Origin of the sequence: Methanolapillus africanus (assembly GCF_032714475.1) — an archaeon.
GTDB lineage: Archaea > Halobacteriota > Methanosarcinia > Methanosarcinales > Methanosarcinaceae > Methanolapillus > Methanolapillus africanus.
Genome location: NZ_JAWDKD010000011.1, coordinates 1 through 57,671, shown reverse-complemented (window position 1 = coordinate 57,671; position 57,671 = coordinate 1). Strand labels below are relative to the sequence as shown.

The following is a 57,671-nucleotide window of genomic DNA, read 5'->3' as shown; positions in this document are numbered from 1 at the left end:
AGGCCGGAAACGGTTCCCATAATCGCGCCGCATGCGGCGTATTTAAGATAATTTTGGGAAATGTTGGCGGGATCTTCGTTTGTGTCTTTATAAGACGAGGTGCGCAGGGCGGCGGCGAGAACGACAACGCCGAAGATGAACGACAAAACAGAACCCGGCAGGTAGTTGGCGATAAAGGAACTGGTGAACGAGAAAATAAAACCAAACGTCCCGATCAGGGCGGCGTATTTCCAAAAGACGGTCCCTTTTTTAGAGTGGCGGTAGGCGCTGTTCAAAGCGGTCGGCAGCGTGACGGCCAAGGCGGTGGCGATGGCAACTTTCATGGCGACGTCGGGGTCGTATCCCATTTGGGTGAGAACGAAGAATTGAAGCGGAACGAGCAAAAACGCACCGCCGACGCCCAGCATGCCGGCAAATGATCCGGCGATTAAGCCGCCGAGTATGAGAAGAATAAAATAAACGTATTCCATGCCGTCCACCTCCGATTGATATCCGGTTTTTCTAACGGAGAATACAATCTCTATTATTATATATTCGTTTTTATAGTTCTTTTTTATTTGTTTATTTTTTGTTGAGTTTTTGTTTATTTATTTTTTATTTTTGCGTGAGTTTTCGGATGGATTCTTGAACCGTTTGCGCCATCCGTTCGTCTGTGATTTTTGTTGATTTTAATAAACCGAGCGTCGTTTCATTTCCGGCGCTGCCGGAAATCTCAACGATTTTGTTCAAAACATGATCGTCCATGTTCGGATTTTCCAGAATTTTGTTCCAAAAGTCCGCGCCTGGATTGATTTTTTCAAGCGACAAGGCGGCTTCATAGGAGACGCGGGTGTCAGAATCCGCGTACAAAACCCGTTCCAGTTTTTCAATCGACTCGATGGCTGACGGATTGTTTTGCTGCAAAACGCCGACGCCGGCCGCGCAATTTCGGCGGACGTCCGGATTGGAATGCGACAGGCTGTTTTCAAAAAACGAAAGCGGAGAAAACGGATTTTGCGACAGCGCGTAAGATGTTTTGTTGAGAATGCCGTCGTCGGTTGATGAGTCGAAATGCGACAACAGAGCGGGGACGGAAACCGCGCCGGCTGAAATCAGCGCGTTGGCGGCGGCGGTTTGAAGCATTTCGTTGGCGTCGGGCGACAGAAACGATATCAAAAAAGCGGCGTCTTCCGGCGACGAAACCGTCATCGATTGGATTTGTTTGAGCTGAAGCAGAACGGGATTGGACATGGCGATCAAAAAAATGAAAACGAAAGGTAAAAAACGAAAAATGAAGAAAATCAGATTTTATTTTTAAAATTTAAATCAATGCGTCGGCATGATTTTGATCAATGTCCGGCGCAATGTTCGGGAATGTTGTCTTCGATTTTCTTTCTGAAATCGTTGATTTGGAACGGTTTTTGGATGAAATCGTCAAAGCCGGCGTCTTGGAATTGCCGGCCGTCGGGCGTGCATTCGTTGGCCGTCAGCGCCACCATTTTTCCGTACTTGAAATCGCTGTCCAGGATGCGCTGCGCCAGTTCGACGCCATTCATTTTCGGCAGATTGATGTCGATGAGAACCAAATCGTAAGCGTTTTTCTCGAGGAGCTCCAACGCCGCAAACGCGTCTTCCACGCCGGTCACGACGCAGTTAAACGTCTCCAGGATGTCTTTCACCAGTTCCCGGTTCATGGAATTGTCCTCGACCAATAGTATTTTTCCCAAAATGAATCAAACCTCCAAATGAACACCACGTTTTCGTTTTTGAAAATCAAGTGCCGTTTTTCAATAATAAATGGACCTTATTTTTTCTGAAAAGATATAATACTTTTCGATTTTAAAATATATAAAATTGTCTGAAAAAAATAATTTGAAAAATTCATTTCAATGCCTTTTGATTTTTACTTTTAAAAACGAATCATTTCTTTTAGATTTTCGCTCTGTTTTTTGAAGACATATCCTCAATAATATCCATAATAATATATAGAATCAAAGCCAAACGGCGTATAGTAATGTTTAATCGTGACATTTATATTATAACTATTAAATAATTAGTGATAGATATATATGACCATAAACCAACCCTTTCGGAAAACAATAATCATATTATTTGTCTTGGCGATTTTTTTCATCTTGGCCGCCATGCCGGCGATGGCCGAAACCGCGGACGTTACAAACGTAACAGACGCTAATTTAATCCTGATTGATTGGGTTTCTTCAGCCGACGACACGCACACATTAACATTGAACGCTTCAAATTGGGATACCGACGGAAACGGAACAATTTCAATTCCGGACGGAATCAACAATTTAACAATTGTCAGCAACAGCGACAGCACAGAACTCAGCGTCAGCATTGAAGCTGCAACACGTGCAACAATTCTGAATTTGACAATCAAAGATTTGAATTTAGATTTGTCAACGGCCACCAACAAACACGGCATTGATATCGATGGCGTCGACGGCACAACTCTTTTTTTAGAAGGCAATAACACGATTACCGGAAACTTAACCGGAATCCACGTCGGTTTCGGCAATTTTTTGATAATCACCGCAAACGTTTCCGTTAAAGACACGAATCATTTGAGTGTCTATGGCGGGCCGGGCAGTGCCGGAATCGGCGGAAAAATCGATGAATCAAGCGGAAAAATCGTCATCAACGGTTTTGTGAATATTTTTGAGGTAAAGGGCGGCAGCGGCGGTAGCGGTAGCGGAGGTAGTAGCGGCATCGGTGGTGGCGGCGGCGGCCGTAGCCGCAGCGGAGGCACCGGAACAGTTATAGTATCAGACTCGGCAACAATTACAACAGTAACGGGCGGCAGCGGTAGCAGTGGAAGCGGAGGCGGCAGCGGCATCGGTGGCGGCGGCGGTAGCGGCAGCGGTGGTGGCGGCGGCACCGGAACAGTTACAGTATCAGACTCGGCAACAATTACAACAGTAACGGGTGGTATCAGTAGCAGCAGCGGAGGCGGCAGCGGCATCGGTGGCGGTGGCGGTGGCGACCGCATCGGTGGCGGCGGTGCCGGAACAGTTACAGTATCAGGCTCGGCAACAATTACAACAGTAACAGGCGGCAGCGGTGGCAGCGGCGGCGGCAGCGGCATCGGTGGCGGCGGCAGCGACAACGGCGGCGGCGGTGCCGGAACAATTACAGTATCAGACTCGGCAACAATTACAACAGTAACGGGCGGCAGCGGCGGCAGCGGCGGCGGCAGCGGCATCGGTGGCGGCGGCAGCGACAACGGCGGCGGTGGTGCCGGAACAGTTACAGTATCAGATTCGGCAACAATTACAACAGTAACGGGCGGTAGCGGTAGCAGCAGCGGCGGCGGCAGCGGGATCGGTGGCGGCGGCAGCCACAGCGGCGGCGGTGCCGGAACAGTTACAGTATCAGGCTCGGCAACAATTACAACAGTAACGGGCGGCAGCGGCAGCAGCCGCGGCAGTGGCAGCGGCATCGGCGGCGGCGGAAGCAACGGCAGCGGCGGTGCCGGAACAGTTATAATCGAAGGCGGAACTATTGGCGTCAGATCGGTCGGAACGCATTATGCCATTGGCGGCGGAAAAGGAGCGGAAAACGGCACCTCTACGATTGTCATTGACGGCGGAAGCATTTACACGCCGGGAAGCGGATCGAATGTTTTTGCAAATATTCAGGGATATTCAGAAAGGACCGTAAAAAACAGCAATGAATCAGAAGTTTTTGAAACAAAAGTTGGAATGGGCTCCGGCAGTGCAAACAAATTGCATTACATTGTCAATGAGGATGGTGCTTTTAAAACCGAATTCCATGCCTACACGGATGATTATGGAGATTTGTATTTGTATACTGCTTCCGGAAGTGAACCGGCAATAATAAAGGAAGCACCAAACACACCGATTCTTGAATTGGATTCAAAAACAGCAACCACAATTACATTGAAGCAGATTATTGGTGCAGAATACAGAACAGAAGGTGGAATTTGGAAATCATCAAATGAATTTTCGGGATTGACGCCGGATACGGAATACAAATTCTACACAAGAATTGCACAAACGGATACGGAAGGTCCGTCTCCTCAAAGCTTACCTCTGACGGTGAAAACAAACACCGAAATTCCAACTCCACCGATTCCCGCAAATAATAACGGTGGCGGCAGCGGTACTGGCCAAGCGACAGTTCTACCGATGACAACGCAACAGAACGGACAACAACCCCAACAAAATACAACGAATGGAAGCGGTGCAGGATTGGATGGTTCAAACGAAAATGCATCGCAAAACGCTTCACAAAATTCAAGTGAACAGCCGGTTCCGATGCCTCCGTCAGTCCATGACAAATCAATATGGCTTTGGATGGCGGTCGGCATCGTTGCGATTGTTGTTATTGGCGGCGTTGCTTATTGGTATTTTGTGAAAAGAAAATAATCCAAAGTAAATGTTGAAAAAGATTTGCCGGCGAAGGCGTGAAAGCTTTTGCCGGCTTTTTTTATTTTGATTTTTCAGTTTGCATCTGCAGGTGACTGTTTTTAAATTTCAGATTGCATCTGCAGGTGACTGTTTTTAGATTTCAGGTTGCATCTGCAGGTGACTGTTTTTAGATTTCGGATTGCATCTGCCGTTTCCAACAAAACAGTTGATTCCTGTTCCGTTTTACACCTCCTGTTTCCAATTGTACGTTCCCGTTACAGTATCCGCTTCAACAGACGCAAAGCGTCTGTTGAAGCGGGGAACTATTTGCATGGAATTGAAGCGGAAAATCGGACAAAAAACAAATAAATCAAAAAATGAACGGCCGGTTTGCTATTATAAATAATAGAATGAAGCGGTATTTTTGACGGCTGTCTTCGAAAAAATATCGCTGTAACGCGCGCGGCCGCGGCGAAAACAGGAACGTTTTGGCCGGGTTTTGTTTTTTTTGAAAAAAAAGGTTGTCTGAGGTTTCCCCCGGAATTTCATCGAAAAATTTTGGATAAAAACAAACCGGTTTACGATTTGTTTTTGTCTTGATCTTTGTCTTTTTCGTCCGCCGGTTTGTTCTTTTTCGAATAATCCGGACCGAGATTGCTCGTGTCCGTCAAACTGCTTCTCAGATTGATCGCGGTCATCAAATCGGTTCTGGACAAAATGCCGGCCAGATTTTTGCCGGCGTCAAGCACCACCAGCCGTCCGACGAAATTCACGTTCATCTTTTCAAAAGCGTCCAAGGCCGGCGTTTCGGGCGCGACGGAAATCACGTCCGTTTTCATAGCGTCTTTAACCGTCAGCGCGTAGCGTTCGGCTTCATTGATTCTCTTGATGTCGTCCACCGTGATGGTTCCCGTCACAACGCCGTTGTGAGTCACCGGATAACCGGGGTGTTTGTTTTGGAAAACGAAATTCACGAAATCGGAAACTTTCATCGATTCGTCGACCGTGATCACATTTTTGGTCATGATGTCGCCGACGGTCACATTTTCAAGCATAAACGTCGTCTTGACGGCTTTGCCTTCTTCAGCCGCCGAAATGTACAGGAAGACCGCCAGCAGCGCCAGCCAAAGGTTAAAGAAAATCCCGACGATCGCCATGACGACGGAAAAAATCTTGCCGGTTTGAACCGCGATTTCCGTCGCTTTTTGAAACGAATAGCGCTTTGCGAGCCAGGCGCGAAGCACACGGCCGCCGTCCATCGGATAGACCGGCAAAATGTTGAAAATGCCGAGGATCAAGTTCAGAGCGCCGACGAGGAACAACAGCACCGAGATGTCGCGGTACAGAATGTCCCAGCTGCCGATCATAATGGATCCTGAGATGAGCGGCGCGCCGTAAAAGACGCCGAACGCCGCGTAATTGAGCCCCAAAAACAAAAGACCGAGAATGATGCTGGAAAGCGGACCTGCCAAAGCGATTTTAAGTTCTTTGGACGGCTCGACCATTTTTTCGTCTTTGGGGTTTTCCATCATGGAAACGCCGCCGAAGAAAAAGAGCGTGATGCCCTGGATTTTAATGCCGTACGACGTCGCCAAAATCGAGTGGCACAACTCGTGAATGAGCAATGTCACAAAAAACAAAAATGCCGCCGCCACTGAAAAAATGTAGCGCAGCATCGCCGGTTCCACGCCGGCAAACCCGTACGGAAAACGCGTGATGTCAAACATGAACGCAAAAAGCAAAAAGACCAGCAGAAAGGTCATGTGAATGTAAATCGGAATCCCTTTGATTGTCGCAATTTTAAAAGCCATGCACAGGAAAGGGGGTTCAACCAATATATATTGTCGCATTTATATTATTGAAAAAGGGAAAGGGGAGAAGAACGGAAAGTTTGTTAATAATCTTGGTAACGCGTCATCAAAAAGAACCAATCAGCTGTCTCTCCGTAAATGCTTCGAGCTTCTATTAGAAGATTCAAAGATTCGCGACCGAAAATAATTTCATCACCGGCAATGGGAATTTGAATTTCCAAGAATTCACAATCGCATTCAATTTCAACTTTCATCCGTCTGAGCAGTCTTTCCCCATACATTTTTTTCAAATTCTGAGTAATATACCGGAGAATATCATAAAAATTTCTCTATTTGGAGTAATGCGCCTTAATTCGATCGGAATCGACGACGAGAAACATTTCATCTTCTTTAAGTTCATTTAAAACAAAATTTCCCTTCAAATGAACCGGCATTTTTGAGATTTCAACATCCGTTAACATATAATATCACCACTCTGAGTTTAAAATATGAAATCACTTGCGATTTAATTCCGAGAAGATAGAAACCGCATATGAAATTGCTTCAACGGCTTTCCTTTCAATCGAAACATCATATTTGTCCGAACTTTCATAATCGCTGATATTTCTCCAGGTTCTGAGTTTGGATAAAAGCAAACCCACCGACCGAATGGATTTGTTGTCGGAGTCACGATAGCAGGAAGCTAAAAAACGATGATCTCCTCCGGTTCCTGAACTGACAAAATTCAAATTATTTTCCGCATAAGCTCGAGCTTCCCAAAACGATGCATAATACGCCCGCCCAACGGCCGTCCGGTAAAATGATTCCGATATTGGCAAATTACTTTTCGCAAGCTTGGTCAAGTAAATTGAAAGATACAAAAAATGGGCCGGTTTAAAGTCCATTGGATTCACCCCTATTAATAATCTTGATAACGTGTAATTAAAAAGAAGCATCCGGCAGTTTCTCCGTAAATACTTCGAGCTTCTTCGCAAACGCCGAACATTTCATAATGAAGAGAAAGACCACAGTCTGCAATCGGAATCTGGATTTCAAGCAAATTATAATCACATTCAATCTCAATTTTCATCCGCCGCAGCAGTCTTTCCCCATACATTTCTTTCAGATTTTGAGAAATGTACCACAAAATGTCATAGAAGTTTTCCTATTCGGAATAGTGCGCCCGAATACGGTCAGCGTCCACCACCAAAAACATTCCATCTTTTTCAAGTTCATTCAACACGAAATTCATTTTCAGATCACCGGACATTTTTGCCTTTTCAAGTTCAATCACCATTTTGAATCACACCATTTTTCCATAAAGTCAAATCAAATTTGAACAAAATTAAAAAAATGGTGCTTGTTTAAATACTTGCCTATTTTTTTGCTGATGTCGATTGCCGCTTCTCAATTTTTAATATTAAAAAACCGATGAAATTCAAAAGGCGAATCGAATTGAATCCAAAAGAAAAGAGAACGAATTTTGGAGGAATCATAAAAAATGGGTGCCGTAACGCGCGCGTAGGCCGGCGGCAAAAAACAAAAGGAAAAGAAAAACAAAAAGAGAAAGAAAGAGTTAAACCGCCGCCGTGATCGAGTAAATTATTTGACGCTGTCCCGAGTCATCAAATAATTCGTTTTGATGACCACGGCTTTGGTTTTAACTTATTATTGGGGATTGTTTTTTTGGCATATATTCCAACATCCTGCGGGTTGGTAAAAACAGGATGACAAATAATCCGCCAATAAGAGGCAATGGACCGAATATTTTCGGCGAAACGTTTTCGTTTAATGACCCGCCATATATTCAGGTCTTAAAACGTATTATCGTGTTGTAAATATAAATAGTCGATTAGTATAAAGATCATAGCAAAATAATATAAAAAGATTCACCCGACAACGTTTAAATTTATAAATTTATAGATACAGTTTATGAAAAGAGCGGACTGATACCTAAATAAAAATGATTTCTAAATAAAATAAGTTATGACAAGTTAAACAAGATTTTAAAAGAATTTCATCAGGAATAAAAGAGAAAACAGAAGGAAAAAGAAATCAAAAAAAGTGACAAACGGAAAACAAAAAAAGTGAAAAATAGAAAACAAATAGAAACAGAAAACAAAATAAAAAAGAAAAAGGGAGTTTATTATAAGAATCAGTCGTCCACATCAACGATGCTCGGATCCGTCTTTTTCGGAAGCGTCACCGTCAAAACGCCGTTGGCCAACTTTGCGGTTGCCTTTTCTTCATCAATTTGAACCGGAATGTTCACGGAACCCTCGTATTTGCGGTAGAACCGTTCGCGCCGGATGTAGCTGCCTTCTTCGATTTCGTTGAGGCATTCCGCCCGGATGGTAAGAAGCCGGTCTTGAATTTCAAGGACGACGTCTTTTTTCGTGACGCCCGGCAAATCCGCTTTGACGACAATGTCGTCTTTGCGCTCAATTAAGTCCATCAACGGCGTTTGGCGGAATTCGCCGAAGGAGTCGTCCTCTTTGGGTTTGCCGAAAGACGTTATTTTATTGAAAAATTGATTCAGTTTTTGAGAACGCGGCTCGGTTTCCACATCCTCCTCTTCAATCTCATCTTTATCTTTGGATTGCTTTTTTTGAAACGGATTCATATAAAATTCCCCAATCTTTTTCGTTTTTAGGTTTTTTGAAATAATAAACGTCAGGAATAGACGCATTCAAATGTGTTCGCGCCTGAATAAAAAATCAATAATTAAAATACAAAGTAAAACATAAAACACTTGAAATAAAACTTAATATAGAAATGAATTCGAAATATATAATCTTATGTCATTAATTCACAAAATATTTTGTTTTTCCGGATATGTTTTATGTTTTGTTTTATGTTTTGTTTTATGTTTTGTTTTATGTTTTGTTTTATTTGTTTCATTTGCTTTGTTGACTTATATTTTTTGTTTTAAATCTCATTTTTATTTAACACGAATCATCCGGCTGAAGCATGATTGAAATTAAATCCGGCGCATAAACCGTACCGAACGCACCGGCTTTCACGGACTGTTCGTCAAAAACGGAAACGCCATCGACCTTCAATTCCCGCGTGTCGTACATAACAAACGGAATCGGATCGCTTGTATGCGTTTTAAGAGACACGGGCGTCGGATGGTCCGGCATCACCAAAATTCGAACCGGTTCACCTTTTTTGTGAGATTCGCGCGCAAAATTCAGAAGCGGCGTTATGATTTTCGCGTCCAGATCCTCGACCGCCTGCAATTTCTTTTGGGCGTCGCCGATGTGGCCGCATTCGTCCGGCGCCTCAATGTGAACGAAAACAAAGTCCTTCGACGTCAAAGCGTCTATGGCCGCGTCGGCTTTGCCCTTATAATTGGTGTCCAAAAATCCGGTGGCGCCGGGAACATCAATAATATCAAGACCCGCGCAAATGCCGATTCCCTTCAAGAGGTCGACCGCTGAGATGACCGAGCCTGTTTTGTGATGAATGTTAACAAATTTTTCAAATTTGGGCGCGTTGCCTTGTCCCCAGAACCAAATGCAGTTGGCCGGAAGTTTGCCTTCTTGGACGCGTTTTTGATTGACCGGGTGGTTTTTCAAAATTTCATAAGATGCCTTCATCATGTCCAAATAAATCCGGGCTGCCCGTTCGGACTCCAAATCGCCTTCCGGCGCTTGCGGGAAATGATCCGACACTTTTTGACCGGTGACGTCGTGCGGCGGCGTAAACGTGCAGTTCTTGCCGAAATTATCCTTAGCCACCAGCAGGTGGCGGTAACTGATGCCGGGCGTAAAGGAAAATTGATTCGTGCCGAGCGCTTCGTCCACCGCCAAAATGAGTTCTTTCGCTTCGGCCGACGTGATGTGTCCGCCGCTGTAATCTAAAATGTAGCCGGCGGAAAGGTCCGGACCGTTCACGCCAACGGTACCGTCTTCGCTGCCGATGGTAATCAAGTTGGTCCGAAAAGACAAATCGTTGCCGGATAAAGGCACACCCATGCTGACGGCCTCAAGCGGAGAGCGCCCCGTGTAATAAACCGCCGGGTCGTATCCGAAAATAGACATATTGGCAACGTCGCTTCCCGGCAAGTAACCTTCCGGAACCGTAACAGCCAAACCGCTGCGTCCGTGCTGCGCTAAAAAGTCCATGCTTGGTTTTTTGGCGTATTGAAGAACTGTTTTTTGATTCAATTCGGGAATGGGAAAATCTGCCATTCCATCACCGATGATGACGATGTATTTCATAAGAATCCGGCCTTTTGATGGTTATTTTGATGAATAAATGAACATGGAATAAAGATGAAGGGAAGATGAAATGATGAATCAATATGTCGATTGATCTAAATTCGAAATTAAAGTTAAATTTGTTGTCCAATCAGATTAAATTTGAATCGTGACGTATTTATTTGTTATGATGATTCATTCTAAGCGTCATAATCTATTTAAATATCCGTTACCTTGAAAAAAGGCAGGGTCAGAAAGAGGTAAATTGCAGCAGGCAACTTATCCGGTGTTTGTCCCGTTGTTGTATTTGTGATATTTTAGAGTATGTTTATTAATTTGCGTATCTTTTGACAACGATTGATTTTATTGAGGCTGACGGCAGTTTGGATGCTCTCGCCGGCCTGTTATTCTTATGATTTCAGAATCGGATGATTGAAAATGAAAATTGTGATGAAATTCGGCGGCACGTCGGTCGGAGACGGAAAAAGAATTCGCCACGTTGCGGAACTGCTCAAGTCGTATTTTGATAAGGGAAATCAAGTGATTATGGTGACGTCGGCGCTGGCCGGCGTGACCGACGGTCTTTTGGAAACAGCGACCGCGGCTTGCGAATATGGAAAAGTCTCAACCATTTCCGAATTTATCGCCGCGCTCAAATTGAAACATTTCAACGCCGTCAACGACGCGATCGACAACAAAAAAATCCGCGCGGAAGTCATCGAACATTTGGAAATGAAAATCGACGAGCTCGAAAAAGCGCTTATCGGTATCTGCTACCTTGGCGAACTGACCAGCCGTTCCAAAGACAATATTTCATCCTTCGGCGAACGCTTGGCGGCGCCGATCGTTTCCGGCGCGATCCAATCTCTGAAAATTCCGTCCAAATATTACACCGGCGGCGACGCCGGCATCATCACAACCGACGTTTTCGGCGGCGCCAAACCGCTTCCGAAATCCTACACACTCATTCACGATCGGTTGACGCCGGACTTTAAAACATCTATCCAAGTCGTCACCGGATTCATCGGCGAAAACGAGGACGGAAACATCACAACACTGGGCCGCAGCGGATCGGATTACACGGCATCCATTATCGGTGTCGGCGTCAAAGCCGATGAAATCTGGCTGTGGAAAGAAGTGGACGGCATCATGACGACGAATCCGAAAATTGTCGCAGACGCCCAAACCATTAAATTTATTTCATATCAAGAAGCCATGGAACTCTCCTCTCTCGGCGCCGAAGTCTTGCACCCGCGCGCGATTGAGCCGTCCATGCAGCACCACATTCCGGTCCGCGTTAAAAGCACATTCAAGCCGGACTTTGACGGAACGCTTGTGATTTCTGAAAACCAGTTGTCCAAAAACGTCGTCAAGGCCGTCAGCATGATCAAAAAGATCGCGCTCGTCAACATTTCCAGCGTCGAAATGGTCGGATCCGTCGGCAAAGTCGCCAAGATTTTTGCGGTTCTCGCCGACAAAAACGTCAACGTTCGCTTGATCAGCCAGGGTTCCGAATCCAGTATCTCGTTTATCGTGAACGAAACCGACCGCGTCAAAACCGTCAAAGCCATTAAAGCCGAACTGGGAGACTTGTATAACGTCGAATTCCGGACGGATGTGGCGGTCGTTGCCGTCGTCGGCGCCGGTATGGCCGGAACGCCCGGTGTTGCCCGGCGTGTATTTACCGCTCTTGGTAAAGAAAACATCAACATTATCATGATCAGCCAGGGCTCTTCCGAATACAACATCTCCTGCGTCGTGAACATCGACGACGTCAACAAAGCCGTGCTGGCGCTTCACAACGAATTCGAACTCGGGAAAAGGGAATAAACCCACCCGTCGAATGATTCAATTTTATCAATCAGAGGACTCAAAAATGACAAACAAAGAACAAACCTACGCCTCTTCCGGCGTGGATATCAGAATGGAGGAGGACACCATCAAATCCCTCACCAAAACGATGACATTCAAAAGGGAAGGATTCGGCGCGCCGCTGACGGAAATCGGCCACTACGCCGGCCTCATCGACTTCGGCGAATTTGCGATTGCCATGACGACCGACGGCGTCGGTTCCAAAGTTTTGATCGCGAACGACATGGGAAAATGGAACACCGTCGGCATTGACTGTATTGCGATGAACGTCAACGATTTGATCGCCATCGGCGCCGAACCGGTGGCTTTTGTCGATTATTTGGCGCTTGAAAAACACAAGCCCGGATTTGCCGCCGAAATCGGCGAAGGACTTGCCAAAGGCGCTGAAATTTCCCGCATGTCGATCGTGGGCGGCGAAACCGCAACGCTTCCCGACATCATCAAAGGATTCGACTTGGCCGGCACCTGCATCGGTTTCGTCAAAAAAGATCAAGTGCTGACCGGCGAAAAAATCAAAGAAGGCGACGTGATTATCGGTTTGAAAAGCACCGGCGTTCACAGCAACGGTTACTCCCTTGTCCGAAAAATCATCAAAGAATCGCCGTACGATTATCAGGATTACTGCCCGTACAACTCAAAAAAGACAATCGGCGACGAACTTTTGACCCCGACGGCCATTTATATGGAAGTGCTCGACGTCATCAAAAAATACGAAGTTCACGGCCTCGCCCACATCACCGGCAGCGGTTTGTTGAAACTTCACCGGATCACAAAACTCGGATTCGATTTCACCGACCCGATTGAGCCGCCGGAAATTTTCAAGTTCCTGCAGGAACAAGGCAAAGTGAGCGACGCCGAGATGTACAAAACATTCAATATGGGCATGGGATTCATCATTATCGTTCCGGAAGAAGAAGCTCAATACGTCGTCGGCATGACCGGCGGCAAAATTGTCGGCAAAATCGTCAAATCCGGAATCAAAGTCAAAGATCTCGTGATTGACGAATAAATAATTGCAGCCGATTTAATTTTTGTTGACGCCGGCGCCGCCGCATGCGTCAACAATCCATCTTTTTTGAAAAATTGAAAAAAAGCGGAGGCGGATTTTATGGTGTGTCTCAGAGATGTGAATTGTATTATTGTCGGCAGCGAGCTGACGCTTTTGGAATCCGAAACCATCATCAAGGAATCGTGCGAGATTGCTTTTTACGTTCCAGCCGGTTCTCAAATCAAAGGCATCACGCTCAAAGGATCACGTCCGTTCCCGGTCGGCATTTCCGGCGACAACGTTTATTTTCAGTATGTAAAGCCGTGCTTTGGTCTTTTCGTCCTCGAAATTGAAAATTGTCCGGATGAAGTGGCCCGGCTCAAAGACGATTTTCTTAAAAACAAATATGAGATGGTTCAATGACTGAATTGGACAATGGCAAATCAAACTCAAGCCCTAAGTTTCCGCCGGCCGGCGGCTACGACAATAATGTGCGGTTCACCGTTCCGAATTATGATTTATTCCATGCGCAAACACTCCGTCTTGTGAAAGCTTATTTTGAAAACAGTCCGGAAACAAAAAACCAAAAGAAAGAACCGGTTCGTTGGTTAGACGCCGGCTGCGGAACCGGCACGCTGGCTCAAAAAATTGTTGAGAAATATCCGGAAACGGAAATTTTTTTGGCGGATCCGTCGCCGGAAATGATCAAAATGGCGCAGCAAAAACTCAATGAAATCGGGAAAACACAAATCCAATATTTGAAAACAAAAAGCACTCAAGAATTGGATTTCCCGGACAACGCGTTTGATGTCGTCACCGCCGTTTTGTCCCATCATTATTTGTCCGAAAAAGACAGAAAGACGGCAACGGAAAACTGTTTCCGAATGCTGAAGCCGGACGGAATTTACATCACCTTTGAACACACGGCGCCGGTGACGGAAACTGGAAAAATGCTGGCGCAGCAAATGGTGGCAGATTTTCAAACGGAACACGGAAAAAGCGAAACTGACGCCGAAAATTACCGGCAGCGTTACGGAACGGAATACTTTCCGATTACGGCGGCGCAACACATTGATCTATTGAAAAAAGCCGGATTTAAAACCGTGGAACTGTTTTGGTATTCGTATTTGGACGCCGGATTTTATGCCGTTAAAGAATAAGATAAAGAATAAAAAAGAAAGGCAAAATGAATTGGAAAACGGAAATGAATTCCGTTTTTTGGAATTCATTTCTTATTTTTCGGAAATTACTTTCTCTTGACAAAGTCGTCGGTGACTGAGATTGTGCCGCCGATCGTAATTCTGAGCGTGTCGCCGACAAAAACAGCGGATCCGATTTTAGTGTTGTTGCTGCCGTAAAGGATGTATTCGCCGCCTTCTTTCGCCCAGGTTCCGGAGAGGCTGACCAACGGTGCGGAAATGGTGAACGTTTTGTCGTCTGCGAATGTCGCCGCAGCACCTGTTTTTTCGCCGTCCCAGGTACCGACGATCTTATCGCCCATACATCCGGCGGCCACGCAAGCCAAAAGAACAAGAAGCAAAGCTGAAATAGATAACATTTTTCTGATAATATCTCCTCCACATAGTTTTTATGAAAATCGGCGTTTTGAAAAGCCGTTGATGATAAATTGAAAGAAATATTATATAAAAATTTTGAAATTAACATTTTTTATTTAGGATAATAATTATTATTTTAATTACTTTTTGAATTCAACTTTTCGAAAATAAATTCCGCATATTCAATGGCTTTTCCGGAAAAATCATTGTTCAACTCCTTACACAGCAACAAATATGTGTTTTGAAAAACCACCATATTTTTTTCGAATGCGGTTGTTCAGCTCAAATATTTCATTATCAATTCTGTCCACAGATTGTGAATAATCTTTAATCGGAACCAAAAGTTCAATACAGTCAAACTCCCGGTCATAAAAGATCCAAACTTTTCCGTTCAAATCCGAACCGTACATTTTTTCTAAATCGGACGTCGCATAAAGAAGCATATCCCAGACCGTTGACTCCTTTCTAAATCGGTCTTTCATTTCCTCGATATTTTCAATCCTATAAAGACCTGTTTTCTGAAGCCGGCTCAAAACGGAATGATTTTTAGAGGCTTTTTGAACTTTTTGAAAGAGACGAGTTGGTTTAAACACATCAGTCGCTTTAGTTTTGGAAATATGAACCATTTTTAAAACCCCTTTCAGTTATTTTTTGAATTCAATGTTTGAATGACATATTCGGCGTCTCCAATCAACTCCTTCCGGAATCACCATACGTAAATCCCCAACAGTGAGATATAAAGATACAACGAACCGAATTTTTGACGGATTTGAAAATCCAAATCATAGAGTTCAAATTGAAAAGACGTTTCACAGTTGTTAGAAAACGGAATGATTTCGATACATTCGTCTTCATAATTGTAAGTGATTTCAATTTTTTTCAAACGCGGTCCAAACTTTTCCTCCAGCTGAGAGAGAGTGTAAAGCAGCACATCGCAAACCTCCGGAATTTTTCGGAATCGTTCTTGAATCTCGTCGGCTTCTTGAATTTCATAAAAGCTGTTCTGTTCAAGTTCTGCCAACACCAAATTAATTCGTGGCGTTCGCCAAACCCGTATTTTTTGAAAAACGGATTCGAATCCGAAAACATTTGAAATTTTAGAAATATGAAACATGTTTAAAACCCCCTCAGTTATTTTTTGAATTCAATGTTTGAATGACATATTCAGCATTTTTGATTGCTTTACCGGCCTTTTTTGAAATAGACATACCTAAATTCAAAACGTCTTCATAATCGCATTTGTTTCTGAGAGACTTGAGATCGTACAAAATGCAGCCGACTTGATAGTAATCGCTGTCTTTTGATTCCATATAGAGCTGAACCACTTCTGTGTGAACACTTCTTTTTTTGGAGAAATGCGAATCGAGTTTTATTTGTGCATGCTTTCTTGCAAAAAGAAAAGCAGCGTAATAAGCCCTGTTGATCGCACACCTGTAGGCTGTTTCCGGAGAAACGCCTGTTTTTTGGTTTGCTGCTGACCGAATCTACTTGGAAATTTCCAAAAATTCTTCCGGAATGATCATACGCAAATCCCCAACAATGAAATATAAAACGACACCGAGCCGAATTTCTTATAGATTTGAAGATCCAAATCATATATTTCAAATCGAAAAGACGTTTCACAATTGTTGGAAAACGGAATGATTTCGATACATTCATCTTCATAATTGTAAGTGATTTCGATTTTTTTCAAGCGCGGCCCAAACTTTTCCTCCAGCTGAGAAAGGGTGTAAAGCAGCACGCCACAAACCTCCGGGATTTTCCGGAATCGTTCTTGAATCTCATCCGAATCTTGAATGTCATAAAAACTGTTCTTTTCAAGTTCCGCCAACACCAAATTAATTTTTGGCGTCCGCCAGACCTTTATTTTTTGAAAAACGGATTCAAATCCGAAAACGTTTGAAATTTTGGAAATATAAGATGTCATACAGATCAGCAACCTTCATTTTAAATATTTAATGTGTAAAACAGAAAATACGTTGACAGTATATACGCATTTCGATTTTGAACAAATCGGAAAATTTAAATAGAGAAAAAAGGGCAAGCCGGCTGCGTATTAATATGACAGAAATAGATAGAAATGAGAAATATAAAGATGAGAGAAAAGAAAAAAGAATCCATCGTTTTTGACGCGTCATGAAAAATGATTGCCGTAACGCGCGCGGCGTTCGCTCGTCAAATAAAAAAAAAGAAAAAAAGATAATCGAAAGACTTATTTCATCGCATTTGCCGCCGTCATAATGATGTCAGCAATGGTTTCCGGGAGCAGACGGTCGGTGTCAATCACCAAATCGTAAACAGACAAGTCGTTGATATTGATTTTGTAATACTTTTGATAGCGTGTGTTTTCGGAATTTTCGCGCTCAATCGTCTTGTCCATTTCAAATTTGAAGGACGACGTGCCTTCACGCGTCATAATCCGGCGGACACGGGTTTCAATCGGCGCTTTCAAACAAACGCGCAAAACGGTTTTTCCGGGCGGCGCGGCTGCAGACATGTGTCCGGCCAAGCGTCCTTCCAAGATCAAATTGTCCCGCGTTTTTGACAGTTCCTGCTGGCGCACGTCTATTTTCAAATCGACGGACGGATCGGTTTCGGCCAAAACGCCGAATTCGGCCAGCGAGAGGTTCATTTCTTTGGCAAGGCCGCGGAAAATTTCACCCGAGGAAATAAAATCCATGCCGGAACGCTCTTTAATAATCGTGGCTACCGTTGATGTTCCGGTGCCGGGAAGACCGCTGAGTGTGATAATCATAAAGACCCTATTGAATTTTTGGGCCGGCTCAATTAAGCGCCGGCGGTTGTAATGTTCATAAACTTTCTGAGCACCTGGCTGAAGGCCAACGAGGAAATAAAGTACCAGTAGAGCCAGTAGGTGAAGATGAAGAGTTTGTCGCTCAAGAGTTTGGTCCCCCAGAACGGGAAAACGAGCGCTGCTTCGGGGTGTCCGCCGATGTAGTAATACGCCCACATCAACAGCGGCAGGGAAATGATCACAATGTAAAACATCGGCTTAAACTGCTGTTTCATCATGGTCATTTGCTCTTCCATCATCTCAGCTTGCTGTTCTTCAAGCTTTTTGAGCATGTAGGTATTTTGAGTTTGCTGCGCCTCTTTCATTTCCTTTTGATAGACTTTCATCTTTTCCTGGAAATCCCGCATCTTGTTTTGATCCACCAGATACTTCTGAATCAGAGAGGAATAAATGGCGGTAAGGATGGCCATCGCCGATAAAAGCAGGAAGAAGTTCGATTCGCCGACTAAAAGCAAGACGGGAGACATGACAATGTCCATGAATTGACCGAGAAAGACCCTGAAACTCGGGAACATAACGCCGACAAATAAAACGACGCCAATCCCCAGCAGAGCTTTGCTGACAAGATCTTTGATACTTTGTGTTTGTGCCAAAACGATCCCTTTTGAATTGATTTTTGATAAATAATAAAATAAAAAATAAATTGAAAAATGAAATAAATTCAAGATTGAAACAAGTTTTTTACTTGAATTGTTTCACCAAGGCTTTGATTTCTTCAAACACAACATCGATGTCTTTCGTGCCGTCGATGTCTTTCAAAACGCCTTCTTTTTTGTAGTAATCCACCAAGGGCGCCGTTTGGGATTGGTAAGCTTTCAGCCGCTGCGTCACCGCGTCAGCCGTGTCGTCCGTCCGCTGGAAGAGCTTGTCGCCGCAAACATCGCAGACGCCGGCCGCTTTCGGCGGGTTGAATTGAATATGATAGCTGGCGCCGCACGCGGACATCCAGCGTCCGGAAATACGTTCGACCAAGTCTTTTTCCGGAACGATAATATTGATCACGCACTCAATCGGCTTGTTGATTTCAACCAAAATTTTGCCGAGCGCTTCCGCCTGCGGAATGGTGCGCGGGTAGCCGTCCAATAAAAAACCGCCTTTGCAGTCGTCCTGAACCAAACGGTTCTTGATGATGCCGATTAAAACGTCATCCGGAACGAGCGCGCCTTTGTCCATATAGCTTTTGGCGGCGAGACCGAGCGGCGTTCCTTCTTTCACGTTGGCGCGAAGGATATCGCCGGTTGAAATTTGTGGGATGTTGTATTCTTTCGACAATTTCTGCGCCTGCGTACCTTTTCCGGCACCGGGCGGACCAAATAATATAATGTTCATCAATACCACCTGAAAATAAGAATGATTGGATAAAACAAGAAGGAAAGTAAATACAAATTAACATTTTCTTATAAAAAGAATTGCATGGAAATGTGCGAAAAACAAAAAACCATCAAATTATAAAATGGGAGAACAGAAAAATCCGGAAAAAAACAGACAAAATGAAAACAATATGGGAAAAATAGAGAAAAATATGAAAAACTGTGAAAAAATGGAAAAATATAGAGAAAATGTGAAAAAGCGGAAATGGAAAAAATGAAATTTAAAGAAAAGAGAGGACGAGGGACCATGAGGATAAATGGTCCCTCGGGGGGTCGATTTTCGAATATTTAAGGAGTTTTGGACACATTTGATTCAACCTTTCGGCGGAATCTTAAATCTATCTTGGTGATATCGTTTTTCAGGTTTAAGCATAGGCTAATCATTGACTGGAGTGTATAAATTATGTCAGACGCTATTTCATTCCACCTCCGTTTATTATATAATTCAATAAATATAACTAATAATATATATAATATTCGTTTTATAATTGTTTGTATTGAAAATGTTTGAGTTTAAAAAACAAAGTCAATCGGATTTGAAAAGATGAAAATGAAAACGACCGCGGTTTTTTCAAACCCAAATAAATGTGCCGCCGTAACGCGCGCGCATGCCGCCGCTGAAAAAAAAACAAAAATAGAACAGAAAATGAAATAAAAAAAGGCGTTTGAATTTCTTCAAACGCCTGCTTTTTTTAAAGTTGATTTGGATTAATCGTCTTTTCCGAGGAAAGAACGAAGCATCGGGTGCATTTCCATCATTTGTTCGGACGCCAAGTCCTCATACAAACGGTAGACGATACTGACCGTCAGCAAAAGACCTGTACCGCCGGCGCCGCCGACCGTACCGAGCAAACTGGCAAACAACGTCAACAGACCGATGAAAGCGCCGCCGATAACGGTCACTTTCGGGATGTAACGCTGCATGTATTTTTCAATGGACGCAATGTTGTTTCTGAATCCCGGAACTTGCATGCCGGAATTGTAAATCTTCTTGGCCGTTTGTTTGGCGCCCATTCCGGTGGTTTCAATCCAGAACAGAGCGAAGACGATACCGCCTGCAACCAACAAGAAAGCGTCAACAAAGACGTGAAGACCGATTTGCCAGGTCGCCGGGGCCGCAAATCCCATGGAGGCGAAGTTTTGCGCCACATAGGTCGGAATCCAGTCGGACGGGCTGTTGATGGCCGATAAGTAATACATGATGCCGTTCACCGGCGTCGCGCCGGAATACTCACCGAGAATGGTGATGCCGCGGCCGGCTAAGAGAACGCCGACCAACTGAATGTTGGCCTGCAGAGCGCGGACCAAGATCATCGGCAGAACGGAAGCGTAGATCAATTTGACCGGGAATTTACCGCGGGCGCCGCGAACGGATGTGTGGGCGAGCGGAATTTCAATCCGGACGCTTTCCACATAAACGACGACGAGGAAAATCACGATCGTGGAAATAAGCGCCAGAATACCGGCATTGATGAGAAGATACATGATTCCGGAAGAACTGGAAAAGAGCGTTCCGAGTTCGCCGCTTGTAATTAATTGGAACCATTTCGGGATAATACCGATGGCAAGACCATCTGAACCCGGAATCCAGTTGATTAAACCGGTGATGATCTGCTGGGAAACACCCGCAACGATGAATAAACTGATACCGGAGCCGATACCCCATTTGGAAACGACTTCGTCCATGAACATAATGAGGACGCCGCCGATACAGATTTGGATGAACAGGAATAATGTGACGACCCAGAGGTCAACGCCAAGACCGGCTGCAAGCGCCGGGTCCGGTTTGATATAACCGAAAAGCTGCGGGAGCGTTTCTAAAACGATCATCACAAAGACAAGGAACTTCTGAGCGCCTTGGAAATAAGCTTGATCTTTGGGGTCTGAAAGGTCCAGGTGGATAATGTCACCGCCGACCAGCAACTGCAAAATAATCGACGCCGTGACGATCGGACCGATACCGAGAACGATTAAAGAACCGGTAGCGCCCGCGAAGAAGGCACGATAACTCGCAAATAAATCGATCGATTCGGCCGACATACCAAACAGAGGAACGTTTGAAAGAACAAAGTAAAGCGCAAGAATCGCAAGCGTCCACATCACTTTGTTTTTAAACAGAACTTGTTTTTCAGGTCTGGCGACAGAAGGTAACCTGCTAAAAAAAGGCTCCAAAACACTCCTGAAACTCATTCGAATACACCTGACTTTGAAATAGAAGATAGACTCAATTTCATCAATTAAATGAATAAATCAATAAGATAACATAAATAATCAATAGTAAGCGCCAAGATAAACCCGAAATTAAATCGAAATAATTTGAATGAATCTTAAAACCGCAAATTGATGCTGTAAGTGATAACGGTTAATAGTATTAATAAATTATTGTATGAGTCCGATATTTATAAAAATAATACCGGTCACAACGAAAACGGAACGAAAACTGAAATGAATAAAACATGAAAAACGTCTAAAATTCAAAACAGATCGAAAATGATTTGAAAAATCATAACAAAAAAAGAAAGCGGGATGATCCGGCTTTCTTTATTTATTAATCATATTCGAAACAATTCGAAACATGTTTTAACAACACGTTTTCAAATTTATTCTTCGTCTTCTTCGCAGTCGCATTCACCGTCGCAGTCGCATTCGCAACCGTCGACTTCGATGCATTCTCCGCCGGCCGCTTCGATTTTCTCGCGAGCGGATTCAGAGAAGGATTCTGCTTTGACAATCATCTTTCTGGTCACACGGCCGGTTCCCAAAACTTTGTCGATGCCGATGCTGTACAAGTCGACGACAAAGGTGTCGCCGTCAAGCGCGATGTAGTCGGCTTCCGCTTCGTGAAGGAAAGCGACGAGTTCATCGAGTTCACCGACGTTGACGATGAAGACCGGGTCAACAACCGCTTTCGGGCGGGTGAATCCTTTGTAGATGTAGCCGGGTCTGTATCCTTCGCGCATGGCGCGGATAAAGTGGTGGGCGTTGCCGCCGGCGTGTCCGCGGCCTCCGCGGTTTCCGGCTCCTCTTCTGTTTTTGTGAGTACCGCCGCCGCAGGTGCGTGATCCTCTGTACTTTTTAGTTCTGATGTGTCCCATGTTTTCCACCTTACCTCATTTTGTGCAAAAGAACAGCAATTTCTTCGCCGTGGTTTCCGAGAACGCCGCCCTGCTGGACGGTTCTCTTCATACCGGCGTGTCCTTTTCTCGGCGGGTGAAGTCTGAAAACCGGCTTCATCATCGGAACGTCTTTGAGCGCGATTTTGCCGTCGACAAATGCTTCCGCGAGTTCTTTGATCGAACCGTACGGGGTGTTTTCGGCGACGTAAGCGTCGGTCAAGCGTTCTCCACCTTCAAGCCGGCCGCGGGTTTCGAAAATCTCGGCGACTTGATCGGCTGTCACAGTTCCAAAAGCGATGTAGTCTTTGGATTTTTGGATCATGCCTTTGTAGACGTCGTTTTCCGGAAGGAAAACGCAGTGGTTCACTTTGTTTAAGCGAAGCATGCGAAGCGTGTCTTCAATGGTGTCTCTGACGCCGACGCATCCTCTCATTCTGATAATTGCATACATGTTTAGACCCCTCCGTTTCCTTTCTTCGGAAGTCTCATGGTGCTGACGTTGTTCAAAGCAACGAAGGTCGCTTTGGCGAAGTTCAGCGTTGTACGGGTTGTTCCTTCGGTTTGGGTCCAAACGTCGCGGATACCTGCCTTTTCGAGCACCTTTTTGGCGGTGTTTCCGGCGGCAATTCCGAGACCGCGCGGGGCCGGAATCAATGTCACGACGACGCTGCCGATTTTACCGGTGGCTTCGTACGGAACGGTGTGTTCGTTACCGCAGTCGCATTCCCAGGAACCGCAGCCGCGGGTGATGTGCTGAATGTTCAATTTGGCCGCTTCGATCGCTTTTTTGATCGCGTTGCCGACTTGAACGTCTTTACCTTGGCCGAGGCCAACGTAACCGTTTCCGTTTCCGACGATGACGGTCGCTCTGAATTTGACACGCCGTCCGGAGTCAGTCATTCTCTGAACCATGTTGATGTCCAAAACTTCGTCCGTCAAGTCCGGTAAAAGAATGTCCACAATTTGGGGTTCTCTTAACGGAAGGCGGGACTTAATGGCGTCTTCCATGGTTGTGATTTGTCCGTCCGCAACAAGTTTTCCAAGTCTTGTTTTCGGAACCCATTCTGCTTCTTCATATGCCATTTTTCATCACCTGAACTCAGCATTAATCTTCTCGACCGCCGCGTCAAATTGTGCGGGAAGGTCCGACCCATTGTATTCGGCCGCAATTTCGCCGCGGATGCGTTCATCAGCGGGGAAAATGGATTCATCGTGCGGAACATCAACGCCGGCGTCAACGATGCCTTTCAAAGCTGCATAAACACGGGATCCTGGTGTGGATGCGTGAAGCCCGATGTCCAAAATACCGGATTCGTATCCGTTTTGGAGGGTGCGCAGGCCGAATAAAAGGCCGGTTAAGTACGCTGCGGTTGTGTTTCCGGTCGGTCCGTTATAGCCGTATTTTCCGAGTTCGGTTGAGATGGCAGACGAATAGGTGACATCTCCGATCGGTGTTGGGGCTATAAGCTGAATTTGCATGTTTCGTGTGCTTTTGCGCACGACGATACGGTTCTCTTTGGAAAGGAGAAGCGCAAGACGGGAATGGTAGTTGGTCCGTCCCTCTCTTCTTCTTCTCATCGGAACCTTATATCTTGGTCCTGTTGCCATAACTAGCTCCTCAACAATTTTTGTATAAAATATTGATTTTTCTTTTCATAAGCAATCGGCATATTTTAAAAAGAAATATGAACCGAAAAGGCGCCTATCAAAAGGGTTCCTATATACAGATTAGTTCTATATAAAGATTCTGAAATCCGAAAAGACGGAAGAAATATAAAGAATAAAGAAAAATGACTCTTTGAAATAAATTTCAAAGTTTTATAAACTTGAAATAGATATTATTTTCAAAAATAAAAAGAAGAAAACAGAAATGATCAAAGATCGAAAAAAGGAAAACAAAAGGAAAACAAAGGAGTAAAACAATGAATATTCAATTGGAAAATATTTTTGCAAACATAATCATTATTTTTCTCGGGATGACCGGCGGCATTGCTTTGGCCGAAATATTGAAAACGCCGCTTAAAAAATGCAAGGAATGCGGGAACCGCAGCTATCTGGGCGAACAAAATTGTATGTTTTGCGGAGGCCCGTTCAAATAATGAATTGCCGGGGAAAAATGAGCGTGTCGAGTTTGGAATACAAATGTGAAAAGTGCGGAAAATTTGTTTTTGTTCATGATTGATTTCATTTTATCAAAATTGATTGTATTCAAATCAATTTTAATTGAGTTATCGTTGCCGGATGCCAATGAATTAATATAGAAGTGATTCCAAAAAATATGTTTAATTTTAAACACTTAAAAATAATTCGTGTTTGAAATTAAATATTTTATTTTTGAAATAATATAATAATTGTGGGTTTTAGACTATGAAAAAAATAATGATGGGAATTCTTTCTTTACTTTTAATTTTAATATTGATAACACCTGCTTTTGGCGCGATCAGCCAATTCCAAGCAGCTGAAGCCGCTAAACCATATCAGCATGATGGAGAACTTTCGTATGCATACGGACCATACACTTACGAAGGGCGCCCTTATTACTACATTAGTTTTACAACAAACGATACGCAAACAGGAACTTTGGTTGTAAACGGAGAAGATGGAACGATTGTTAAAGATACTGACACCATTCGAAAAATTGTATTTACACATTTTATGCTGCAAGATATAACATCTGATTCTGTCGCCAGCGATATTTCAAATTTAACGGAATCAAAAAAAGATGAACAAGAGTTTGGATCAATTGGACAAACAATGAAGAGACTGCTTCCATATTTGAAAACAGAAGATGAAGAAAAGGTAAAAGGATTAATCAGTTCTTTCTCAAAATTAGAAGCTGATTTTCAAAAAATGAATCAAATTGATGAGGAAACAATTAAAATTGAAAAAGATGTGGTCGGTGGTAACAAGTCGTATGAAAATGCAAAAAAAATAAGCGACCAATATCAAAAAGCGATCGATATCGGAAATGAATTTATGGATGATTTTAAAAACGCTGTCAATCAAATGAACGCGTTCTATGATATATTTATTGACAATTCAAACTACTACCGAACAAACAAAAATGAATGGATTGAAGATAAAAAAGAATTCAATATCGAAATGGAAGGAACTATTGATGAGTTGGAAGTTTTATTGAGTGAACTTACATATCTTATAAACACTGAAGCGACTAAATCTATTGAGTGGGATGTTGAATCTGCGGAGTCCAGAATTTCCGCAAACGAAACTCCCGGTTTTTCCTTCTTCTTAACCGCTGCCATTCTCGGACTTGCGGCAATTGTTGTCGGAAAAAGATACAGAAAGTAACTTAAATACTCAACAAAATTGCCGGAAACGGCAATTTTTTCTCTTTTTGATTTCTTTCTCTTTTTTGATTTCATCTTATCATTTTCCGTTCGACAGATTATTTATAATATTTTGAGGATAATATCAGCGTGTCAAAATGATTAATTTTGAACACAATTTCAATTGAAATCCAAGAGCGTGTGAAAATGGTTCTGCAAGCCTTCATCAATTTTAACGGAAACTGCCGCGAAGCAGTCGAATTTTATGCAAAAACATTCGGCGTCGAAAAGCAACAAATGATGACGTTCGGCGACATGCCGAATCCGGACTTTCCGATGGACGACGACGTCAAAAAGCGCATCGTTTACACATTTTTAAACATCGATGGGCACAATCTGATGTTTTCGGACACCATGCCCGGAATGCCTTTTGTCGCCGGAAACAATATCAGTTTGACATACGGTTCCACAGACAAGAAAAGAATTGAAAAGCTCTTCAACGACCTGAAAGCCGGCGGAAAAGTTGAGATGGAACTCCAAAAAACGTTTTGGAGCGAATCGTACGGCATGGTCACGGACAAATTCGGAATCCAGTGGCAGCTCAGCTTGGACGATGGAAAAATGCAATGATTGCAATTGAGAAACATAAAAATGAAAAACTCATTTTTGACGAATCACCCAAAGTGATCGTCATAACGCGCGCGGCGGCGTGCGCAAAAAACAAAAAAAAAAAAAAAAAAAAAAAAATAAAAATAAAGAAGGTAAAACTTGTTGAACGGGTTTTACCTTTTTACTTGAATCGATTTATTGATTCTTCTTTTTCGACGAATACAAGTAAACGCCGCCGGCAATCAAGATGATCAAAACGATCGCGACGATAACCAATACCCAAGTTGTTGTCGACAAACCGCTGCTTTCAGCGCTTGAGAACGACAATTCGTAAACGACCGATCCTGAGAACCCGGGTTCGTATTCGTTATCGAAACTGAACTTGACGCTGGATACGGAATCCAGGCTTTCCCAAGTGATGGTGTTCGTGGCGGCGTTGTACGTTCCGCCGTTGCTGATGGATCCGTTTTTCGGCGGAATCGGGTGTCCGTCCGGATAGAATGCCGGATTGTCAACAGACAAAACGGAGCCGGCCGGAATTGTTTTCGTGAAAGTGATGACGTCGTCTTCCAAATCAATGTAATAAACCGGATCGTCCGAAATGAACAAGAGGTCCAGCGTCTCAATTTCCGACATGTTTACAACCGGTTTTTGGTCAAAGGAAATGGACAAGATTTTCAAATTCAAATCGTAAATCGGACGGGCGTCCTGAACAACCGTGTCTGAAATGTCCAGCGTCGTCATGCCGCCCATATTTTTAAGGACGGAAACGTCAAAAATCGGATTTTTGGCGATGGAAAGCGCTTCCATATTGGTCAAATTATACAAAACGGAAATATTGGACACGCTGTTGTTGTTGATGTAAAGCTCTTTCAAGTTCAGAAGATTCTCCGCCGGCGAAACGTTGGAAATCTTGTTATCGTTCACATAAAGATATTCAAGCTTCGTTAACCCTGAAACCGCGGAAATGTTTGAAATGTTGTTGCCGCCCAAATCCAGAACGGACAGATTTGTCAAGTTTGCAAGCGCGGAAATGTCGGAAATTTCATTTTTGTTCAAATAAAGAGACTGCAAATTGACCGCATATTCGAGTCCGGTCAAATTTGAAATCTCGGCCGACTGCGCCACCAATGAGGTTAAATTGGCCATGTCCGAAACCGTCAAAGAATGGTTGGCGTCAAGGTTCAGCTGCGTGTTGATCGCTTTTTTCAAATTGGCGTCGGGAACGTTAACCAACGTGTCGTCAGCCAGCGCCGACGGCGTCAACGCCAAAAGAATCAAAGAAATCAAAAGGAAAACGGATAATTTACGAAACGTGTTTGTCAACATATTTTTCCACCAAAAAGTTACTCAAAGACCGGGTCACTCATCCGGCCGATTATATATAAATGGCAAAGATAATATTTAAACATTGTTAAAATAAAAACGGGAATCGTCAAATAAAAAAAGATGAAAAACAAAAATATAAATGAAGAGAAATGAAAAGCACCCACTGTTTTGGACGAAACATGAAAAACGAATGCCATAACGCGCGCGCCGGCCGCCGCGCCAAAAATAAAAAAAACCGTTTTGACGATGTCAAAACGGATTGAATGCATTTTTTCGAATTATTTCTTTTTCATAAAGAACCAATAAGCGCCGCCGATCAAAGCAATCCCGCCGACAGATCCTGCGATAATCAAAGCCCAACCGGTTGTCGTCAAACCGCCTGAAGACGTGCTGCCCAAATTATTTGCCGATTCATTTTGCGGCGATTGTGAAGAGGGCTGCGTCGGCGTCGTTGGTGTCGGTGCCGGCGTTGACGGTGTTGACGGCGCAGGTTCCGTTACCGGATCGGATTTCGGCACGGTTTCCACCACCATGGCGCTGCCGAATCCACCGCTATCGGAAACCGGTTTTTTTGGAACCAACAAATATTCAATCGACACGAGACCGGAACCGCCGGCCTTGTATGCCACATAATTGTCTTCCGACGCGTAATCTTGATAAGTCCAAGTCACCGTGTTTGTGATGTCATCGTAAACCCCGTTGCCGGTAATCGTGCCGCCCACCGGCAGAAGAACAGCACCGGAATCATTGTAAGCCGGATTTTTGAGTTGAGCAGGCTCGCCGATCGTTATCGGCGCTAAAATTTTGACATAATAGTAACCGCCCCAAGTGCCGGCAGATTCAATGGAATCGTTGGACAAAACCAAAATCGCCGAACTTGGCAAATCCGTCAGCTGACTCTGATAAGCCGGATTGTCGTTCAAAACCAAAAATTCCAAAGCGGAAAGACTGTTCAAAGAGGAAACATCAGCAATCGGATTTTGCGACAACGTCAGAATTGTCAGATTGCTCAGACCGGCCAAATCAGAAATATCTGAAATACTGTTGTTGTGCAAATGCAATTGTTCCAAATCGGTCAGGCTGCTTAACGGTGAAACATCGGTGATTTTCTTACCGGACAAATCCAGATAAGTTAAACCTTTGAGAGCCGACAAGGCATTGATATCAGAGATATCATTGTTGCCAAACAATTCAAGTTTCTTCAAATTGGTCAAACCGGCTAAGGGAGAAACGTCGACAACGGAATTGTTTGTCAAATAGAGGTTGTTTAAATTCGTGAGACCGGACAACGATGAAATTTCAACGATATTGTTGTCGCCCAAATCCAAATATTTCAAATCATCCATGTTGCTTAAATTTGAAATGTCGGAAATATTGTTTTCATAAATACTCAGTTCAGTCATATTAGTCATGTCTTCCAGAGCGGAAATATCTGAGATATTGTTTCTGGAAAGCGTCAGTTTGGTCAGATTTGTCAAACCGGAAAGGGAATCAATATTGGAAATATTATTCCCGCTGATGTCTAAATAAGTCATATTAACCATGCCGGAAAGAGCGGAAACGTCGGAAATATTGTTTTCATACAGCCTTAATTCCGTCAAATTGGTCAACCCACTCAATTCGGAAATATCAGAGATTTGATTATCCGGCAGCATCAGTGTTTCCATTTTGACCATGCCTCTTAAAGCCGAAAGATCAGAAATATTGTTGTTGCCTAAGTCTAAATATTCCAAATTGACGGCATGTTCAAGCCCGGATAAATCTTGAATATTGAGAGAATAAGCCGATAGCCTGGTTAATCCGGCCAAGTCCGTGTCATACAACGTTTCTGACATGATATCTTTACCGACAGCCGCAAAAACGGCCACTTCCAAATTTGGGTCTTGAATCGTCACAGGAGTTTCCGAAACGGTCGCCGCGGACGGCACGGGCGCCAAAAGAAAAAGCGAAATCAGAAGAAACACAAGTAATTTGAAAATTGCTGAATAATGCCGGAAATTTGAGTTTGAATTTTCTGTTTTTGAAATTGACATAACATATTCCTCCGTTGTACGTTTTTAAGGAAAAGAATCGGAAAACACGAAAAAGGATTCCTGAATATTTCTCCATAAATGAATGAAGAAAATATCACACAATAGAATACTCCAAAAAAATATATAATATTTTGTTTATATACATAATTTAATAAAATTGGTTAAAAAATATTAAAAATTCGGCAATTATCAAACAAAAATAAGAAAACGAACCCATCTTTTTTGACGATTCGCCAAAAATGATCGCCATAACGCGCGCGCATGCCGGCGCATGAATCAAAACAAAACAGAATCATTAAAAGAAAAAAATAAACAAAAAAAAGAAAAAAGAATTGAAAAAAGTAATATGATTACTTTTTCAATTCAGCTTGAATGTGGGCTTCCAAGTGAGCCGTGTTTCTGAACTCTCCGCCTTTCGCTTTTCTGTAGTAGCGGCAGTAGGATTTTTTGTCCAGGGTCTCGTCCGCACGCATCTCTTTCAATTTCTTTCTGAGGGCGCGGATCTTTTTCATCCACAATTCTTTGCTGGGTGTTCTGGCGCCTTTCTTACCTTTGCGGGAACCTTGACCTTTTCTGTGGCCGTAGGCTCTCTTTTCGGCGACGATTCTGGCGCGTCCGCGGCTGACGCCTTTCACTTTCTTGGCCTTGATGAGGCCTTCGGAAATGAGCCCGCGAATGTCTTCACGGGTGATGGCTTCCGCGATTTTGTCGCTTTGTTCGGGGTCAAGCCAGACGCGGTCAAGACCGCAGTCCAAGACTTGGGAGGCCATTCTTCTTTGGTTGGTTAAGTTTGCCATATTAGACTTCCCCCTTTCCCGGGTTTAACACTTTAATGCCGAATTCGGCCGCTTTCGCGACGATGGCTGCCTTCTTTTTGCTGCCGACTGCGCCGGCAATTCTGACTGCTTCAAATTCAGGGTCGATCAAAGCCAATTCATCCACATTGTTGACGATGACTTCATCGTAACCGGACGGGTGAAGGCCTCGGATCAAAGCCGGGCTGCCGTAACCGACGGTCACGAGCGCGCCTTTGCCGTAAATACCGGCACGCTGCTTGCTCTGAAGACCGCGCGGGCGTCTCCAGCTGGTGGAAAGACGCTTGAATTTGTGCTGGCCCTGCTTGTGGAAGGACGGTTTTCTCGATTTTTGAACTTTACGAACGTTGAACAAACGTCTGAACTCAGGGTCCGCATCAAGGAGGTTGGTTGCACAAACCGCGTCAACGGACGTGTTTTCTGCGGCGTTTGTTTCAGTAACTTGATTTTCTTTTGCCATTGTAACCACCTTATGATTTATCCACCACGTAAATACCGTCTTGGAAGACGCGCGGGTCAAATCTCTTGATTTTGGTTTTCTGTTCGATGTTGGCGGTCGTTTGTCCGACTTCTTCCTTGCAGATACCGGAAACAACGACGCTGTTGCCGCTGATCTTCACCGTGGTTTTTTCGCCGACGATTTTGGCGACACGGGATTTCTTTTCTCCGAGGAAGTTGCTGATCACGAACGTCTTGCCGTTCACTTTCGTCTGCATCGGGAAGTGAGAGTACACAATGGTCATTTTGTACTCAAAGCCTTCCGTCACACCGTGAATCATGTTCTCGATGTGGGACGCGTAGGTGCCGACCATGGCCTTAAATTGCTTTTTCGGGTTTTCCGAATCAACAGTAATTTCAGCGCCGTTGATGGTGATGTTAATGCCCGGGTAGTAAAACTCGCGGACATTTTCGCCTTTCGGACCCTTCACGGTCATGATGTGTTTGTCGTAAGTGATGGTCACGCCGGGTGTGACAGTGACAGTTTCTGAATATTCTATTGCCATCTTGCCACCCCGTTAGTAAACGTAAGCCAAAAGCTTTCCGCCGACATTCTTTTCACGCGCTTCGTTGTGGGACAAGACGCCCAAGGACGTGGTCAAAACCAAGACGCCGAAGTTCTTCGCGGGCAAGTATTCCTTTTCCCACTTCTCAAAGCCGTCCACACCAATCGAGTAGCGCGGTTTGATGGCGCCGCAGTCGTTGATGGAACCGGCGAGTTTGACTTCATAGACGCCGGCTTTGCCGTCTTCGACGAATTCGAACGACTCGATGTAGCCGCCTTCTTTCATCACATTCAGCACGTTTCCGATAATTTTGGAAGCCGGGCGGATGACGCAGTTTGTTTTGCCGACGTTTTCCGCGTTTTTAATGACGGATAAAGCGTCAGCCAGAGGATCAAATAATACCATTTCTTGTCACCTCAGCTGTACTTGTTAAAGCCCATTTTCGGGGCCACTTCTCTAAAGCAGTGCCGGCACAAATAGATGCCATATTTGCGGACAAGCGATTGCTTTTGACCGCAGCGTTTGCAACAGCTGGCGCCGCGTCCGAATCTCTTTTTTGTCTGTACCATGTTAAATGACCTCCACACCGTAATTGTCCTTTAAGAATGCAATGGCGTCCGTCTTGTTCATCTTGTGGGATGCCGGAACTTTGCGCTGTGCAATTCTTCTGTTGCTGATTCTGCTGCCCGGGCGTTTCATGACGACAGTTACGTCCATACCAAAAACGCCGATGTTCGGGTCATACTTCATACCGGGGAAATCCGTGTGTTCTTCGATCCCAAAGGAGACGTTGCCCGTTTGGTCGAATTGGGAGCTCTTTAAGGTGTTTTCGACAATTTTCAAAGAGGTCGTGAGGAAATTTTCCGCATTTTCCCCTCTTAAAGTGACTTTACAGCCGATCGGCTCTTTCTTTTTAATCCCGAACGCCGGAACGGTCATTTTCGCAAATGCCCGAATCACGGTTTGTCCGGTGATTTCCGCAAGTATGTTTTCTGCATCAACGAGGTGTTGGCCGCTTTCGCCGACACCCATGTGGACAATAACTTTCTCGATTACCGGAGTTCTCATTGGATTGTCTGAGTTGCTCATTACTGATCACCGATTTTAATTTCAGGTTTGTCCTCACCGATTACGAAAACATAGTTCTCGATGGTTTCAATATCTTGTTTGCCGGAAACTTTCACCACGTTGTTCTTGGAACTGCGGATGGTTTCGATTTCCGTAATTTTGCCGACCATTCCGCTGTGCTGGCCGCCCGTGATCATCACGGTGTTGCCGACCTTGTACTCGAACCGGGCCAAGATTTTCTTGTCCGGAAGGGAGAGTTTCACAGTGTCTTTGGTCTTGTAGTCTTCAGACGCTAAAATGTTGGTGCCGTCGTGAAGGTTCAATTGGGTTTTACCGCCCTTGACGGTGGTCTTACCGTTGATTCTGCAGACTTTCCACTGACCGCGGCTTTCGTCAATTTCATTGAGGTAAAGACGGCCTTTGGAGTCTTGAAGCATGCGATAATATTGATTGTTCGCGGGGATGGCGATGACGTCAAAAATACCGACCGGGAACTTTAAGTTTTTCCGGACGACGCCGTCGACGAGCACCTGTTTCTCTTGGAGAATGCGGGTGGCTTCTTTGGAGGTGTCGACGATTTTGAGGAGGTCACGTAAAATCACGACGAGCGGAAGGCTTGAGTCTTTGTTGTGCGGACCGGGGCTGGTTGCCGTAATCCATTTGTTGGTCTTTTTGGGAACTTTCCAGCTGGTCGGCATTGACATTCTTTTCTGGTGCATTTGACTCACTCCTTTCTGCGGATGCGTGCATCGCGTGTTTTATCTTTGAGTTCCAATTTCGTGATCATCACGTTGGACGGATAGATGGGTCTCGGAACTTCTTCGCCGTTGACTTTGGTCGACACGACGCCGGCCACGTGAATGACGCAGTTGGCGAGATCGACTTTTTCAACTTTGCCCGAAACGCCTTTGAAGTCGCCGCGCATCACCAAAACGGTGTCGCCGGTGATGACCGGAGCGGAACGGGTGTTGTATTTTTTAGACAACTCGTCGCTTAAGCGGGCGCCCATGTATTTTTGGCGCATGTGAAGCGGCGCGTTGTATCTGGCTTTTCTTTGCTTTCTGGGTTGGATAGATGTTGCCATTTTTGTCACCTCAGATCACAATAGATGCGGTTGTACCGACTTTGGGGAATCTTTCCGCGACTTCACGGGCCACCGGGCCTTTGATGTCGGTTCCTTTCGGAACACCGGACTCGTCCACAAGGACCATGGCGTTGTCTTCAAAAGACACGTGCAGGCCGTCGGGCCGTCTGATTTCTTTCTTTTGCCGGACAACGACCGCCAAGAGAATTTGTTTTCTCATTTCGGGCGTGCCTTTTTTGACGGAAACGATACAGAGATCGCCGACGCCGGCTTTCGGGTATCTGTTTTTGACACCACGGTAGTTTTTGACGGAAATAATTTCAAGCACTTTCGCACCGGTGTTGTCGACGCAGTCGACGCGGGCGCCGGAGTTTAAAGCGCGCGGAATGTTGGATCTAATGGCTTTCATGTTTAAGCCTCCTCAGATTTCACAACAACGAATGATTTCGTCTTGCTGAGCGGGCGGCATTCGGCAATGGTCACAATGTCGCCGACTTTTGCGTTGATGCAGGGCGGGTTGTGAGCGTGCATAATGGAGCGGCGCTTTTCGTATCTTTGGTATTTGGATACCATTTTTTCGTATTTTCTTTCAATGACGACGGATTTGTCCATCTTCGTGCTGACGACCGTTCCGACCAGAATTTGTCCTCTGACCGGTAATTTACCATGGAACGGGCAGTGAATGTCATCGCACTCTTTGGTGGGTTCCGGAACATCAATACCAATATCTCTTGCCATAAATTTAACCTCATTTTCTTGATTTCTTTAAGTTCTTTATCCGATTTTGGGGTTGTGAGAGCGTATATTGTCCAATTATTTTTGCGGATATGCGGCCATTTTCTGATTTTTCGGAAACGAGGGAAAAGGAAAACACGGATCCGGCTTTGGGAACCGTTTTCACTTTACCGTTTGTTTCAATCTGAAATGTGTTCCGGGTTTCATCGACGATGATTCCGGAAAGACCTGTTATTGTCGGGTCGCAAGAACTTTGCACCTGAACAAAAAGCCCGATCAGTTCATGAAAAGGCAAATTGTCCGGTGTGATCTCAATTTCAGTCATGTTTAGTTATCTTTCATCTCGGTTTGAATTGTCTTGATGCGTGCGATGGTTTTGGTAATTTCGCCGATGCGGCCCGGGTTTTCCGGAGCGCCGCCGGCGGAAGTCAACGCGCGTTCGCGAATGAGTTCGTTGTTTAATTTTTTGATCTCATCAATTCTTTCGGTCGCGGACATTTTGCGGATGTCGTTTGTTCTGAGGATTGCCATTATTTCTTCGCCTCCTTGTGAACGCGTGCCATCGGATGCCATCCGGAAATACCGTCGTGTTTGTGCTGCCAGACGTCGCCTGCGACGCGTCTGACTTCATTGATGTCGGAGTCTTCGACGACGATTTCATCGCCTTCTTCAACGGAAACAGCTGTCACTTCAGCGACAGTTTCGGTTTCTTCGACGACGACGTCGCCTTCGCTGTCAACAGCAACGACGACTTCTTCTTCAACGACAACGATTTTTTCTTCTTTCACGACAACCGGCTTTTCCTTGATTTCGACCGGCAATCCTTCAACAATCTTAAACGCATCCGGAAGGATAGCGCCCGGTTGAACGATTTTCACTTTACAGCCAAGAGTTCCGAGTTTCTTGATGGCGACGGCGTAGCCGACGTCGACGATTTCCTCGGCCGGGTGGCCGGCGTGCTTCACATACCCGTCCACGAACTTTTCAGTTCTGGCGCGGGCACCGGTTAATTTACCGGAAATGACCACTTCACAGCCGAGAGCACCGGCGGACATAACAGCCCGGATGGTGTTGGTACCGGCTTTTCTGAAGTACCAGCCGCGTTCAATCGATGACGCCAAGCGGTTGGCCATGATTTGCGCGTTGAGTTCGGTCTTTTTAATTTCCTGAGCGTCAATTTGCGGATTGTCAATACCGTACATGTCGGTGACATCTTGCGTCAACTTGCGGATCACTTTGCCGGCTTTTCCAATGACCATTCCGGGTTTTTCGGAGTAGATGGTGATTTGAGTGCCGAGCGGCGTACGGCTCATGTTCATGCCGCCGTAACCGGATCTGCCGAGTTGTTTTGCGAAATATTCATCCATGGAGGCTTTTGTGTATCCGTCTTTAACGAATTTTCTTTCGACTGCCATATTATTGCACCTCGCTTAAAATCAATTCGATGTTCACGGTTTCGGTATTTTTCGGGGACGCACGTCCGCGGGCGCGCGGGAAAAAGCCGCGAATGGTTCGACCGCGGTTTGCAAGAGCGGTTGAAATGAACATCCGGGACGGTTCAAGGCCTTTGTATTCGGCATTGCTTTCCGCGTTTTTGAGGAGTTTTAACATTTCAATCGAGGCGTTGACCGGATATCTTCCGGCTGCCATCGGACCTCTCTTGTGGCCGGCGCCTTCCGTAAATCTCTTGAACGGAACGGCTTGCTTTTGTAAGACGACGTCTTCTAAAAAGGCGCGTGCTTGCGTCACTTTCATACCCTGAATGTGGTGGCAAATTTCACGTGTCTTTTTGAAGGAGATGTGAAGTTCGGAGGCCATTGCCTTGGAGCTGTTCTCCGGAATGGCGATTGTGGAGTAATTAAGTCTTCCCATGTTATCATCCTCACTTCAACGGAACGAATTTACTGGAACGTGTGGCTCCGACACCGGCGCTTCCGTGGGAAACTCTGGATCTGGTCGGCGCGAACTCACCAAAGCGGTGAGCCACCATTTCCGGCTGGATTTCAATGGCGATGAACTTTTTGCCATCGTACACATTGACGGTTTTTCCAACCATTTCCGGTAAGATAATCATAGTCCGTGTGTGGGTTCTGACTTCTTTGCCGGCCCGCATGTCCGCAAGGGCCTTCTTTTGGACTTCGGTCAATCCTCTTGTAATCGATCTTCTCTCCCTGGACGGAAGGAGTTCCGCGAATTCTTCGACGCTGAGCGCCTGAAGTTCCGCAATGGTTTTTCCGCGGTAGGTGAACTCACCCTTACGCTTCGGTAATCTTGATGAACCTGTTTTCTTTGCTGCCATTTGAATCACCCTTTAACGTTTCTTTCCGGTTCTGCGTGCGGCGATGTGACCGACTTTTGCGCCCGGCGGTGCGTTTCTGCTGACCGTTGTGGAGCGGCACGGGTGTTGCCTGTTACCGCCACCGAACGGGTGGTCTCTCGGGTTCATGGCCACTCCTCTGACACGGGGGAATCTCTTGGCGCGAACCTTCATCTTGTGGTACACTTTACCGGCTTTGAGGAACGGTTTTTCAACACGTCCGCCGCCTGCGACGACACCGATAACGGCGCGGCACTCGGGATTGAACCACTTCATTTGACCGGACGGCATTTGAACGGATGTTCTGTTGTCCTCGTGCGCGACGACTGTGGCGTATGTTCCGGACGAGCGGGTGAATTTTCCACCGTCGTTCGGCTTGCCTTCAATGTTGCACACCAAGATACCTTCCGGAATCTTTCCGACCGGAAGAATGTTTCCGGCTTTCACTTCTGCAGCGGGGCCGCATTCGATGATCTGACCGACGGCAACGCCTTCTGTTGCGATAATCAACTGGGATTTTCCATCGTCAAAGAAGACTTTGATGATCGGAGCAGCCCGGGCGGTGTCGTGTTCGACATCAATGACGGTTCCTTTGAGCGTCTCGCCTGCGGGAACGGCCGGATGCATGAGTTCTGCTTTAAATTTGTGAGACGGGGCGGTGAAAGTCGGACTTCCCTTACCTCTTCTCTGTGCGATAATTCGTTTACCCATCTTAACCACCTTATGCGAGTCCGAGTCTGGTTGCAATTTCGTTTGCGGCTTCAGACTTCTCGAATGTGATAATTGCTTTTTTCTGCCCCTTCATGGTGGTCATTGTGCGGACGCTGGCAACTTTAAATCCGTAAAGTTCCTCGACGTCTTTTTTGATCTTTTGCTTGTTGGCGCGGGTATCAACGATGACTTGAAGTTTGCTGTCTTCCATGTGGAACATGGCCTTTTCAGTAATGAACGGATATTGAACCGACATCATTCCATAACACCTTCTTTTTCAGCGAGTTTCATAATGGCGGATTTGGTCCAGACGGTGAGTCTTCCGGCATGTGTTCCGGGGGCCAAAAGTTCCGCGTTGAGCTCGGAAACGGTTGCGATGTCAACACCGGACAAGTTGCGGGCAGCGCGGGAAACGGCTGCTTCATCGCCGGTCACGACAAGGAGGCTTTTTCTGTTCTTGTATTTGCGTCCGCGCATCTTTCCGCGTCCGGCCCGGATGTTTCTTCCGAGTTTGGCGCGCATCACGTCTTCGTAAACGCCGATGGCTTCGAAGAAGGAGATGACGTCCTTGGTTTTGGAAAGGCCTTCAAAAGCATCGTCGGCGACGATCGGCAAGTCTTCCGTCATGAAGATGTGTCCTCTGGTGATGACTAAATCTTCGCTGCAGGTGGCTGCGATGGCCGAGCGGATGGCGAGGCGTCTTTCTTTTTTGTTCACTTTTTCAGAGTAGTCGGTTTCCGGTTTCGGCGGGTGGGCTGCTCTTCCGCCTTTGGCGTGCGGAATGCGGGCTGCGCGGGAACCGTTGACAATTCTCGGAACGTGGGAAGCACCGCGTCCGGAACCCCAGCCTGTTGCGGATGTTTGCATACCGGCGTAAAGAGTCGGACCGTAGGGGTGTCTTCTGTTTGCTTGGGCGGCCAAAACGGCCTTCTTGATCAAGTCCGGGCGGTAGTCTTCAAAAAAGACGGACGGAAGTTCAATTTCCCCGACCGGTTGACCGGATAAGTCTAAAATTTTTGCTGCGACCATGAATATCACCCTTGTTGAGACTGCACACTGATGTGGAGAATTTGCGGTTCTGCCGGTTGTGCTTTGTGGTATCTGACCGGGTCTCTGAAACGGATCAATCTTTTGGACGGGCCCGGGACGCTTCCTTTCACGAGGATGTATTCGCCGCTGACCAAACCGTAGTTAATGAATCCGCCTGCCGGAGTAACGTCGTCTCCGTTTTCGCCGATCTTTAAAATGCGTTTGTTGTATTCTGTTCTCTGGTGGTATCCGACTTGACCCATTTGCGGGGTTTGCCACATAACGTGGTCCGGGTGCCAGGGACCAAGGGTACCGATTTGTCTCAAGCTGCCTTGTCTGGAGTGTTTTCCTTTCATTTTCGCAATGCCCCATCTCTTAACCGGACCTTGTGTTCCTTTTCCGGTTGTGATGGCCGCGGCGTCGACGAAGTTTCCGTTCTTGAAAACGTCGGTCACGCGGATTTCGCTGCCGAGGATGGTTTTGGCGTAGTCGAATTTGGCTTTGACGTCTTTGCCGCTGATTCCGGTTTCCATAACGTCGGGAACCTTTTTCGGAATGCTGGCCACCGCTTTGGGGGTGGTGTAGGTGACGACGCGGATGTCGGTCACTTCGCCTTTCGAAATGAGGTCCTCGATTTTGGCGAGGGCTTCGGCGGATTTGTCAGTTTTCGGGACGCGCAGTCTTCTGGATAATTCGGGCTGCAAGTTGGTGGTCCAGGCTTCAGCGCCGGCCACTTCGCCGCCGATTTCTTTGACGTAGGCGCGAATGGCGGCCACATGGATAGCCGGGGTTTCAATGACGGTCACGGGGACCGCGATTTCCATACCGGCGGTAAGGCTCGTCTTGCTATCATCGATCATGATAACGTGAGTCATACCGGCTTTGTATCCTGCAAATGCCTGTAATTTCGGCTGGCCTTCTTTTGCGGGCCAGGACCTGAATTTCGGCACCGGGCTTTTTGCTCTCTTGCGAGGGCTGAATGCACGTGAACCTCTATCGGGTCTGTGTATGCTTGACATTTTTTGACTCCTTTTGGTTTGATTTTTATCTTAAAATCACCGGGAGCAAAAACAACAGGTCAAATGATGAATGATCAAAATTAAAGAGCGGCAAGCCAAATTCAATCGCTGTTTGTCAGACGGACGCACCATATAATATATGATACAAATCCGACACGTGATTTGAATTGAGCGCAACTGACGGCGATATTTTAGAAAACCGGTCTTTTTCGCTTGAGAGTTTCCGGCACCCGAAAATAAAACATGAATCAATTGCCTTCTTTAGTTTTTAATCCGCAACATCGACAACGAAAAATATTGATGAAATCAATAACATTTTCGTGTTTTTCCGTCAACGATTCTTGAATCGGACAGACGGAAACGGGCTTTCTTTCGAATTGGCCCTGACACTTATGTTGTTCCTACACTTCTCACCGGATTAAAACTAACAATGCGGGGTTTTTCCCTGCGTTGTTAATAAGTAAGACGGATGGACAATGTGATAAGTTATATTTAAAGATTTTCGGGCAAAAGTTTGGCAGACATGACGGCGGGAAAAAAGAAAAGTGACGAGATGAACAAAATTAAAAAATAATGTCAACTGATGATTATAATTTTTGATTGATGAATAATTATATGTATAAATAATTATTTAAAAAATGTTGCATCGTCATTGTAAATATATATTCATTATAATAAATGCTGTTTTTTGAAAACAAATAAATATCCATTAAATTAAAAATATCATCAGTATAAAAAATGTATAATTATATTTTTTGTGGAAGTTATACATTTTTTATAAAGTTAAAAGAAATTTTATAGATTGTAAAAATTTATACAAGTCATAAAATTTTGAGGGAATTAAACTTTAGTGTGTGTGTTAATATGATTCAAAAATCGATTTACAAAAGATTATTCATCGTCATTTTGACGTTGGCGCTGTTGTTGTCAATGGTGCCGGGAACAGCTTTGGGTGCAACGGTGGACCAACATCCGGCCAATGCAGAAATTCTTGTCAGTGGAACCGCAACTTTTATTGCAAAGGGTAATACGACAACCGGCCTATGGGTTGACTTAGGTACGGGCTTTTACTGGCAATATAAATTGAATGAGGGGAGCTGGACAAATGTTTCCAATAACCGCGAAAACGGAACATATACCAAAGAAGGAGCAACCATAAAAATTTCAACAACTGGCGGAAACAATGAACGAACATCTACATTAACTATATCAAATGTGCCAAAAACATGGGATGGAGCACAACTCAGAGCAAGAATTGGTGGAGATGAAACAGACACCGGTCCTGCTACTTTAACAGTTTACAATAAAGCCGAAATCCTAACAGATCTTGGCACACCGACCTATGCCTTTGACGGAACCAAAGTCGTTCTTTCCGTGACGCCTGAGACCGCAACCGGCATGACTTATCAATGGTACAAAAACGGAACAGCAATTCCGGATGCAACGGCCAGAGTTTATGAATTTACAGCCAACAAAACTACAGACAATAGTGCAACTTATTATGTCAAGATCATCGGCGAAGGTGACGCAAAAGTGACCGGCGGAAACAACGTCACTTCCGCAACAACCACATTGACTGTGATGGACCGACCGTCGATAGAAGTAAAAATAAACGGCATATCAACTTCAACAAGACCGGTCAGAGCTTTGGAGAATTCTGAAGTCAATTTCACCGTTGTTGACGCACCCGGTGCAACATACCAATGGAAAAAAGATGGATCGGACATTTCCGGAATCACAGCCATTTCACATACGATTAGTCAGGTGAATCTGACAGATGACACCGGAACTTACAGCGTTGTCGTTACAGCCAATGGTAAGAGTATTGAAATCGGACCGGTGGCTTTGGAAGTTTATCAAGCGGCTTTGATTAACCGAGACGACACCATTCAAAATTATGTTGTCTTTGAAGGAATTGGCAATGATATTACAATGACAGTTGCCGCAGACAACGTCCAAAATTATGTGTGGTCCAAAGACGGAAACGTGATACCAAACGGACCCACCGAAACCGAACTTGTCATCACCAACGCTACCGCTGCTGACGACGGCATTTACTTCGTCCTTGCGCAAGGAGCAGGCAGCACTTACGACACAATCGCCTTAACATTGACCGTTCTCGAACAACCGACCGTCACGCCGGATGAAATCGGAGAAGACGGCAACGCGACATTCGTTGTGAAAACGGTGAAAGGTGTTGAAATTTCGAATACGGAATACACGATTGTGTGGAATAACTTGACCGAACCATCTGTTTCAACAGCCAACCCATTTGAATTAACGGACGCAGTCACAGGAGACTCCGGAAATTATTATGTTAAAGTGACAAACAGTGACGGAATCTTCACAGAATCAGATCCGGTTCTCTTAACCGTTCATGAAAAACCTGTTATTACCGAACAACCGATCAACACAATTGCTTTCGACGGAACGGAAGCACGATTTGAAGTGACGCTGGACGACACAGTTGTTGTAGCAACACCATTCACATATCAATGGTTTGAATCTACAGATGGCGGAATCAACTACGTGGAAATTACCGGTGCTGATGAAAGTCTTTTGGAATTTCTAGCGACTGAAGACAAAGCCGCAAACATGTATTATGTTCAAATCACCGGACAGGGCGTTGGAAATGTCATTGAGTCCAACGAGGTGACGTTGACCGTGATTCCGGAACCGACCGTCACGCCGGAAGAAGCCTTGACCGGAGAAACTGTGACGTTTGCAACGGAAGACAATGGATCTTGGACTTACCAATGGCAGAAAGAAAACAGACATGGTAGCTTCATAGACATTGTCGGCGCAACCGGATACGAATATACCATTGATCCCGTGAGATTGAATTCCGCCGGAAGCTACTGCGTTATTGTCACCGATACTGTTAACGGATCCTCGGCCATTTCAGACCCGCTGACATTGGATGTTAACAGAGCCGCCATCATTAAAACAAATCCGATTAACGCCGTTGCGTTTGACGGACAACCCGACAGCGTGACCTTTTCGGCTGAAGCGAGAAGAGACGATACCGGCTACTTTACTTACCAATGGTATAAAGGAAGCGTTGATGTTACAAACACACTCGTCGATAACAGCACCATAAGCGGAGCGACCACGAAAGACTTGACAATTTCGGGAATCACACGGGCTGAACGCGGAACATACATCGTTGTGGTGACTGGACCGTATGACACACGCGACGATAACAAGGCGACGGCTTCCGCCCGCTTGGTTGTTTTGGACCAGCCATATGCCGACCCGTCCGACACGGTTCAGGAAGGAACGGAAGTGTGGTTCTTCACCGGATACCGGGCCAATCTGAATTATGAATGGCAAAAATGGAACGCAACGACATCGGATTATGAAGCTGTCGGCGCTTCCTCGGATTACGGCATCTTGTCCGCGGCTCTCAGCCACGGTGGAGAGTACCGGGTTGTTGTAACCAATCAAAGAGGCGCTTCGGCGACATCGGACCCGATCACGTTGACCGTGAACAGAAATTCACCGAGCGGATCCGGCGGAATTGGGGGAGCCACAATCATTCCGATGAGCGGACCTGCACCCGAGCCGACCGTCACCACACCGGAACCAACGCCGGAACCAACACCGGACGTGACAGATACAGGCGAAGGATTTGAGCAGCCCGCGTCAATCCCGTGGATGTGGTGGATCATCGCTACAGCCGCGATTGCGTTGATTTCCGCCGGCGTCGGATTCAAAGTCGGACGGGACGGAAAGAAATAAACAAAAACAAGCCAACAAAAAAACAGACAAAATAAAACTCAATAAAAACAGTTGCCGATGAAAGATTTTCTTTCACCGGCTTTTTTTTGGTTTTTAAAATTGAAAACGGACCTATCAAATCAAATTTTTAGTCTTTTTTACAAAAATGAGGCATAAATCACAAAAAAAATTACATATCCAATATGATGGCAGAAACTACTAATATATAATTATAAAAATTTAAATAGTATAATTTTTGTTTTTTTGATGAAAACAAAACCACCAAATAACTATTATTTGAAGTGTATATTTATTAAAATATAATTATACTAAAACATAGATATAATTCGTCAAAAAAGTTGAAGTTTTGTTAAAAAAAGAATTGGACCTGAAATAAATAAACGGCGGAACGCCCGCCAAAAAACAAATTTGTGTAAACGGTCCCGTGAATAAAAAAATCGCATTGAAAAGGTGTGAGTCAGAGAAAACATGATCGAATGAGGGGAGAGTTTACAAATGGCAAAACAGAATTTACGATTTACTTTTTTACTTTTAATTTCATTGATCGCTTTTTTAGCTTTGGTACCGAATGCGGCGATGGCGGCGTCCATTTATACCAATTTGAGTTCGGATTACCATGTGATTGAGGGAGACGATATTTCCCTGGAAGTTCGAGGCGGTCCGGATGTGTTTTGGATAACCGGAACAGGTTTTGCCTGGAAATACGGAAATCCGAGCATAACAACAACATTGGATAAATTGTATCCGGATGAGTCAACAACGGTGAATGATCTTGGCGCAACAATAACAGTCGGACCGGGCAGTTGGGCACCCACGGCGGCCACAACAACGATGACCATCAATACCACCAACAGTGATTCCAAAAACCTGAACGGTATGAAATTCCAAGTCACCGTCGGAACATCCAACTTACCTTCAAACGTGGCAACACTCCACGTTTACAAAAGAGCGGAAATTTTAACCCAGCCGGAAAACACCATCGCCTTTGCCGGAATGCCGGCTTCTTTTACCGTCGTTCCGAAAACAACGGAAGGGATGGCTTACCAATGGTACAAATCGGATACAGCATCCGGACCTTATACGCTGATTCCGGATGCAACGTCCGCCACATATACATTAACAACCGCAACGGCGGATAACGGGTATTATTATAAAGTGAAAATCACCGGCCAAGGACCTGCTTTCCTCAACAATTGGGTTGAATCAACACCGGTTCAATTAACGGTTCTTCCGACGCCGGCCGTCGCGCCGGCCAGTCTCGGCGCCAATTCAGATGATGTGACTTTTAGCACAGACGTCACCGCTGACGGCTATGAATGGAAAAAAGTTAGCGGAAACATTCTTGGAACGACAAAAAATGTTACGATTCAGGCTGCCGACTTGACAACGGATTATACCGGATATTACACATTAACCGTCACCATCAATGGCAAGGAAATTACTTCTCCCCAAATTCACTTGAACGTTTTTTCAATTGATTTCATCGATGAAGAAAACACAACCACGCAATACGTCGTCTTTGACGGTGGTTCGGTTGACATGGAAGTCATCTTAAATGAAATTCCACCCGAAATCGACAACTATGAAATCGAATGGTTCTTTGGCGGCGAATCCCGCGGCGCAAACAACCCGCTGCAATTGACAGGGATTACGAAAGAGATGGCCGGAAGCTATGAATTTAAAGTGACTGGGACAGACGGCGACGCTGAACATTCCGATACGATTTCCATCGAATTAATCGTTCTTGACCAACCGACCGTTACCCCGGCAAATGTTTTTGAAGGAAATTTCGCCATATTCGACGTAGGAGAACTCGACGGGCTGACCTATACTTGGAACAATTCAACCGGAACCGTCAGCAATACAGCGCAATATACCATCACAAGCGTGAACGAAACCGACCACGAAGATGACTATTCCGTCACCGTGACCGTCGGAACGGGAGATAAAACCGTTACGGCAACTTCAGATCTCCTCACACTAACCGTTCACCAAGTTCCAACTGCAACTTTGGTACTCGGCAACGCTCACGCTTTCGTCGGACAAGAAGTGACGGTGACCGTGACGCCCGGAAACGTGCCGGCCGGCGCGGCGACTTCATTTGATTTATATCAAATCGCTGACCCGGATGACATCTTCGTTGGAACGGATTTGAACAAAATAACACCGACCACGGCCGGAACGCGTTCGTACTATGCGAACATGACAACCATCTTGGAAAATGATGAGGATCAGACGACTACCGAATCCAACCCGGTGGTTTTAAAAGTGTTGGAAAAACCGATTGCAACAGTAACGCCGGCTGCCGCGCAAGATTTTGTCGGCGAAACGGTTGAACTGACGGTTGATGTCGAACAGGACAGCCGATTGCAGGACGGCGCCGTCACCGTCACGTACCAATGGTACCAAGTGAACGAATCGGATGAAGAGAACCCGATTCCGATCGCCGGCGAAGAGTCTTCAACGTGCAGCATTGAAATTCCCGATGTAGGAGAGTCGTACTATTTTGTTGCCGTTAAAAATGAGTATGAGGATGCTGAAATAACGGTGATGTCAAATGTTGTGACGCTGACCGGCTATGGTGTTCCGGAAATTGAAATCACACCGACGCAAGCTTATGAATTTGACGGAGAAACGGTGACGTTTGAAGTTGAATCGAATTACACCGAAACAACATTTGAATGGTATAACGGAGATCCGGAAAACGGCGGAACAAAAGTCGAAGACGGTAATGAATATGAAGCAACGGCAATTTCCGGAAATTTGGAACTTTACGTTGTTGCCACCACGGTCAAAACAGTCGATGGCGGAACAATCACAAATATAAAGACAGTCGGACCCGCAACATTGACAGGATACACGGTCCCGGAAATTGAAATAACGCCAACGGAAGCATACAAATTTGACGGAGAAACGGTGACGTTTGAAGTTGAATCGGATTATACCGAAACAGCATTTGAATGGTATAACGGAGACCCGGAAAACGGCGGAACAAAAGTTGAAGACGGTAATGAATATGAAGCAACCGCAATTTCCGGAGATTTGGAACTTTATGTTGTTGCCACCACGGTTAAAACAGTCGATGGCGGAACAATCACAAATACAAAAACAGTCGGACCGGCAACATTGACCGGATACGCGATTCCGGAAATTGAAATTACACCGATGCAAGCCTATGAATTTGACGGAGAAACGGTGACGTTCGAAGTTGAATCGGATTATACCGAAACAACATTTGAATGGTATAACGGAGACCCGGAAAACGGCGGAACAAAAGTTGAAGATGGTTCTGAATATGAAGCGACCGCAATTTCCGGAAATTTGGAACTTTATGTTGTTGCCACTACGGTTAAAACAGTCGATGGCGGAACAATCACAAATATAAAAACGGTCGGACCCGCAACGTTGACCGGTCATGGTGTTCCGGAAATTGAAATCACACCGACGCAAGCTTATGAATTTGACGGAGAAACGGTGACGTTTGAAGTTGAATCGAATTACACCGAAACAACATTTGAATGGTATAACGGAGACCCGGAAAACGGCGGAACAAAAGTCGAAGACGGTAATGAATATGAAGCAACCGCAATTTCCGGAAATTTGGAACTTTATGTTGTTGCCACCACGGTTAAAACAGTCGATGGCGGAACAATCACAAATATAAAGACAGTCGGACCGGCAACATTGACCGGATACACTGTCCCGGAAATTGAAATCACACCGACGCAAGCCTACGAATTTGTCGGAAAAACGGCAATCTTTGAAGTTGGATCGGATGACGCCGAAACGACATTTGAATGGTATAACGGAAACCCGGAAACCGGCGGAATAAAAGTCGGAGAGGGTGATGAATATGAAGCGACAGCCATTGCAAGCGAGATGAAGCTTTACGTCGTTGCGACGACAACCAAAGCAACGGGACCTGTCAACGTTCAAACCGTCGGACCGGCAACGCTGAACGGTCTCGAACTCACCGTTTCCCCGTCAGCCGCCGTCACCGCCGGAAACACCGTGACGTTCTCCATCAGCGGTTTGCCGGCGGAGATCGATACGTGGGAATTTGCGTGGTTTGAAAACGGAAACATGTATGAGCCTGCCAATGAAGGCCCGACCTTGGAAATTCAAAACATCCAAACGACCCGAAACGGCAGCGAATTCCATGCGGAAGTGGCAATCGGCGGCGACACGCTTGAGTCCAACAAAATCATCTTGACCGTCAATCCGGTTGGCCCTTCCGGCGGATTCGGCGGAGCCGAAGTGATTGACAAGGCCGAAGACAATTCAACGAACTCAGGCAGCGGCGAAAAAATAACAACGCCGCCGGAGGGAGGCGGACCGGGTTTTGAAAGCAAAACTGAAAAACCGGCGGAAAAAACAACCGTTCCGTGGCTTTGGCTTTTGATCCTTTTGCTGCTGATGATTGTTGCGGCGGCCGGATACGTTGTGTGGAAAAAGAAAAGTCGATCCGATTAAGACCTAAATAAATAAAAAAGAATTCAAAAATAAAAAACGAATAAAAATACAAAACAAACAAGAGATACAAAATAATAAAATTGAAAAACAAATCAGACAAATAAACAGGTGCTGTTGCCGGTGAAAGAAAATCTTTCACCGGCTTTTTTTTTGGTTTTGAGACCGGAATTGAGAAGATATTCTCGACAAAAAATAACTGTTAAAATATAATCATGAGAATTTAAATAGAATATGTTTTGTTTTAGGCATTGAGCAAAACTGTCTAAATTTCATCGAATTTTTTATATAAATTTGAAAAAATGAAATAAAAAATATGGAATTGAACACCCCCTCATCGAAATTTCATCGATTTTTTAATATAAATTTTAAAAAATGAAATATAAAAAATCAGATAAACGAACCGATGTCGAATTTACAGTTTTGCTGAAAAATAGAATTGGACCGGAAATGAAAAACCGGAAGCGCCGATCGCTTCCGAAAAACGAATTTGTGTCAAGGTCCCGCAGATCATAAAATCGCATTGAAAAGGTGTGAGTTAACAAAAAATATGATTCAATAAGAATTGGAGAATTTACAAATGTCAAAACAGAAATTAAAATATGCTTTTTTGCTTTTAATCGCCTTGCTGGCCATCGCGATGGTCCCAAATACGGCAATGGCTGCACATATTTACACCGACCTGTACGCGGACTACCACGTCGTTGAAGGAGAATCCGTCTCGATGGTATTCGAAGGCGGACCGGACACCTACATATCTATATGGAATGATTACTGGGTCGCCGGCAGCGGCTTTGAATGGAAATACAAAAACGATACGGCTGACTCACGTTCATATACCTTGTACCCGAACGACAAATATGAATGGAAAACCATCGGCGCAAATATCACCGTCAGCGATACACGTTACAGGTATCTTCTGCCATGGGCCACCACAACGCTGACGATCGATGAAGCAGATTCCAAATTAGACGGCATGAAGTTTAACGTCAGTGTCGGAAAAGAATGGAAGTATACATCCCAAATCGCAACGCTGCACGTTTACAAAAAGGCGGAAATTGAAACTCAGCCGGAAGACGCCGTTGCGTTTGCCAACACATCCGCTTCATTCACCGTTGCTGCGAAAAACGAGGGTGCGACATATCAATGGTACAAATCCACCGGAACCAGCCCCAGCGGCGATTATCAGCCGATCAGCGGCGCGACCGGTTCAACCTACACATTAGATAAAGCCGCGGCAGACGGTCACTATTATAAAGTTAAAGTCACCGGAAAAGGTCCGAGTTCGTTGAACAACTACGTCGAATCGACACCGGCCAAATTAACCGTTTTACCGACGCCGACCGTCACGCCGAACAGTCTCGGCGAAAACTCGGAAAACGTGGTTTTTGACACGGAAGTCACCGCAGAGAATTACGTTTGGAAGAAAGTCGGCGTATCCGATGCTCTTTCAAACGGACCTAAAAGTTACACAATTGTGAGCGGCGAATTGACTGTCGACGATACAGGATATTACACATTGACCATCACAACCACCGACGGCAAAAAATTAACATCCGAACCGATTTTCTTGAACGTTTTTTCAAAAGAATTAATTGACAAAGACGCCACGATTGACCAATATGTTGCCTTTGCCGGAAAGGGTGCCACTTTGACTGTTGAACTTGATCTGCCGGTTGAAATTACATCCCATAATATCGAATGGACCTTTAAAGGCCAAAAATCAATACCTGGTGACTCATTTGTATTGACAAGTCTCGACAAAGCAAAAAGCGGAAACTATGAAGTCAAAGTGACCGGATACGATAATGAATTCAATGAATATACAGACACAATGTCGATTTCTTTGACCGTTCTCGCGCAGCCGGTCGTTATGCCGGCCGCCACCTTTGCCGGAAACAGCGTGAACTTTTATGTCGAAGAAATGGACGGATTGACTTACGAATGGATGAAAAACGAATCTGAATCCCAATGCAATACAGTCCAATATGAAATCGAACAAGTCGGAACATCCCAAGCCGGAGAATACCATGTCAACGTCACCGTTGGAACGGGTCCAAAAACCGTCACAGCCCGATCGAATGACCTATGGTTAACCGTCTACGCCAAACCGGGCGTTTCTTTGGAACTGGACAACGAAACCGTCTTTGCCGGTAAAGGCGCCGTCTTCACGGCAACGGTCTCAGGATCGGAATTGCCGGGCGACGCTGCAACAACGGTTCGGTGGTACGGACCGGACGGCAAGGAAATGACCAATGGCGGACAATATGCAATTGCAACGACCTCCACCGGTTCGACATTGACTCTCTCTAAAATCGGGACGAGCAACGGCGGAAATTACTATGCCGTCGCCGAAACAACGTTGATCACGGGCGATTCTTGTACCGTCAAGTCAAATGAAATGGGATTGACTGTTTTTGAACTGATCATGTCTTCGCCCACCGTCAAGGTTGGAGAAAGCGTGACGTTCTCAATCGAAAATTTGCCGGGTGACCTGGCCGGCTGGGAATTCGACTGGTATAAAAACGGCGTCGAAATCGAAGAGAACAGAGATCAATCGACATTGATCGTTTCAGACGTCAAAAAGGATCAGGACGGTGATGAATATTACGTCAAAGTGACTGTTGGCGGCAAGACCCTTGAGTCCAACACAGTCGTTTTGGATGTCACCGAAAAGAGCAGCGGCGGTTCAAGCAGCGGCAGCGGCGGTTCAAGCAGCGGCAGCGGCGGCGGCGGAACCGGCCAAGCCAAAATCATTGACAACACTTCCCCGGCAAGAACGCCGGCAACTGTTTCACCCGTTGAACAAAACGTAACAACGCCGACAGAACAATCCGGCGCCGGTTTTGAAAACGGCAGCGCCAACACAAGCAACACAAGCAACGCCGGCAACACAACCGGTTCCTCGGACAAGAAATCTGTTCCGTGGGTCTGGATTGCCGTGCCCCTGTTGTTGATTGCGGTTGTTGCCATCGGGTATTTCTTTTTGAAAAAGAAATAAAACCTGAACAAAAATAAGGTCATTAAACAAAAAACGAAAATAAACCAAAAAACCAATAAAAACAAAAACCAATAAAAACAAAAACCAATAAAAACAAAAACCAATAAAAACAAAAACCAATAAAAACAAAAACCAATAAAAACAAAAACAAAAACGTTGCCGGTGATAGGTTCCCATCACCGGCTTTTTTTATTTTTAAAAATGAACCGGGCCTGCGGAAAAAATGGGAACGAACGAAAGGTCCGAAAAGCGGCACAGATTTGTGTTTATAAAAATTCAAAGAATATTATTTAAAAATTTTAAAAAAATGCGTATTATATTTAGATACATATTAATATTAGATATATACTATATGAATATTTAAGTAACTTTTTTAAAATATATAAATAAAATTTTGGAAGGTCTTGACTCCAACCGATAACGTTCAAAATAACATAAAATTTCCAAAAAAGAATAGTGGATATGCACATCGAACATTAAAATAGTGTTAAAAATATAAATTTAATTTTTTAAAAATAAAAAAATGATGGGATTAACCAGGGTTAGAAATGATTCAAAACATACCGTTTCGGAAAATATTAACTTTAATTTTGACAATGGCGATTTTATTGGCAATGCTGCCGGGAACGGCGCTCGCCGACAAACCACTGGACATCACGGACTTTAAAGTGTCGCCGGGCGTTGTCGGCGGAGATATTACATTCGTCTTTTATGTGACGCAGCAAGTATACAACAACGGAAACCTTGGATTTATTTTACAGTTTAAAAATCCGGCCACACAGCAATTTGAGGATTTGGACGGGAGTCGATACGACCGGAAAAACGAATCAGTTGACATCAACGGCAGAGGCTACCAAATGATTACGCTGACGTTGAAAGATGTTCAAAAAAGCGATATTGGCGAATACCGCGTCATTTATATGAAGGGTGAAAAAGTCAACGGAGAATCCTTGGCCGGATATGTCGACCAAATTTACAACGCCGTCAATATTACAGCAAGTGTGGCGGATACTGTCGTTTTTGAAGACATCGACGTCACTTTCTCCATTGAAACCGAAGAAATCGACGATATGAAATACCAGTGGTACCGGTCTGACTCAACAGATCCGGACGGCACATATTCGCCAATCATCGACGCGACGGAAAAATCATACACGTTTGAAGCCGGACCGGGCGAAGACCAACATTATTATAGAGTCGTCGTCAAAGCCGGACCCGAAGCCCTTAACAACACCAAAAACTCAACGGCGAAGCTGACGGTTTTGAATACCCCGGCTTTGAAAGAAACCCCTGTCAACGTGACGGCCGGCTTGGACAGCAGCGCGACATTCTATGTAGACGGCCGGTTAAAAGATTACGATTCGAGATATGTTTTACAGAAATGGAACGGCACCGGTTATGAAACGGTAACGGAAACGTCCCGAACGCCCGGAACCGGCAGTGAGAACGACACCATTGTGATTCCGGTGACGGTCAGTTCAGCCGGATTTTACCGGGCGGCCGGAACAACAGATGGCAAAGAAATTGCATCAGCCGACGTTTATTTGGGAATTCGGGAAAAGGAAATGATCGTCGTGCCGATTCCGAAAGACGACGTGGTTTTCGTCGGGGAAAGCACCCGGTTCGCCTTTAACATCAATCAATCCGTTCACGGAAACATAACTTACAAATGGATATTTAACGGCAGAACGCTGTCCGAAAGATCCAGTACCTTAAGCCTGAATAATGTTCAATTGACGGACAACGGCATGTACACCATAGAAATATCATTAGAAGGCGAAGTTGTTGAAACCGCAAACATTAATTTGTATGTTTTGCCGCAGCCGACCGTTGACTATGACAAAATTGTCAAGGGCGGAAACGTTGTCTTTACCCTCAGAAACGCTCAAAACGCCCCGATTTCGTCATCCAACTACCAAATCAAATGGAGCGACGGAACAACATCGCAAACTACCGATAATCCGTGGGAAACAAAAATCCTTCAAAGCGGCAGTTACCGGGCGACCGTGGTCAGAATTGTAAACGGCATGCCGGACCAGAGCATTAACGCCACGTCCGCGCCCATTTCAATCACCGCTTACGAACCGTTTACCGCATCTATTGATGACGCCATCGGTTTTGTCAATCAAACAGACCCGGTGATACTCACCGCCGCCGCCACGATTCCAACCGGCGCCGGCTATACCGAAAGCGATTTGACGTACAAATGGACGCTGAACGGAAGACTAATTGCCGGAGAAACCACGAAAACTTTGACGATCTGTAATGCCGGACACCCGTTAACCGCTGAGGACGCCGGTGTTTATGACGTGTTGATCAGTACACCTGCAGAGTATGGATATGGAAATAATGTTACCGTTCAGTCCTACTTATACATCTTCGACCCGGAAATTACACCATCGACAACCGTATTTAAAGGAACGGCGATGATGCTTGGCGCGACTTTACACTCCGGACAAGCACCACCCGACTATACCATCAAAAATATCTTATTCGGGTGGAGAAACAGTGCAGGAGCCACGATTGTCAGCAGCACAGTGACAGATGACAGTGCCAAGAACTTTACAGCAACCCAGAATGACTACTATACGTTCTACATGTCCAATAAACTGATCCCGGGTGAAATCACAGAAACGATTGATGTGACCGTCCTTGAGTTGAATGTATCACCATCGACAACCGTAATGCCGGGCACAGATGTGACTTTCACCATCGACAATTTGCCGGCGGACACGACCGGATGGATATTTGAATGGTATGAAAACGGCGAGGATTATGTCCCGCAAACCGACGAAAGCAGCCTGACCATCCAAAACATTCAGCCGGACCGGAACGGAAGTAAATTCTACGTCAATATAACAATCGGCGACGACGTCATTCAATCCGATACCATAACGTTGACCGTTTATGATACGCCGTCCGTCTCCGTCGACATTAATCCGAAGGGCGTGCTGCTTGGCAACGTATCGACGTTAACGGCAACGCCGTCGGGTATACCGGCGGATGTGACGCCGACATACAAATGGTACAGCGGAACACCGGAATCAGGAACAGAGATTCAAGGTCAAACGGGATCAACGTATACAACGGGAGTAAACAGTATCGGAGAATACGACTATTATGTGAAAATGACTGTTGAGTATGCAAACGGGCAGATTATGGATGTATATTCAAATACAGTCACACAAACCGTCTACGAAGACCCGGCCGTTTCAATTGAGATTGACAAAACGGAAATATTCGTCGGCGATACGGCGACCATCACGGCAACGCCGCACATTTCAGAAGATGTCCCTGTAACATACCAATGGTACCGCGGAACACCGGACTCCGGAGAAGAATTGACGGGCCAAACGGGACAAACATACACATCACCCATTGCAACCGCGAACGGAACAGACACCTATTATGTAAAATTGTTCGTCACATATGCGGACGAAACACCGAGAAGCACAACATCAAAGCCGGTGACCTTAACCGTTTATGATGAACCTTCTGTGACGGTCGACGTTACACCCAACAAAGCATTTGTCAACGATACGATAACTGTAAAAGCAACTCCAAAGAACATAACGGATGCTGCGGCGGTTAAATATCAATGGTATGCGGACGGCGCCAAAAGAGGAACGTTTGATTCCGTCGATACGCTCACAACGATTGCGAAAACGCTGGGGTCGCACACGATCTATGCCGATATGACGGTCACATATCCGGGCGGACTGACGAAAACCATCAAAGCCGATAACGTGGTCTTAACCGTTTACAACAGGCCAACGGTTTCAATTTCAATTGCCCCGGCGGGTGCAGAAATGTTTACCGGTTCAACCGCAACGCTCACGGCAACGCCGAACGCAGACGGACAGGATGTCTCATATCAATGGTACAATGCAACATTGGGAACGGGCGTCGCCATTGACGGCCAGAAAGGACAAACGTTCCAACCGATTCCGGAAACACCGGGCGTATACAAATATTACGTGAATATGACCGTGACGTATGCCGGCACAACGACTGTTCAATCCAACACCATTACCATGGTTGTTGACGAAAAACCGACTGTTTCGGCTGCCATTGCGCCGGCCGGCGCGAAAGTGTTTACCGGCGATACGGCGACCATCACGGCAACGGCAACGGCTCAAGAAGGGAAAAACGTAACGTATCAATGGTACAACGAATCCGGAACAAGAACAGCCATTGGCGGCGCAACGGGAAAAACATATACGCCAAGTACGGCAACGAGAGGAACATACAACTACAGCGTTAATGCCTCTGTGACGTATGCCGGCGGAACGACCGTTCAATCCAACAACGTCACCTTAACTGTTTACGACCAGCCGACCATCGCGCTTGATCAAACAACTGTCTACGCTTTCGTCAACGACAGCGCCACATTTACGGCAGACATCACGCAAGATGCTTTGTCCGGCGTCGCGCCAACCGTTCAATGGTATAGGTCGGATGGAAATGAAATCAGCAATGGCGGAAGATATACAATAACAACGACCAACGAAAACACGACGCTGGCCATTGCCGGAGTTGAGACTGCCGACGCCGGAAATTACTATGCGGCCGTCACCACGGAATTGGCATCGGGAGAAACGTCAGACACAATTTACTCGAATGACATCCGATTGACCGTTCTTGAATTGATTGCGTCGCCGTCGTCCACGGTAACGGTTGGAAACACCGTCACGTTCTCCATCAAAAATCTGCCGGCCGATATCGCAGGTTGGACGTTTGAATGGTTTGAAAACGGCGCCGATTACGTACCGTTAAACACCCTTTCAACCCTGGAAATCCAAAATGTTCAAACCGACCGGAACGGACATGAGTTCTTCGTCAACGTCACCAACGGCAGCAGCGAAATAGAATCAAACGCCGCCACGTTGACCGTCCGTACAAACGGCGGCGGCTCGGGCGGCGGAACCGGCAACGCGACCATCATTGACGGCAACGGTTCAAATTCCGGAAACAATTCCAACAACAGCTCCAATAACAGCTCCAATAACAGCTCGGGACAAAACAATTCGAGCGGCGGGCAATCTGAAACACCGTGGCCGTCCGGCGATGATCCGGACAACACGGGATCTCAAAATGAAAAAACGTCTTGGTGGCTTTGGATTGCCATTTTGATACTGATTGCCATCGGATTGTTCATTGTTTGGAGAAGAAGGCAGGAAGAAGATCAAAAGTAAAATAAAAACAAAAAATAAAACAAAAAATAAAATAAAATAAAAACAGAATAAAAACAAAACAAAATAAATAAAAATCATACGATTTCAACAAAACCCCTTGCCGGTGAAAGAATTTTCTTTCACCGGCTTTTTTTTTGGTTTTTAAAAGACCGGGCAAATAAATATTAGATATATGGCATGAGCAACTAAAATTGAGAAAATATTAATATAAAATCGCAATCAGTGGAGATAAAATTAAGAGGATATAAATAAGATAATTATTGTTAGGGGGATGAAACAAAACTATCAAAAAATAAATATTAAAATAAAAAAATAAAATTTGAATAACAGATTTTAGTGAATAAAACGACCGGTTGTGTGCGGTCATTTGAATGTGTTGGTTTTGAAAGTTTTGGAAATTCATATAGCAGAATAACAAAAGCAAAAAGGAACGAAAGAACGGAAAAAAGCCGGCGTCAACGCCGGCTGAAAAGGTGATTTTTTCAATGAATTTTGATGTTTGAGATAAAATATGAGAATACAAATAAAATTGTCATAATTGCCAGATAAACATCATAATTAATATAATATTGTGTGTGCTCTTTTTTTTAGAGATTTATCAAATATTCTTTAACAAAGAGTTCAAAAAAACGATATTGTTAACTATTAATCATTATGTTTAAATAAAATGTAGTTGCATTATAGAATATTAATTTTGTTTACAAATCGTCCATTATTGGACATTTGTTATAAAATAGGAGTATTAAATTTCAGCCGAATCGACGACGGCTGATTGGATTTATTATATTATTTTATTGCATAGAATAGGTGGGATGTCAAACATTTCAATGTATTATGTAAGGGGTTGTACTGATGGATAAAAAATCAATTTTAATCGTATTATTATTATTTTTAACGGCTTGCTTTGTGATGGTTTCAAATGCGGCCGGGGCTGAGAATGCCGGCGTGGTGGGCGGAGAAATCACATTGACCTATCAGATTTCGGATGAAGATCATAACAATGGAAATCTGAAGTTTATTTTTCAAAAGGATACAGGAGAAATCGTAGACATAATTTCTATTGATTCAAAAGGAAATATTGTTGTTTCTAATGAATTTAAAGACCGCGTCACAATAGAACATGATAAAACGAACAAAACGATTTCAGTCACAATAAAAAACATTACCAAAGAAGACATTGGAAATTATCAAATCGTCCTTGAGGATCACAAAGGCGATACTACAGGTTCCTCCTATCCCGGCGGAATTGACTATATTTACAACCAAGTTGAAATAGATGTGTCGCCGTCTGACGTCGTTGTTTTTGAAGGCCCGGCAACACTTTTTGTCGAACCTGTTGAATCTGAAGACATGGAATATCAATGGTACAAATCCGACGCAGCAAGTTTGGATGGAACTGACGTCACTTATTCTCCGATTGACGGTGAAAATGCAACACGTGCGGCATATATTTTTGACGCCAATCATTCCAACGACGATGGATACTGGTATAAAGTCGTTGTCAGCGCCGGTCCGGCAGAACTCAACAATCGGGCCGAATCGGAACCGGCTAAATTAACTGTTTTGAAGACGCCGACGCTTAAGGAAAATCCGATCTACGTTATTGAAACAATCGAAAACGAGGCTGTTTTTTATGTGGATGAACGTTTGAACGATTTTGCCGCGTCATATGTTTTGCAGAAAAAAACAGGTGACGTATACCAAGACGTTACCGAAAAATCGCCCCGTACAATCGAAAACGGATTCGATGTTTTGACGATTGCCGCGGACATCCAGTCGGCCGGATTCTACCGCATCGTCGGAACGATGGAAAACACTGAAAAAATCATCTCGCAAGATATCGAATTGAAGGTTTTCAGAGATTTGAGTGATGAGATTTCGGTCACTGTGGCGCCGGATATGCAAACAGTTTACATCGGGCAAACAGCAACGTTGACGGCGGCACCGGCAGGCGTTCCACAAGATGCGGTTGTTTCTTACCAGTGGTACGATGAAAACGATCAGGAAATCAGCAGTGCAACGGAAGAAACATACACACCGGACACATCCGCAATCGGAACAGAAACTTACTATGTCATCATGACTGTGACATTGGACGGAACCATAGGAACGGCAACATCTGACCCGGCAACAGTGACAGTT

Annotated in this window: 59 protein-coding genes (1 of these 59 running past the window's edge); 14 read left to right on the top strand and 45 right to left on the bottom strand. The window is 45.0% G+C overall.

Annotated features, from left to right (window positions below; all coding sequences use genetic code 11):
• The 3 genes from MsAg5_RS03135 to MsAg5_RS03125 form a co-directional block, all read right to left on the bottom strand.
• Positions 1-470, bottom strand: the 5' portion of a protein-coding gene (locus MsAg5_RS03135) for a sulfite exporter TauE/SafE family protein (RefSeq protein WP_338099165.1). 364 nt of this gene lie to the left of the window's left edge; 470 of the gene's 834 nt are visible here — the first part of the coding sequence; the start codon lies at positions 468-470; the stop codon falls past the left edge of the window.
• Between the two features lie 124 nt (positions 471-594).
• Entirely contained in the window at positions 595-1,230 is a 636-nt protein-coding gene (locus MsAg5_RS03130; RefSeq protein ID WP_338099164.1) for a HEAT repeat domain-containing protein, read from the bottom strand.
• Positions 1,231-1,328: 98 nt separating this feature from the next.
• Positions 1,329-1,706: a response regulator gene (locus tag MsAg5_RS03125; RefSeq protein WP_338099163.1), complete on the bottom strand. Its 378-nt coding sequence runs from the start codon at positions 1,704-1,706 to the stop codon at positions 1,329-1,331.
• Positions 1,707-2,096: 390 nt separating this feature from the next.
• Here MsAg5_RS03125 and MsAg5_RS03120 point away from each other — a divergent pair, with 390 nt between their 5' ends.
• Positions 2,097-4,388: an autotransporter outer membrane beta-barrel domain-containing protein gene (locus tag MsAg5_RS03120; RefSeq protein ID WP_338099162.1), complete on the top strand. Its 2,292-nt coding sequence runs from the start codon at positions 2,097-2,099 to the stop codon at positions 4,386-4,388.
• A 560-nt stretch (positions 4,389-4,948) separates the two neighbouring features.
• Here MsAg5_RS03120 and MsAg5_RS03115 read toward each other — a convergent pair.
• The 8 genes from MsAg5_RS03115 to MsAg5_RS03080 form a co-directional block, all read right to left on the bottom strand.
• Positions 4,949-6,181: a site-2 protease family protein gene (locus MsAg5_RS03115; RefSeq protein WP_338099161.1), complete on the bottom strand. Its 1,233-nt coding sequence runs from the start codon at positions 6,179-6,181 to the stop codon at positions 4,949-4,951.
• An 83-nt stretch (positions 6,182-6,264) separates the two neighbouring features.
• Positions 6,265-6,435 (bottom strand): hypothetical protein, encoded by a 171-nt coding sequence (locus MsAg5_RS03110; RefSeq protein ID WP_338099160.1) that lies wholly within the window; start codon positions 6,433-6,435, stop codon positions 6,265-6,267.
• 75 nt (positions 6,436-6,510) lie between these two features.
• Positions 6,511-6,642 carry a hypothetical protein gene (locus tag MsAg5_RS03105; RefSeq protein WP_338099159.1) on the bottom strand — a complete coding sequence of 44 codons (132 nt, stop codon included), beginning with the start codon at positions 6,640-6,642 and terminating at the stop codon, positions 6,511-6,513.
• 33 nt (positions 6,643-6,675) lie between these two features.
• On the bottom strand, positions 6,676-7,065 hold the full coding sequence (locus tag MsAg5_RS03100; RefSeq protein WP_338099158.1) for a hypothetical protein: 390 nt from the start codon (positions 7,063-7,065) through the stop codon (positions 6,676-6,678).
• A gap of 14 nt (positions 7,066-7,079) precedes the next feature.
• Positions 7,080-7,250, bottom strand: coding sequence for a hypothetical protein (locus MsAg5_RS03095; RefSeq protein ID WP_338099157.1), 171 nt, complete (start codon positions 7,248-7,250; stop codon positions 7,080-7,082).
• Positions 7,251-7,325: 75 nt separating this feature from the next.
• Positions 7,326-7,457, bottom strand: a complete 132-nt coding sequence (locus tag MsAg5_RS03090) for a hypothetical protein (RefSeq protein WP_338099156.1) — start codon at positions 7,455-7,457, stop codon at positions 7,326-7,328.
• Between the two features lie 858 nt (positions 7,458-8,315).
• Complete coding sequence (locus MsAg5_RS03085; protein WP_338099155.1) at positions 8,316-8,783, bottom strand: Hsp20/alpha crystallin family protein; 468 nt, start codon at positions 8,781-8,783, stop codon at positions 8,316-8,318.
• A gap of 322 nt (positions 8,784-9,105) precedes the next feature.
• On the bottom strand, positions 9,106-10,386 hold the full coding sequence (locus tag MsAg5_RS03080) for a cofactor-independent phosphoglycerate mutase (RefSeq protein WP_338099154.1): 1,281 nt from the start codon (positions 10,384-10,386) through the stop codon (positions 9,106-9,108).
• A 417-nt stretch (positions 10,387-10,803) separates the two neighbouring features.
• Here MsAg5_RS03080 and MsAg5_RS03075 point away from each other — a divergent pair, with 417 nt between their 5' ends.
• From MsAg5_RS03075 to MsAg5_RS03060, 4 genes are all read left to right on the top strand, one after another.
• Positions 10,804-12,195 carry an aspartate kinase gene (locus MsAg5_RS03075; RefSeq protein ID WP_338099153.1) on the top strand — a complete coding sequence of 464 codons (1,392 nt, stop codon included), beginning with the start codon at positions 10,804-10,806 and terminating at the stop codon, positions 12,193-12,195.
• 46 nt (positions 12,196-12,241) lie between these two features.
• On the top strand, positions 12,242-13,246 hold the full coding sequence (gene purM, locus MsAg5_RS03070) for a phosphoribosylformylglycinamidine cyclo-ligase (RefSeq protein WP_338099152.1): 1,005 nt from the start codon (positions 12,242-12,244) through the stop codon (positions 13,244-13,246).
• Between the two features lie 99 nt (positions 13,247-13,345).
• On the top strand, positions 13,346-13,648 hold the full coding sequence (locus MsAg5_RS03065; RefSeq protein ID WP_338099151.1) for a DUF1894 domain-containing protein: 303 nt from the start codon (positions 13,346-13,348) through the stop codon (positions 13,646-13,648).
• Positions 13,645-14,385: a class I SAM-dependent methyltransferase gene (locus MsAg5_RS03060; protein WP_338099150.1), complete on the top strand. Its 741-nt coding sequence runs from the start codon at positions 13,645-13,647 to the stop codon at positions 14,383-14,385. Before MsAg5_RS03065 ends, MsAg5_RS03060 begins: the two co-directional genes overlap by 4 nt.
• An 86-nt stretch (positions 14,386-14,471) precedes the next feature.
• Here MsAg5_RS03060 and MsAg5_RS03055 read toward each other — a convergent pair whose 3' ends face one another.
• From MsAg5_RS03055 to MsAg5_RS03020, 8 genes are all read right to left on the bottom strand, one after another.
• Positions 14,472-14,783, bottom strand: a complete 312-nt coding sequence (locus MsAg5_RS03055; protein ID WP_338099149.1) for a hypothetical protein — start codon at positions 14,781-14,783, stop codon at positions 14,472-14,474.
• A gap of 216 nt (positions 14,784-14,999) precedes the next feature.
• Positions 15,000-15,263 (bottom strand): hypothetical protein, encoded by a 264-nt coding sequence (locus MsAg5_RS03050; protein ID WP_338099148.1) that lies wholly within the window; start codon positions 15,261-15,263, stop codon positions 15,000-15,002.
• A 224-nt stretch (positions 15,264-15,487) separates the two neighbouring features.
• Positions 15,488-15,895 (bottom strand): hypothetical protein, encoded by a 408-nt coding sequence (locus tag MsAg5_RS03045; RefSeq protein WP_338099147.1) that lies wholly within the window; start codon positions 15,893-15,895, stop codon positions 15,488-15,490.
• A gap of 13 nt (positions 15,896-15,908) precedes the next feature.
• On the bottom strand, positions 15,909-16,091 hold the full coding sequence (locus MsAg5_RS03040) for a hypothetical protein (RefSeq protein ID WP_338099146.1): 183 nt from the start codon (positions 16,089-16,091) through the stop codon (positions 15,909-15,911).
• 209 nt (positions 16,092-16,300) lie between these two features.
• Positions 16,301-16,708, bottom strand: coding sequence for a hypothetical protein (locus MsAg5_RS03035; protein WP_338099145.1), 408 nt, complete (start codon positions 16,706-16,708; stop codon positions 16,301-16,303).
• 285 nt (positions 16,709-16,993) lie between these two features.
• Complete coding sequence (cmk, locus tag MsAg5_RS03030) at positions 16,994-17,536, bottom strand: (d)CMP kinase (protein ID WP_338099144.1); 543 nt, start codon at positions 17,534-17,536, stop codon at positions 16,994-16,996.
• 32 nt (positions 17,537-17,568) lie between these two features.
• Positions 17,569-18,189, bottom strand: coding sequence for a DUF106 domain-containing protein (locus tag MsAg5_RS03025; RefSeq protein WP_338099143.1), 621 nt, complete (start codon positions 18,187-18,189; stop codon positions 17,569-17,571).
• A gap of 88 nt (positions 18,190-18,277) precedes the next feature.
• Positions 18,278-18,925, bottom strand: coding sequence for an adenylate kinase (locus MsAg5_RS03020; RefSeq protein ID WP_338099142.1), 648 nt, complete (start codon positions 18,923-18,925; stop codon positions 18,278-18,280).
• Positions 18,926-19,049: 124 nt separating this feature from the next.
• Here MsAg5_RS03020 and MsAg5_RS03015 point away from each other — a divergent pair, with 124 nt between their 5' ends.
• Positions 19,050-19,184 (top strand): hypothetical protein, encoded by a 135-nt coding sequence (locus MsAg5_RS03015; protein ID WP_338099141.1) that lies wholly within the window; start codon positions 19,050-19,052, stop codon positions 19,182-19,184.
• Positions 19,185-19,674: 490 nt separating this feature from the next.
• Here the strand turns inward: MsAg5_RS03015 and secY are convergent, their stop codons facing one another.
• The 5 genes from secY to MsAg5_RS02990 form a co-directional block, all read right to left on the bottom strand.
• Positions 19,675-21,156: a preprotein translocase subunit SecY gene (gene secY, locus MsAg5_RS03010; RefSeq protein WP_338099140.1), complete on the bottom strand. Its 1,482-nt coding sequence runs from the start codon at positions 21,154-21,156 to the stop codon at positions 19,675-19,677.
• A 410-nt stretch (positions 21,157-21,566) separates the two neighbouring features.
• On the bottom strand, positions 21,567-22,052 hold the full coding sequence (locus MsAg5_RS03005) for an uL15m family ribosomal protein (protein WP_338099182.1): 486 nt from the start codon (positions 22,050-22,052) through the stop codon (positions 21,567-21,569).
• Positions 22,053-22,071: 19 nt separating this feature from the next.
• Positions 22,072-22,533, bottom strand: coding sequence for a 50S ribosomal protein L30 (locus tag MsAg5_RS03000; protein WP_338099139.1), 462 nt, complete (start codon positions 22,531-22,533; stop codon positions 22,072-22,074).
• Positions 22,534-22,535: 2 nt separating this feature from the next.
• Positions 22,536-23,165 (bottom strand): 30S ribosomal protein S5, encoded by a 630-nt coding sequence (locus tag MsAg5_RS02995; RefSeq protein WP_338099138.1) that lies wholly within the window; start codon positions 23,163-23,165, stop codon positions 22,536-22,538.
• A 6-nt stretch (positions 23,166-23,171) separates the two neighbouring features.
• Complete coding sequence (locus tag MsAg5_RS02990) at positions 23,172-23,690, bottom strand: 50S ribosomal protein L18 (protein ID WP_338099137.1); 519 nt, start codon at positions 23,688-23,690, stop codon at positions 23,172-23,174.
• Between the two features lie 314 nt (positions 23,691-24,004).
• On the opposite strand from MsAg5_RS02990, the gene MsAg5_RS02985 reads away from it, so the two are divergent.
• The 3 genes from MsAg5_RS02985 (at position 24,005) to MsAg5_RS02975 (ending at position 25,999) form a co-directional block, all read left to right on the top strand.
• Positions 24,005-24,181 (top strand): hypothetical protein, encoded by a 177-nt coding sequence (locus MsAg5_RS02985; RefSeq protein ID WP_338099136.1) that lies wholly within the window; start codon positions 24,005-24,007, stop codon positions 24,179-24,181.
• Positions 24,182-24,449: 268 nt separating this feature from the next.
• A complete protein-coding gene (locus tag MsAg5_RS02980) occupies positions 24,450-25,391 on the top strand; it encodes a hypothetical protein (protein ID WP_338099135.1) in 942 nt (313 codons plus the stop codon).
• Positions 25,392-25,537: 146 nt separating this feature from the next.
• Positions 25,538-25,999, top strand: coding sequence for a VOC family protein (locus MsAg5_RS02975; protein WP_338099134.1), 462 nt, complete (start codon positions 25,538-25,540; stop codon positions 25,997-25,999).
• Positions 26,000-26,173: 174 nt separating this feature from the next.
• On the opposite strand, the gene MsAg5_RS02970 is transcribed toward MsAg5_RS02975, so the two are convergent.
• The 21 genes from MsAg5_RS02970 to rpl3p form a co-directional block, all read right to left on the bottom strand.
• On the bottom strand, positions 26,174-27,307 hold the full coding sequence (locus MsAg5_RS02970) for a leucine-rich repeat domain-containing protein (protein WP_338099133.1): 1,134 nt from the start codon (positions 27,305-27,307) through the stop codon (positions 26,174-26,176).
• 278 nt (positions 27,308-27,585) lie between these two features.
• Positions 27,586-29,340, bottom strand: coding sequence for a leucine-rich repeat domain-containing protein (locus tag MsAg5_RS02965; RefSeq protein ID WP_338099132.1), 1,755 nt, complete (start codon positions 29,338-29,340; stop codon positions 27,586-27,588).
• A gap of 350 nt (positions 29,341-29,690) precedes the next feature.
• The gene (locus tag MsAg5_RS02960; protein WP_338099131.1) at positions 29,691-30,137 is read right to left on the bottom strand and encodes a 50S ribosomal protein L19e; all 447 of its coding nucleotides are present in this window, start codon (positions 30,135-30,137) and stop codon (positions 29,691-29,693) included.
• A gap of 1 nt (position 30,138) precedes the next feature.
• Positions 30,139-30,615 carry a 50S ribosomal protein L32e gene (locus tag MsAg5_RS02955; RefSeq protein ID WP_338099130.1) on the bottom strand — a complete coding sequence of 159 codons (477 nt, stop codon included), beginning with the start codon at positions 30,613-30,615 and terminating at the stop codon, positions 30,139-30,141.
• A 10-nt stretch (positions 30,616-30,625) separates the two neighbouring features.
• Complete coding sequence (gene rpl6p / locus MsAg5_RS02950; RefSeq protein WP_338099129.1) at positions 30,626-31,159, bottom strand: 50S ribosomal protein L6; 534 nt, start codon at positions 31,157-31,159, stop codon at positions 30,626-30,628.
• A gap of 12 nt (positions 31,160-31,171) precedes the next feature.
• Positions 31,172-31,564 (bottom strand): 30S ribosomal protein S8, encoded by a 393-nt coding sequence (locus MsAg5_RS02945; protein WP_338099128.1) that lies wholly within the window; start codon positions 31,562-31,564, stop codon positions 31,172-31,174.
• 11 nt (positions 31,565-31,575) lie between these two features.
• Positions 31,576-31,728 carry a 30S ribosomal protein S14 gene (locus MsAg5_RS02940; protein WP_338099127.1) on the bottom strand — a complete coding sequence of 51 codons (153 nt, stop codon included), beginning with the start codon at positions 31,726-31,728 and terminating at the stop codon, positions 31,576-31,578.
• Position 31,729: 1 nt separating this feature from the next.
• Complete coding sequence (locus MsAg5_RS02935) at positions 31,730-32,248, bottom strand: 50S ribosomal protein L5 (protein WP_338099126.1); 519 nt, start codon at positions 32,246-32,248, stop codon at positions 31,730-31,732.
• The gene (locus MsAg5_RS02930; RefSeq protein WP_338099125.1) at positions 32,248-32,946 is read right to left on the bottom strand and encodes a 30S ribosomal protein S4e; all 699 of its coding nucleotides are present in this window, start codon (positions 32,944-32,946) and stop codon (positions 32,248-32,250) included. The genes MsAg5_RS02935 and MsAg5_RS02930 overlap by 1 nt, the downstream gene beginning before the upstream one ends.
• 5 nt (positions 32,947-32,951) lie before the next feature.
• Complete coding sequence (gene rplX, locus MsAg5_RS02925) at positions 32,952-33,311, bottom strand: 50S ribosomal protein L24 (protein WP_338099124.1); 360 nt, start codon at positions 33,309-33,311, stop codon at positions 32,952-32,954.
• A 10-nt stretch (positions 33,312-33,321) separates the two neighbouring features.
• Positions 33,322-33,720, bottom strand: coding sequence for a 50S ribosomal protein L14 (locus MsAg5_RS02920; RefSeq protein ID WP_338099123.1), 399 nt, complete (start codon positions 33,718-33,720; stop codon positions 33,322-33,324).
• 2 nt (positions 33,721-33,722) lie between these two features.
• On the bottom strand, positions 33,723-34,049 hold the full coding sequence (locus MsAg5_RS02915) for a 30S ribosomal protein S17 (RefSeq protein WP_338099122.1): 327 nt from the start codon (positions 34,047-34,049) through the stop codon (positions 33,723-33,725).
• A 10-nt stretch (positions 34,050-34,059) separates the two neighbouring features.
• Positions 34,060-34,371: a ribonuclease P protein component 1 gene (locus tag MsAg5_RS02910; RefSeq protein ID WP_338099121.1), complete on the bottom strand. Its 312-nt coding sequence runs from the start codon at positions 34,369-34,371 to the stop codon at positions 34,060-34,062.
• Between the two features lie 2 nt (positions 34,372-34,373).
• Positions 34,374-34,577, bottom strand: a complete 204-nt coding sequence (rpmC, locus tag MsAg5_RS02905; protein ID WP_338099120.1) for a 50S ribosomal protein L29 — start codon at positions 34,575-34,577, stop codon at positions 34,374-34,376.
• The gene (locus MsAg5_RS02900; protein WP_338099119.1) at positions 34,577-35,461 is read right to left on the bottom strand and encodes a 30S ribosomal protein S3; all 885 of its coding nucleotides are present in this window, start codon (positions 35,459-35,461) and stop codon (positions 34,577-34,579) included. The genes rpmC and MsAg5_RS02900 overlap by 1 nt, the downstream gene beginning before the upstream one ends.
• 1 nt (position 35,462) lies before the next feature.
• Positions 35,463-35,918 carry a 50S ribosomal protein L22 gene (locus MsAg5_RS02895; RefSeq protein ID WP_338099118.1) on the bottom strand — a complete coding sequence of 152 codons (456 nt, stop codon included), beginning with the start codon at positions 35,916-35,918 and terminating at the stop codon, positions 35,463-35,465.
• 10 nt (positions 35,919-35,928) lie between these two features.
• The gene (locus tag MsAg5_RS02890) at positions 35,929-36,345 is read right to left on the bottom strand and encodes a 30S ribosomal protein S19 (RefSeq protein WP_338099117.1); all 417 of its coding nucleotides are present in this window, start codon (positions 36,343-36,345) and stop codon (positions 35,929-35,931) included.
• 12 nt (positions 36,346-36,357) lie between these two features.
• Complete coding sequence (locus MsAg5_RS02885) at positions 36,358-37,074, bottom strand: 50S ribosomal protein L2 (protein WP_338099116.1); 717 nt, start codon at positions 37,072-37,074, stop codon at positions 36,358-36,360.
• A gap of 10 nt (positions 37,075-37,084) precedes the next feature.
• On the bottom strand, positions 37,085-37,333 hold the full coding sequence (locus MsAg5_RS02880) for a 50S ribosomal protein L23 (RefSeq protein ID WP_338099115.1): 249 nt from the start codon (positions 37,331-37,333) through the stop codon (positions 37,085-37,087).
• Positions 37,330-38,103 (bottom strand): 50S ribosomal protein L4, encoded by a 774-nt coding sequence (gene rpl4p / locus MsAg5_RS02875; protein ID WP_338099114.1) that lies wholly within the window; start codon positions 38,101-38,103, stop codon positions 37,330-37,332. The genes MsAg5_RS02880 and rpl4p overlap by 4 nt, the downstream gene beginning before the upstream one ends.
• 5 nt (positions 38,104-38,108) lie before the next feature.
• Complete coding sequence (gene rpl3p, locus MsAg5_RS02870) at positions 38,109-39,122, bottom strand: 50S ribosomal protein L3 (RefSeq protein ID WP_338099113.1); 1,014 nt, start codon at positions 39,120-39,122, stop codon at positions 38,109-38,111.
• Between the two features lie 864 nt (positions 39,123-39,986).
• On the opposite strand from rpl3p, the gene MsAg5_RS02865 reads away from it, so the two are divergent.
• The 5 genes from MsAg5_RS02865 to MsAg5_RS02845 form a co-directional block, all read left to right on the top strand.
• A complete protein-coding gene (locus tag MsAg5_RS02865; protein ID WP_338099112.1) occupies positions 39,987-42,863 on the top strand; it encodes an immunoglobulin domain-containing protein in 2,877 nt (958 codons plus the stop codon).
• A 495-nt stretch (positions 42,864-43,358) separates the two neighbouring features.
• A complete protein-coding gene (locus tag MsAg5_RS02860) occupies positions 43,359-47,336 on the top strand; it encodes a hypothetical protein (RefSeq protein ID WP_338099111.1) in 3,978 nt (1,325 codons plus the stop codon).
• 577 nt (positions 47,337-47,913) lie between these two features.
• Positions 47,914-50,334 carry a hypothetical protein gene (locus tag MsAg5_RS02855; RefSeq protein ID WP_338099110.1) on the top strand — a complete coding sequence of 807 codons (2,421 nt, stop codon included), beginning with the start codon at positions 47,914-47,916 and terminating at the stop codon, positions 50,332-50,334.
• 596 nt (positions 50,335-50,930) lie between these two features.
• Positions 50,931-55,529, top strand: coding sequence for a hypothetical protein (locus tag MsAg5_RS02850; RefSeq protein WP_338099109.1), 4,599 nt, complete (start codon positions 50,931-50,933; stop codon positions 55,527-55,529).
• A gap of 852 nt (positions 55,530-56,381) precedes the next feature.
• Positions 56,382-57,671: hypothetical protein (locus tag MsAg5_RS02845; protein ID WP_338099108.1), on the top strand; the 1,290-nt coding region annotated here is incomplete at its 3' end.

Excerpts from the sequence above, each read along its gene's own strand:
- MsAg5_RS02895 (WP_338099118.1), bottom strand. The coding sequence starts at position 35,918 with ATGGGAAGACTTAATTACTCCACAATCGCCATTCCGGAGAACAGCTCC.
- MsAg5_RS02935 (WP_338099126.1), bottom strand. The coding sequence starts at position 32,248 with ATGAGCAACTCAGACAATCCAATGAGAACTCCGGTAATCGAGAAAGTT.
- MsAg5_RS02970 (WP_338099133.1), bottom strand. The coding sequence starts at position 27,307 with ATGTTGACAAACACGTTTCGTAAATTATCCGTTTTCCTTTTGATTTCT.
- MsAg5_RS03105 (WP_338099159.1), bottom strand. The coding sequence starts at position 6,642 with ATGTTAACGGATGTTGAAATCTCAAAAATGCCGGTTCATTTGAAGGGA.
- MsAg5_RS03015 (WP_338099141.1), top strand. The coding sequence starts at position 19,050 with ATGGGAGAACAGAAAAATCCGGAAAAAAACAGACAAAATGAAAACAAT.
- purM (WP_338099152.1), top strand. The coding sequence starts at position 12,242 with ATGACAAACAAAGAACAAACCTACGCCTCTTCCGGCGTGGATATCAGA.
- MsAg5_RS03055 (WP_338099149.1), bottom strand. The coding sequence starts at position 14,783 with ATGTTATCTATTTCAGCTTTGCTTCTTGTTCTTTTGGCTTGCGTGGCC.
- MsAg5_RS03115 (WP_338099161.1), bottom strand. The coding sequence starts at position 6,181 with ATGGCTTTTAAAATTGCGACAATCAAAGGGATTCCGATTTACATTCAC.
- MsAg5_RS03020 (WP_338099142.1), bottom strand. The coding sequence starts at position 18,925 with ATGAACATTATATTATTTGGTCCGCCCGGTGCCGGAAAAGGTACGCAG.
- MsAg5_RS02955 (WP_338099130.1), bottom strand. The coding sequence starts at position 30,615 with ATGGCAAAAGAAAATCAAGTTACTGAAACAAACGCCGCAGAAAACACG.
- MsAg5_RS03065 (WP_338099151.1), top strand. The coding sequence starts at position 13,346 with ATGGTGTGTCTCAGAGATGTGAATTGTATTATTGTCGGCAGCGAGCTG.
- rpl6p (WP_338099129.1), bottom strand. The coding sequence starts at position 31,159 with ATGGCAATAGAATATTCAGAAACTGTCACTGTCACACCCGGCGTGACC.
- MsAg5_RS02865 (WP_338099112.1), top strand. The coding sequence starts at position 39,987 with ATGATTCAAAAATCGATTTACAAAAGATTATTCATCGTCATTTTGACG.
- MsAg5_RS02900 (WP_338099119.1), bottom strand. The coding sequence starts at position 35,461 with ATGGCAGTCGAAAGAAAATTCGTTAAAGACGGATACACAAAAGCCTCC.
- MsAg5_RS02945 (WP_338099128.1), bottom strand. The coding sequence starts at position 31,564 with ATGGTATTATTTGATCCTCTGGCTGACGCTTTATCCGTCATTAAAAAC.
- MsAg5_RS02850 (WP_338099109.1), top strand. The coding sequence starts at position 50,931 with ATGGCGATTTTATTGGCAATGCTGCCGGGAACGGCGCTCGCCGACAAA.
- MsAg5_RS02960 (WP_338099131.1), bottom strand. The coding sequence starts at position 30,137 with ATGGCAAACTTAACCAACCAAAGAAGAATGGCCTCCCAAGTCTTGGAC.
- MsAg5_RS02990 (WP_338099137.1), bottom strand. The coding sequence starts at position 23,690 with ATGGCAACAGGACCAAGATATAAGGTTCCGATGAGAAGAAGAAGAGAG.
- rplX (WP_338099124.1), bottom strand. The coding sequence starts at position 33,311 with ATGGCAACATCTATCCAACCCAGAAAGCAAAGAAAAGCCAGATACAAC.
- MsAg5_RS02860 (WP_338099111.1), top strand. The coding sequence starts at position 43,359 with ATGGCAAAACAGAATTTACGATTTACTTTTTTACTTTTAATTTCATTG.
- MsAg5_RS02985 (WP_338099136.1), top strand. The coding sequence starts at position 24,005 with ATGAATATTCAATTGGAAAATATTTTTGCAAACATAATCATTATTTTT.
- MsAg5_RS03035 (WP_338099145.1), bottom strand. The coding sequence starts at position 16,708 with ATGACATCTTATATTTCCAAAATTTCAAACGTTTTCGGATTTGAATCC.
- MsAg5_RS02930 (WP_338099125.1), bottom strand. The coding sequence starts at position 32,946 with ATGCACCAGAAAAGAATGTCAATGCCGACCAGCTGGAAAGTTCCCAAA.
- MsAg5_RS02915 (WP_338099122.1), bottom strand. The coding sequence starts at position 34,049 with ATGGCAAGAGATATTGGTATTGATGTTCCGGAACCCACCAAAGAGTGC.
- rpl3p (WP_338099113.1), bottom strand. The coding sequence starts at position 39,122 with ATGTCAAGCATACACAGACCCGATAGAGGTTCACGTGCATTCAGCCCT.
- MsAg5_RS03130 (WP_338099164.1), bottom strand. The coding sequence starts at position 1,230 with ATGTCCAATCCCGTTCTGCTTCAGCTCAAACAAATCCAATCGATGACG.
- MsAg5_RS02940 (WP_338099127.1), bottom strand. The coding sequence starts at position 31,728 with ATGGTACAGACAAAAAAGAGATTCGGACGCGGCGCCAGCTGTTGCAAA.
- MsAg5_RS02885 (WP_338099116.1), bottom strand. The coding sequence starts at position 37,074 with ATGGGTAAACGAATTATCGCACAGAGAAGAGGTAAGGGAAGTCCGACT.
- MsAg5_RS02995 (WP_338099138.1), bottom strand. The coding sequence starts at position 23,165 with ATGGCATATGAAGAAGCAGAATGGGTTCCGAAAACAAGACTTGGAAAA.
- MsAg5_RS02980 (WP_338099135.1), top strand. The coding sequence starts at position 24,450 with ATGAAAAAAATAATGATGGGAATTCTTTCTTTACTTTTAATTTTAATA.
- cmk (WP_338099144.1), bottom strand. The coding sequence starts at position 17,536 with ATGATTATCACACTCAGCGGTCTTCCCGGCACCGGAACATCAACGGTA.
- MsAg5_RS02890 (WP_338099117.1), bottom strand. The coding sequence starts at position 36,345 with ATGGCAGCAAAGAAAACAGGTTCATCAAGATTACCGAAGCGTAAGGGT.
- MsAg5_RS02965 (WP_338099132.1), bottom strand. The coding sequence starts at position 29,340 with ATGTCAATTTCAAAAACAGAAAATTCAAACTCAAATTTCCGGCATTAT.
- MsAg5_RS02910 (WP_338099121.1), bottom strand. The coding sequence starts at position 34,371 with ATGACTGAAATTGAGATCACACCGGACAATTTGCCTTTTCATGAACTG.
- MsAg5_RS03110 (WP_338099160.1), bottom strand. The coding sequence starts at position 6,435 with ATGAAAGTTGAAATTGAATGCGATTGTGAATTCTTGGAAATTCAAATT.
- rpl4p (WP_338099114.1), bottom strand. The coding sequence starts at position 38,103 with ATGGTCGCAGCAAAAATTTTAGACTTATCCGGTCAACCGGTCGGGGAA.
- MsAg5_RS03095 (WP_338099157.1), bottom strand. The coding sequence starts at position 7,250 with ATGAAAATTGAGATTGAATGTGATTATAATTTGCTTGAAATCCAGATT.
- MsAg5_RS03060 (WP_338099150.1), top strand. The coding sequence starts at position 13,645 with ATGACTGAATTGGACAATGGCAAATCAAACTCAAGCCCTAAGTTTCCG.
- MsAg5_RS02855 (WP_338099110.1), top strand. The coding sequence starts at position 47,914 with ATGTCAAAACAGAAATTAAAATATGCTTTTTTGCTTTTAATCGCCTTG.
- MsAg5_RS03100 (WP_338099158.1), bottom strand. The coding sequence starts at position 7,065 with ATGGACTTTAAACCGGCCCATTTTTTGTATCTTTCAATTTACTTGACC.
- MsAg5_RS03090 (WP_338099156.1), bottom strand. The coding sequence starts at position 7,457 with ATGGTGATTGAACTTGAAAAGGCAAAAATGTCCGGTGATCTGAAAATG.
- rpmC (WP_338099120.1), bottom strand. The coding sequence starts at position 34,577 with ATGGCAATCCTCAGAACAAACGACATCCGCAAAATGTCCGCGACCGAA.
- MsAg5_RS03075 (WP_338099153.1), top strand. The coding sequence starts at position 10,804 with ATGAAAATTGTGATGAAATTCGGCGGCACGTCGGTCGGAGACGGAAAA.
- MsAg5_RS03000 (WP_338099139.1), bottom strand. The coding sequence starts at position 22,533 with ATGTATGCAATTATCAGAATGAGAGGATGCGTCGGCGTCAGAGACACC.
- MsAg5_RS03040 (WP_338099146.1), bottom strand. The coding sequence starts at position 16,091 with ATGGAATCAAAAGACAGCGATTACTATCAAGTCGGCTGCATTTTGTAC.
- MsAg5_RS03080 (WP_338099154.1), bottom strand. The coding sequence starts at position 10,386 with ATGAAATACATCGTCATCATCGGTGATGGAATGGCAGATTTTCCCATT.
- MsAg5_RS03050 (WP_338099148.1), bottom strand. The coding sequence starts at position 15,263 with ATGAAAGACCGATTTAGAAAGGAGTCAACGGTCTGGGATATGCTTCTT.
- MsAg5_RS03085 (WP_338099155.1), bottom strand. The coding sequence starts at position 8,783 with ATGAATCCGTTTCAAAAAAAGCAATCCAAAGATAAAGATGAGATTGAA.
- MsAg5_RS02880 (WP_338099115.1), bottom strand. The coding sequence starts at position 37,333 with ATGATGTCGGTTCAATATCCGTTCATTACTGAAAAGGCCATGTTCCAC.
- MsAg5_RS03045 (WP_338099147.1), bottom strand. The coding sequence starts at position 15,895 with ATGTTTCATATTTCTAAAATTTCAAATGTTTTCGGATTCGAATCCGTT.
- secY (WP_338099140.1), bottom strand. The coding sequence starts at position 21,156 with ATGAGTTTCAGGAGTGTTTTGGAGCCTTTTTTTAGCAGGTTACCTTCT.
- MsAg5_RS02920 (WP_338099123.1), bottom strand. The coding sequence starts at position 33,720 with ATGAAAGCCATTAGATCCAACATTCCGCGCGCTTTAAACTCCGGCGCC.